General features: G+C 70.1%; 45 protein-coding genes and 1 other RNA gene (1 of these 46 running past the window's edge). 12 read left to right on the top strand and 34 right to left on the bottom strand.

All coding sequences use genetic code 11. From position 1 onward, the window contains the following. Together AC0T5L_RS01605 and AC0T5L_RS01600 are read left to right on the top strand one after the other, a co-directional pair. Positions 1-16 carry the 3' end of a diacylglycerol/lipid kinase family protein gene (locus AC0T5L_RS01605; RefSeq protein WP_476163515.1) on the top strand. It extends 917 nt beyond the left edge of the window, so the window shows 16 of its 933 coding nt (coding positions 918-933); its start codon lies off the left edge, out of view; the stop codon is at positions 14-16. A 302-nt stretch (positions 17-318) separates the two neighbouring features. Next, on the top strand, positions 319-576 hold the full coding sequence (locus tag AC0T5L_RS01600; RefSeq protein ID WP_073704219.1) for a WhiB family transcriptional regulator: 258 nt from the start codon (positions 319-321) through the stop codon (positions 574-576). Between the two features lie 72 nt (positions 577-648). Here the strand turns inward: AC0T5L_RS01600 and AC0T5L_RS01595 are convergent, their stop codons facing one another. Continuing rightward, a complete protein-coding gene (locus AC0T5L_RS01595) occupies positions 649-2193 on the bottom strand; it encodes a sensor histidine kinase (RefSeq protein ID WP_476163514.1) in 1545 nt (514 codons plus the stop codon). Positions 2194-2337: 144 nt separating this feature from the next. Between AC0T5L_RS01595 and AC0T5L_RS01590 the strand changes: the two genes are divergently transcribed. Then, complete coding sequence (locus AC0T5L_RS01590) at positions 2338-3078, top strand: GntR family transcriptional regulator (protein WP_476163513.1); 741 nt, start codon at positions 2338-2340, stop codon at positions 3076-3078. A gap of 40 nt (positions 3079-3118) precedes the next feature. Here the strand turns inward: AC0T5L_RS01590 and AC0T5L_RS01585 are convergent, their stop codons facing one another. From AC0T5L_RS01585 to AC0T5L_RS01565, 5 genes are all read right to left on the bottom strand, one after another. Beyond that, positions 3119-3331: a biotin/lipoyl-binding carrier protein gene (locus AC0T5L_RS01585; protein WP_476163512.1), complete on the bottom strand. Its 213-nt coding sequence runs from the start codon at positions 3329-3331 to the stop codon at positions 3119-3121. Positions 3332-3541: 210 nt separating this feature from the next. After that, the gene (locus AC0T5L_RS01580; protein WP_476163678.1) at positions 3542-4876 is read right to left on the bottom strand and encodes an HD-GYP domain-containing protein; all 1335 of its coding nucleotides are present in this window, start codon (positions 4874-4876) and stop codon (positions 3542-3544) included. 2 nt (positions 4877-4878) lie between these two features. Further along, entirely contained in the window at positions 4879-6234 is a 1356-nt protein-coding gene (locus tag AC0T5L_RS01575) for an HD-GYP domain-containing protein (protein WP_476163511.1), read from the bottom strand. 830 nt (positions 6235-7064) lie between these two features. Continuing rightward, positions 7065-7373, bottom strand: coding sequence for a mycothiol system anti-sigma-R factor (gene rsrA / locus AC0T5L_RS01570; RefSeq protein WP_476163510.1), 309 nt, complete (start codon positions 7371-7373; stop codon positions 7065-7067). Continuing rightward, positions 7370-8086, bottom strand: a complete 717-nt coding sequence (locus AC0T5L_RS01565; protein ID WP_476163509.1) for a sigma-70 family RNA polymerase sigma factor — start codon at positions 8084-8086, stop codon at positions 7370-7372. Before AC0T5L_RS01565 ends, rsrA begins: the two co-directional genes overlap by 4 nt. A gap of 310 nt (positions 8087-8396) precedes the next feature. Here AC0T5L_RS01565 and AC0T5L_RS01560 point away from each other — a divergent pair, with 310 nt between their 5' ends. Continuing rightward, positions 8397-9218 (top strand): methyltransferase domain-containing protein, encoded by an 822-nt coding sequence (locus AC0T5L_RS01560; protein ID WP_476163508.1) that lies wholly within the window; start codon positions 8397-8399, stop codon positions 9216-9218. An 81-nt stretch (positions 9219-9299) separates the two neighbouring features. On the opposite strand, the gene thiC is transcribed toward AC0T5L_RS01560, so the two are convergent. The 8 genes from thiC to AC0T5L_RS01520 all read right to left on the bottom strand — a co-directional run bounded on the left by thiC (position 9300) and on the right by AC0T5L_RS01520 (position 23205). After that, entirely contained in the window at positions 9300-10973 is a 1674-nt protein-coding gene (gene thiC / locus AC0T5L_RS01555; RefSeq protein WP_476163507.1) for a phosphomethylpyrimidine synthase ThiC, read from the bottom strand. 217 nt (positions 10974-11190) lie between these two features. Beyond that, positions 11191-12042: an SOS response-associated peptidase gene (locus AC0T5L_RS01550; protein WP_476163506.1), complete on the bottom strand. Its 852-nt coding sequence runs from the start codon at positions 12040-12042 to the stop codon at positions 11191-11193. A 10-nt stretch (positions 12043-12052) separates the two neighbouring features. Beyond that, positions 12053-13105: a cell envelope lipid trafficking protein PgfA gene (gene pgfA / locus AC0T5L_RS01545; protein WP_476163505.1), complete on the bottom strand. Its 1053-nt coding sequence runs from the start codon at positions 13103-13105 to the stop codon at positions 12053-12055. Then, complete coding sequence (locus AC0T5L_RS01540) at positions 13102-17649, bottom strand: alpha-(1->3)-arabinofuranosyltransferase domain-containing protein (protein WP_476163504.1); 4548 nt, start codon at positions 17647-17649, stop codon at positions 13102-13104. The genes pgfA and AC0T5L_RS01540 overlap by 4 nt, the downstream gene beginning before the upstream one ends. Next, positions 17646-19058 (bottom strand): glycosyltransferase family 4 protein, encoded by a 1413-nt coding sequence (locus tag AC0T5L_RS01535; RefSeq protein WP_476163503.1) that lies wholly within the window; start codon positions 19056-19058, stop codon positions 17646-17648. The genes AC0T5L_RS01540 and AC0T5L_RS01535 overlap by 4 nt, the downstream gene beginning before the upstream one ends. 234 nt (positions 19059-19292) lie before the next feature. After that, on the bottom strand, positions 19293-19433 hold the full coding sequence (locus AC0T5L_RS01530) for a hypothetical protein (protein WP_013154713.1): 141 nt from the start codon (positions 19431-19433) through the stop codon (positions 19293-19295). Beyond that, positions 19430-21454, bottom strand: a complete 2025-nt coding sequence (locus AC0T5L_RS01525; protein WP_476163502.1) for an MmpA family trehalose lipid delivery protein — start codon at positions 21452-21454, stop codon at positions 19430-19432. The genes AC0T5L_RS01530 and AC0T5L_RS01525 overlap by 4 nt, the downstream gene beginning before the upstream one ends. Then, positions 21454-23205 (bottom strand): GDSL-type esterase/lipase family protein, encoded by a 1752-nt coding sequence (locus AC0T5L_RS01520; protein ID WP_476163677.1) that lies wholly within the window; start codon positions 23203-23205, stop codon positions 21454-21456. The genes AC0T5L_RS01525 and AC0T5L_RS01520 overlap by 1 nt, the downstream gene beginning before the upstream one ends. A gap of 349 nt (positions 23206-23554) precedes the next feature. Here AC0T5L_RS01520 and AC0T5L_RS01515 point away from each other — a divergent pair, with 349 nt between their 5' ends. Then, positions 23555-24487 carry a hypothetical protein gene (locus tag AC0T5L_RS01515; RefSeq protein WP_476163501.1) on the top strand — a complete coding sequence of 311 codons (933 nt, stop codon included), beginning with the start codon at positions 23555-23557 and terminating at the stop codon, positions 24485-24487. Positions 24488-24583: 96 nt separating this feature from the next. On the opposite strand, the gene AC0T5L_RS01510 is transcribed toward AC0T5L_RS01515, so the two are convergent. After that, a complete protein-coding gene (locus AC0T5L_RS01510) occupies positions 24584-25099 on the bottom strand; it encodes an NADPH-dependent FMN reductase (protein WP_476163500.1) in 516 nt (171 codons plus the stop codon). A gap of 620 nt (positions 25100-25719) precedes the next feature. Here AC0T5L_RS01510 and nagA point away from each other — a divergent pair. From nagA to AC0T5L_RS01490, 4 genes are all read left to right on the top strand, one after another. Then, positions 25720-26859 carry an N-acetylglucosamine-6-phosphate deacetylase gene (nagA, locus tag AC0T5L_RS01505; RefSeq protein WP_476163499.1) on the top strand — a complete coding sequence of 380 codons (1140 nt, stop codon included), beginning with the start codon at positions 25720-25722 and terminating at the stop codon, positions 26857-26859. A 104-nt stretch (positions 26860-26963) separates the two neighbouring features. Beyond that, a complete protein-coding gene (locus AC0T5L_RS01500) occupies positions 26964-27272 on the top strand; it encodes a hypothetical protein (RefSeq protein WP_476163498.1) in 309 nt (102 codons plus the stop codon). A gap of 264 nt (positions 27273-27536) precedes the next feature. Next, complete coding sequence (locus AC0T5L_RS01495) at positions 27537-28505, top strand: aldo/keto reductase (RefSeq protein WP_476163497.1); 969 nt, start codon at positions 27537-27539, stop codon at positions 28503-28505. Between the two features lie 68 nt (positions 28506-28573). Next, entirely contained in the window at positions 28574-29374 is an 801-nt protein-coding gene (locus tag AC0T5L_RS01490) for a helical backbone metal receptor (protein ID WP_476163496.1), read from the top strand. Between the two features lie 10 nt (positions 29375-29384). Here AC0T5L_RS01490 and AC0T5L_RS01485 read toward each other — a convergent pair whose 3' ends face one another. The 18 genes from AC0T5L_RS01485 to AC0T5L_RS01400 form a co-directional block, all read right to left on the bottom strand. Next, positions 29385-30170, bottom strand: coding sequence for a class I SAM-dependent methyltransferase (locus tag AC0T5L_RS01485; RefSeq protein WP_476163495.1), 786 nt, complete (start codon positions 30168-30170; stop codon positions 29385-29387). Positions 30171-30326: 156 nt separating this feature from the next. Further along, positions 30327-31082 (bottom strand): DUF2812 domain-containing protein, encoded by a 756-nt coding sequence (locus AC0T5L_RS01480; protein ID WP_476163494.1) that lies wholly within the window; start codon positions 31080-31082, stop codon positions 30327-30329. Continuing rightward, a complete protein-coding gene (locus tag AC0T5L_RS01475) occupies positions 31079-31411 on the bottom strand; it encodes a PadR family transcriptional regulator (protein WP_476163493.1) in 333 nt (110 codons plus the stop codon). The genes AC0T5L_RS01480 and AC0T5L_RS01475 overlap by 4 nt, the downstream gene beginning before the upstream one ends. Positions 31412-31425: 14 nt before the next feature. Beyond that, on the bottom strand, positions 31426-32187 hold the full coding sequence (locus AC0T5L_RS01470; protein WP_476163492.1) for a CPBP family intramembrane glutamic endopeptidase: 762 nt from the start codon (positions 32185-32187) through the stop codon (positions 31426-31428). Between the two features lie 249 nt (positions 32188-32436). After that, positions 32437-32808, bottom strand: a transfer-messenger RNA (tmRNA) gene (gene ssrA, locus AC0T5L_RS01465). 401 nt (positions 32809-33209) lie between these two features. Continuing rightward, positions 33210-35171, bottom strand: a complete 1962-nt coding sequence (locus tag AC0T5L_RS01460; protein ID WP_476163491.1) for a penicillin-binding transpeptidase domain-containing protein — start codon at positions 35169-35171, stop codon at positions 33210-33212. Positions 35172-35194: 23 nt separating this feature from the next. After that, complete coding sequence (gene smpB, locus AC0T5L_RS01455; protein ID WP_476163490.1) at positions 35195-35659, bottom strand: SsrA-binding protein SmpB; 465 nt, start codon at positions 35657-35659, stop codon at positions 35195-35197. 73 nt (positions 35660-35732) lie between these two features. Continuing rightward, a complete protein-coding gene (gene ftsX, locus AC0T5L_RS01450; protein WP_476163489.1) occupies positions 35733-36644 on the bottom strand; it encodes a permease-like cell division protein FtsX in 912 nt (303 codons plus the stop codon). A gap of 57 nt (positions 36645-36701) precedes the next feature. Then, complete coding sequence (ftsE, locus tag AC0T5L_RS01445) at positions 36702-37391, bottom strand: cell division ATP-binding protein FtsE (protein WP_476163488.1); 690 nt, start codon at positions 37389-37391, stop codon at positions 36702-36704. Positions 37392-37824: 433 nt separating this feature from the next. Then, positions 37825-38943 (bottom strand): peptide chain release factor 2, encoded by a 1119-nt coding sequence (gene prfB / locus AC0T5L_RS01440; protein ID WP_476163487.1) that lies wholly within the window; start codon positions 38941-38943, stop codon positions 37825-37827. Positions 38944-39052: 109 nt separating this feature from the next. Then, complete coding sequence (locus AC0T5L_RS01435) at positions 39053-43921, bottom strand: NAD-glutamate dehydrogenase (RefSeq protein WP_476163486.1); 4869 nt, start codon at positions 43919-43921, stop codon at positions 39053-39055. A gap of 350 nt (positions 43922-44271) precedes the next feature. Further along, entirely contained in the window at positions 44272-44967 is a 696-nt protein-coding gene (locus AC0T5L_RS01430) for an HAD family hydrolase (RefSeq protein ID WP_476163485.1), read from the bottom strand. 212 nt (positions 44968-45179) lie between these two features. Next, on the bottom strand, positions 45180-45644 hold the full coding sequence (locus AC0T5L_RS01425) for a DUF6912 family protein (RefSeq protein ID WP_476163484.1): 465 nt from the start codon (positions 45642-45644) through the stop codon (positions 45180-45182). A gap of 102 nt (positions 45645-45746) precedes the next feature. After that, on the bottom strand, positions 45747-46421 hold the full coding sequence (locus AC0T5L_RS01420; protein WP_476163483.1) for an HAD family hydrolase: 675 nt from the start codon (positions 46419-46421) through the stop codon (positions 45747-45749). A 147-nt stretch (positions 46422-46568) separates the two neighbouring features. Continuing rightward, positions 46569-48245: a glycoside hydrolase family 3 protein gene (locus AC0T5L_RS01415; RefSeq protein ID WP_476163482.1), complete on the bottom strand. Its 1677-nt coding sequence runs from the start codon at positions 48243-48245 to the stop codon at positions 46569-46571. Between the two features lie 174 nt (positions 48246-48419). After that, positions 48420-48908: a PTS sugar transporter subunit IIA gene (locus AC0T5L_RS01410; protein ID WP_476163481.1), complete on the bottom strand. Its 489-nt coding sequence runs from the start codon at positions 48906-48908 to the stop codon at positions 48420-48422. 450 nt (positions 48909-49358) lie between these two features. Beyond that, positions 49359-49595: a PTS sugar transporter subunit IIB gene (locus AC0T5L_RS01405; protein WP_476163480.1), complete on the bottom strand. Its 237-nt coding sequence runs from the start codon at positions 49593-49595 to the stop codon at positions 49359-49361. A 169-nt stretch (positions 49596-49764) separates the two neighbouring features. Beyond that, on the bottom strand, positions 49765-50808 hold the full coding sequence (locus AC0T5L_RS01400; protein ID WP_476163479.1) for an SIS domain-containing protein: 1044 nt from the start codon (positions 50806-50808) through the stop codon (positions 49765-49767). A gap of 338 nt (positions 50809-51146) precedes the next feature. Here AC0T5L_RS01400 and AC0T5L_RS01395 point away from each other — a divergent pair, with 338 nt between their 5' ends. Together AC0T5L_RS01395 and AC0T5L_RS01390 are read left to right on the top strand one after the other, a co-directional pair. Then, positions 51147-51884: a GntR family transcriptional regulator gene (locus tag AC0T5L_RS01395; RefSeq protein ID WP_476163478.1), complete on the top strand. Its 738-nt coding sequence runs from the start codon at positions 51147-51149 to the stop codon at positions 51882-51884. Between the two features lie 45 nt (positions 51885-51929). Beyond that, positions 51930-53414: a PTS transporter subunit EIIC gene (locus AC0T5L_RS01390; RefSeq protein WP_476163477.1), complete on the top strand. Its 1485-nt coding sequence runs from the start codon at positions 51930-51932 to the stop codon at positions 53412-53414. A 122-nt stretch (positions 53415-53536) separates the two neighbouring features. On the opposite strand, the gene secA is transcribed toward AC0T5L_RS01390, so the two are convergent. Continuing rightward, a complete protein-coding gene (gene secA / locus AC0T5L_RS01385; RefSeq protein WP_476163476.1) occupies positions 53537-56416 on the bottom strand; it encodes a preprotein translocase subunit SecA in 2880 nt (959 codons plus the stop codon). A gap of 613 nt (positions 56417-57029) precedes the next feature. Here secA and AC0T5L_RS01380 point away from each other — a divergent pair. Beyond that, positions 57030-57443: a phage holin family protein gene (locus AC0T5L_RS01380; protein ID WP_476163475.1), complete on the top strand. Its 414-nt coding sequence runs from the start codon at positions 57030-57032 to the stop codon at positions 57441-57443. Positions 57444-57671: the final 228 nt, after the last annotated feature.

Raw genomic sequence — 57671 nt, 5'->3', positions numbered from 1 at the left:
ACGAATCATCTGTTAATTACGCCGAAAGAGGCCATTCACAGGCACTGTGACGCACCCGACACGTGGAACAGGACCTTTGGCCCCGTGAGCTCTTGCATGGGTCGTTCGATCCTGTCACGCTCAAGATATCGCCGCGAGTTACGGGCGAGTAAATTTGGGCGCTTCCCACATGGCCGTGGGATGAAACCTGGACCACCCCGGCCTGTACGCACTCCGATGGGACCCATCCATCGGGCGCCCTCCGCACAATCCTGACACGCGCACGATCGTGAAAAGCTTCACAAGCCCCCGATCGCCTCACCGTGAGGAGTGGACCGCATGGACTGGCGCCATGACGCAGCCTGCCGTGACGAAGACCCCGAACTCTTCTTCCCCATCGGAAACTTCGGGCCCGCCCTGATCCAGATCGAGGAGGCGAAGGCGGTCTGTCAGCGCTGCCCGGTCAGCTCCGCCTGTCTGAAGTGGGCCCTGGAAAGCGGCCAGGACGGCGGCGTCTGGGGCGGCACCAGCGAGGACGAGCGCCGCATGCTCAAGAAGCGCCGCGGCAGCGCGTACCGCACCATGGTCCGCAGCTGACACGCCCCGGAGGAAGCGGCTCCGGGGCGATCGACTCCCGCTGAGGGGGCTGGCTCCGGCAGAGCCCGCCCCTCAGGGGACCTCTCCCTCCTCATGCTCCAGCGGCAGGGTGATCGCCACCTCGGTCCCGCCGCTCTCCTTGGGCTTGATCGCCAGAGTCCCCCCCAACTCGCCCACGATGAGGGTCCGCACGATCTGCAGGCCCAGGCTCGTGGTCCCCTCCAGGTCGAAGTCCTCGGGCAGGCCCCCGCCGTCGTCGGAGACCGCCAGTTCCAGGCTGCTCGACCCCCGGCGGCCCGGCCCGGCGTCGAACCTGCGCACCCGCACCTCTATCCGGCCCGGCCCCTGCCCCAGCCCGTGCTCCACCGCGTTCTGCACCAGCTCGGCCAGGACCATCGACAGCGGCGTGGCCACCAGTGCGTTCAACAGGCCGAACCCACCGGTCCGGCGCGGCACCACCGCGCTGCCGGTCGAGGACACCTCGGCCGCCATCTGCATCACCCGGTCGGCGATGTCGTCGAAGTCCACCACCTCGTCGGGGGTGTGCGAGAGCATCTCGTGCACGATCGCGATGGACCCGACACGGCCCACCGCCTCGTCCAGCGCGGCCCGCGCCTCCGGTACGTCCAGGCGCCGCGACTGTAGGCGCAGCAGCGCCGCCACCGTCTGCAAGTTGTTCTTCACCCGGTGGTGGATCTCCCGGATGGTCGCGTCCTTGGTCATCAGCTCGCGTTCGCGTCGGCGCAGCTCGGTGACGTCGCGCACCATCACCAGGGCGCCGATCCGTACCCCGTCTATGACCAGCGGTATGGCGCGCAGCTGCACGGTGACCCCGCTCGCGTCCACCTCCGCCTCCTGCGGCGCACGGCCGCTCGCCGTGTAGGTCAGCGCCTCGTCGCGCGCCTCCCCCGGAGCCGACAGTTCCAGCGTGGTGCGGTCCAGACGGGCGCCCACGAGGTCGGCGGCCAGTCCGAGCCTGCGGTAGGCGGACAGCGCGTTGGGGCTGGCGTAGACCACCTCGCCGTTCTGGTCCAGGCGCAGCAGTCCGTCGCCGACCCTGGGCGAGCGCACCATCAACGGCCCCTGGTCGCTGAACGGGAACTCGCCCTCGGCGATCATCTGTGCCAGGTCGCCCGCGCTCTGGAGGTAGGTGAGCTCCAGGCGGCTGGGCGTGCGCGCCGAACTGAGGTTGGTGCTGCGCTGGATGACCCCGATGAGCCTGCCCTGGCGGCGCACCGGAATGGTCTCCTCCCGTACGGGGACTCCGCCCGACCAGTCCGGGTCGCCGTCGCGACAGATACGGCCCTCCTCCCAAGCACGGTCGATGAGGGCTCTACGACCGACCACGCGCGGCGAGGAACGGGACGTGACATCGGTCATGTCGTCGCGCAGGACGGCCTCGACCAGGTCGTCCTGGAAGGCGGTCGGGCCGGTGGTGGGCCGCATCTGGGCGACCGCCACCCAGCCGTCGTCGGCGCGCAGGCGCACCCACAGCACGAGATCGGCGAAGGACAGGTCGGCCAGGAGCTGCCAATCCGAGACCAGCGAGTGGATCCACGCGAGGTCGGCTTGCTTGAGTGACGTGTGACGCCTGATGAGATCACTGAGGTGAGGCACTCACAAATCATCCCATGAAGGAGTGCATACTCAAGGGATACGCACTCGACCAGTGGTCCACACCAATCGGCGGTCGTGAACCCGCCGCGCCGCGACCACACCGGAGGGGTGTGTGGCAAGCGCGGGACTCGGCGGAGGAGACTGATGACTGGTCAGCGCACACTGGACGGCAACCCGCGGGTGCCGAAGTACTACCAGGTGAAAAAGCAGCTCCTGGAGCTGATCGAGGCGATGCCCGCGGGCAACCCGGTCCCTCCGGAGCGGGCCCTGGCGACGCAGTTCGGCACTTCGCGGACCACGGTGCGCCAGGCGCTCACCGAGATGGTGGTCGAGGGGCGCCTGCTGCGCATCCAGGGCAAGGGCACCTTCGTGGCCAAGCCGAAGGTGGCCCAGATCCTCCAGCTCACCAGCTACACCCAGGAGATGCGCGCGCACGGTCTGCACCCCGCCACGCGGATCCTGGACGTGAGCTACATCAACGCCGACGACCAGCTCGCCGAGCTCCTGGCCATCCGGTCGGGCGGGCGCGTGCTGCGCATCGAGCGGCTGCGGCTGGCCAACGGTGAGCCGATGGCCGTGGAGACCGCCCACCTGGCCGCGCGGCGCTTCCCGGGGCTGCGCCGGCAGCTGGACCGCTACGCATCCCTCTACGAGGCTCTGGCGAGCGCCTACGACGTCTCCCTGGCTGAGGCGGAGGCCTCGATCGAGACCGTCCTGGCGACCCCCAACGAGGCGCGCCTGCTGGGCGTGGACGTGGGCCTGCCACTGGTACTGCACTGCCAGCACAGTTTCGACGGCGACGGGCACCCGGTGGAGTGGGTGCGCTCGCTGTACCGGGGCGACCGCTACAAGTTCGTCACACGCCTGCGTCCCCCCATGGACTGACGGGCGGAGCCCGCCTCCCGGCCGCCGCGGACCACCGCCGCTACTCGACGACGGCCAGGAGGTCGCCCTCCTGCACGACGTCGCCCTGGGCGACGGCGAGGCGGGACACGGTTCCGGCCTCCTCGGTCAGGACCGGGATCTCCATCTTCATGGACTCCAGCAGCAGCAGGGTGTCCCCCGCCTCGACCCGGTCGCCCTCGGCGACCGGGACCTCGAAGATGCTGGCGACCATCTCGGCGTGGATCTGCGCCATGGGGTGTGCCCCTTCCAAAACCGAATAACTGCCCGGTTTGTCCACCTATGGGTATCTTCCGGGGCTGACGAGCCGATACTAAGGCAGTACCCGGGGGTAATCTCACCAGGTCCGGGCCACCGCGGCACGCGACCGGACGGCCCCGCGACGGCGGAGGCGGGGCCCGGACGGCCGACGGGCCCCGGGCGTCGGACCCGGTGCGAGGGGGCCTCAGAGGCGGGAGAGCACCGACGCCAGGGCATCCACCACGCGGGGGTCGTACTCGCTGTCAGTGTCCATTCGCAGGCGCTCCAGGACGGCGGACCGGCGCTCCTCGTCCCCGTTCTCACCGACCAGGTCGTCGAAGGCGTTGGCCACCTTGATGATCCGGCTGCCCAGCGGCGGTACGCCCTCGTCCCCGTCTCCGGTGATCGACTCGCACTGGCGGCGAACCATCTCGGCCACGTTGTCCAGTACACCGGTCTCGCGGATGATCGCCGAGCCGAGCTCCGCTATCCGGCGCTGCTCCCGCGGCGAGGCGAGCACGGTGGCGCCGCCCGCGATGGGCTCGCGCAGGGACAGCTGGCCGATGTCGTGCATCAGGGCGGCGTACTCCAGCTCCAGCAGCTCCGCCTCGGCCAGGCCCAGCTCACAGGCGATCCCGTGCGACAGGTGGCTGACGCGCCGGGAGTGCCCGTTCTCCACGTATCCGCCCACCTCGGTGACACGCGACAGCGCCCGCACCGTCTCCAGGTAGGTTCGCCGCACCTCCGCGTAACGGCGGAAGGCCGCCTGCGAGACCAGCAGCGGGGCGGTGAACACCAGCAGGCCCGCCAGCCCGGTCACCGTGCAGGCCAGCGCGATGAGCATACCGCTGGAACCGATCGCCGCGCCCATGGCGAGCTGGGCGCGCAACTCGTCCCGGACCGCGACCCCCAGGCGGGTGCGCAGGCGCTCCGCCCGCAGCACCGCCGCCACCAGGGCGTCCACCAACCAGGCGAGCATGACCAGTGCCGCCATCAGCAGTGTCGCCGCCACCGACGGGCCCGACAGGCCGAGCTGTTCGGCCAGAGGGCGGAAGGCGACCGCGAGCAGCGCCGCGACGAGCACCCGGCGGGCCACGTCCTCCACCCGCGGACCGCGTCCCACCGCGATGTGGGGCAGTTCGCCCAGCGCCACGCCCAAGGCGACCACCGCCACCACCTGCCAGGCCGAGTGGTGCAGGGAGCCGGAACCCAACGTCAGCAGGAACGCGTAGCTGATCGCGCCGGCCGAGGCGATGGGCGCGGCCTCCCGGTGGCCCGGCAGGGTGATCCTGGCCAGCTCGCCGACCGCGATGACCAGGCAGAACACCAATGCCACATACGGTTCCACGAACCCGGTCGCGGCGGTCCAGGCCAAGGCGGTCAGGGCGCCGGCCCCCACCGCGGCGACCAGCACGGCGTTCACCGGGCGGGAGGTGCGCCAGACGGGCCCCCGCGGACGCTGGTGGCTCAGGGCTCCGCCCTCCGGGCCGCCCAGCACGGGTCCGGACGACCAGTCCCCCTCCGACTGTCTCTGCGTCATCATCAGTCACGCCCGCCCGACACTGCCTCGGCGGAGGCCACGGACTCCTCGGAGCCCTCCGCGGCCGTGTCCGACACGGCGGGGACCCCCTCGGCCGTCTGAGCGGCCTTGGCGGCGGACTCGTCGGCGGCCTCCGACCCGTAGCAGCCGCCCGGGGGCTCGGCGATGTCCGGCGTCTCCCAACCCTCGCGTTCCACGGCGCGTACGAGCGCCTCGACCATTCTGGGGTCGAACTGGGTCCCGGCGCAGGCCCGCAGTTCGACGATGGCCTCCTCCGCCGACCACGCCTTGCGGTAGGACCGCGTGGACGTCAGGCAGTCGAAGACGTCGGCGACGCTGATGACGCGCGCGGACTCGGGGATCTCCATCCCGACCAGCCCCATGGGGTATCCGCGCCCGTCCAGCCGCTCGTGGTGGTGCCGGATACCGGCCAGGGCCTCGTCCAGGAAACTGATCTCCCGTACGATCTCGTAGCCCCGTGTGGGATGCAGTTTGATGGCCGCGTACTCGTCGTCGGTGAGCCTTCCGGTCTTCTGCAACACCTTGGTGGGTACTCCGAGTTTGCCGATGTCGTGCAGCATCCCGGCGTACCGGATCTTCTGCACCCTCTCGGCGGGCATACCCAGTTCCCGGGCGATCATGGCGGCGCCCTCCGCGACGCGCATGCAGTGGCCCCGGGTGTAGTAGTCCTTGGTCTCGACCGCCTGGCAGAGCGTGGCGAGGGTGGCCTCGTGCGCGCGGGTCTCGTCCAGCTGCTGGGCGAAGGTCCAGCGGGCGATGAACAGCGGCAGCAGCACCAACAGCGGTGCGACGAGGCCGATCCCGCCCCAGACCGCGGCGATGGCCAGCCCGAGCATCTGGTAGCCCATAGAGGACAGTTCCACGGCCATCAGGGGCCGCCAGTGGAACCTGCCCCCGGAAGTTCCGGGTCGCACGGCGCCCAGCGTCCACATCAGGACGGCGACGAGCACCGAGTTGACCAGGGAGTGCGCCAGGACCGCGGCGACGTAGGGAAGCACGAGGGCCGGAAAATCCTCCCGGCCCGGCTCCCCCACCGTTCCGCCGAGCAGGAGGTAGACGTGTCCGGCCGCGTAGGCCGCCAGTGCGAACTGTGCTCCGTTGAAGGCCCTCTTGACGAGGTTCTGCTTGCGCATGGCAAGGCAGGAGGCGAAACCGACCACCGCCGCACCGACCGGTCCGACCAGGACGACCGCGGCCAGGGACACCGCCGAACTCGGTGAGATTCCCGCTTTGACGCCCGTGAGGACGACCGTGCTGATCGACTCCGCGACCACGAAGAGGATCGCGATCAGAGCCAGCGTACGCAGATCGATGCCCTCGTAGGGACCGATGAGCATGATGGTGACAGCACTGACAACGATGATTCCGACGTAGACACGCGCGCCCCCAGGAAGAGCCCGCACCCCCGTTCACCCCCCGCCGACAACAACCGGACTGTCATAGTTTCACCGGTTCTGTTCTACCACCAGGACCATCCGGTGAAGGCGGATACCACCCAAACAGTTGCCATCGCGACGTAGAGCATGCCGACGAACATGGTTGTCCCCTCTCCCGAACGCAGACGCACCACCATTTCCCTGGGCACGCCGCGCAAATTACCCCATTCGTTGGATATGGCGTCCAGTTTAACGGCCAACAGCAGCGCCCCGATTACCCCCAACCCGAACTACCCCAACGCAGACCCTTCCAACCGACACCAAGTTCCGGAATATGGAACTACGAATTCAATTAGTGATGCCACATGATTACGGCGCGTAACCGGCGAACATCGGACATCAGCCGCCAAATCTCCACGGCGACACTGGTCGCACACCCCTCTTCCAGCCGGAACCACCAGGCATGACTACAGATAGTAACTAAGGGAAACACGCCCCGGAACCCGCAGGAAAAATCATTCCGAGTCGGTCACGACCGAGAACACCCCCGGGCGTGCCGGGCGTGTCGAAGAGCGCCTCAGCAAGGCACCTCAGAAGGCGTGTGACCAAAACCCAGACAGGCATGGGGGTTCCGATATGACACTCCCACAAAAGTGCACAAAACTCACACATCGCCTCATAGGCCACCAATACCGGATGAAGATGCAACCGACATAAAAAGTGGCGGAAGCTGGAATTCCAGCTCCCGCCACCGTGCGTGCCGAGTTTCAGAGGACCCTGCGGAAGTACCCTCAGGCGCGTGTGCCGGGGGACTCCGTCCGGGCCTCACGGGCCAACTGCTCCGTCCGTGCCTGTGCCAGGCGCCCGAGCACCTTGTCCCTCAGGTCCATCGGCACCGGATCGCAGCCGCAGTGTTTGGCCACGAGCTTCTTCACCGCCTCTTCGAGCCCGTGTTCCTCCAAGCAGGGGCCGCACTCGTCCAAGTGCTCCCGAATCTGCTCGCAGTTGGGCTCTTCGAGCTCACCGTCGATATAGGTGTAGAGCTTGTCGAGCACCTCGCTACACGGGGTACCGCTGTGTTTGTCGTGGCCACCGCTCATTGCCGATCTCCTCGATCCGAGCCGTCCTGTCCCCGCCCACGCGCGGACGTCCCCGAGGCGACCTTGGCGGTATCAGCCGCCGCCCTCGCCGGCAGGAACCCCCGCTCCATCGCGTACTCCTCAAGGAGGGACCGGAGCTGGCGGCGCCCCCTGTGCAGCCGGGACATGACCGTCCCGATGGGCGTCGCCATGATCTCGGCGACCTCCTTGTAGGCGAAGCCCTCGACATCGGCGAGGTACACAGCGATCCGAAAGTCCTCGGGCAGCTCCTGGAGCGCCCGTTTGACGTCGGTGTCGGGGAGGTGTTCGAGCGCCTCGGCCTCGGCCGACTTCAGGCCCGCCGCGGTGTGCGACGCGGCCTGGGCCAGCTGCCAGTCCTCGACGTCCTCGCTTCCCGCCTGCTTCGGCTCGCGCTGCTTCTTGCGATAGGAGTTGATGAAGGTGTTGGTGAGGATGCGGTAGAGCCACGCCTTGAGGTTCGTTCCCTGCTTGAACTGATGGAACGAACCAAACGCCTTGGCGAAAGTCTCTTGGACGAGGTCCTCCGCGTCCGCGGGGTTACGGGTCATCCGCAGCGCCGCGGAGTAGAGCTGGTCGAGGTAGGGAAGCACGTCCCTCTCGAAGCGCTCGTCCCGGTCCTCGGCTGTCTCCTGCTCTTGGCCCTGTTCCAAGCCCGTCGGCCTCCTCGCGCTGGTCCCAGCTGGGGCATCCATACCCCAACGATACGGTCCCATGGCACGGTCCTGCGCATCGGCGCCGTGTGGCGCCGGCACTGCTTCCTCGCGCGCAAGGCACGTCCCGGCAGTCGGCATGGTCTGGCGATCCTCCCCGGATACTCGCGTGTCACACGCCCGATGTCCGCCTTCAGGGCGCGGTGTCGGGGATAACAATGTTCTCCACGGGCTGATTCCGCGCCAAGCGGGGACGAAGGTCCTCTCCGTCCGAAACTTTGTCGTTTGGCTCTGTCATCGGAGGTGAGGCATGGCAGAGTGCGGGTAGGACCACTCGAAGGATGGGAGAGGAGTGCACGTGCGACCGTCCTCAACTCCGGCCTCCGATCGCCCCCGGTCGACGGCGGCCCAGTTCGCCACCCCCGACCGGCTGTCGGACTACTGGCGGTTCTACTGGGCGGTCGCCGAGGCGCAGATCGGCCGGTGGCTCCCGGACTCCCCCTCCCGCCTGCTCGACCTGTCCAGCCCCGACTACCAGGGCACCCCTCGCGCGGTGGCCGCCGGGCACGATGTGGTCACACTGCTGCCCTCCGAGGACGTGGCGGTACGCCGCCCGCTGACCCTGGTGAACAGCCGCGCGATGGTGCCGTCTCCGGCACGGCGCGGTCGGCTGCGCCACGTGGTGGGCGACTCCGCGTTCCTGCGCAACTTCGCCTCGGAGGTCTTCGACGGGGTCATCGCCGACAACCGCGTACTGTCCCGGCATCTGGCCACCGAAGCGGCGCTGGCCGAGGTCGCCCGGGTGCTGCGCCCCGGAGGCAGAGCGCTGCTGTGCGTGGACTCGGTGGTGCTGGGGATGGCGCTGCTGGCCGAGCAGGACTGCTGGCCCGAGCTGAGCCACGCGCCCACCGCGGACGTGCTCCTGGTGCCCTGGCCGGACGGTTCCATCACGCGGTGCTTCACGTCCGAGCAGCTCACCGACACGCTCACCGACGCCGGCCTGGAACTGGAGTGGGTCAAGCCGCGCACGGTGCTGTCCGCGTCCACGGTGGAGATGATGCTGGAGCGCGATCCGAGGTCGATGGGACGCCTGGTGGAGATGGAACTGCGCGCCACGGAGTCCGACGACTATGTGGGGGTGCACCTGGTGGCGAGCGCGAGGAAGCCCCTCTAGAGGCCCCTCTCGGGGCTCCGCCGCACCGGTGAGGTGAACGGGTGTGCCCGGGGCCGGCGGCGGATCCCGGGCACACCGGGGCTACTCCGCGAGGGGCAGGTAGACGCGCTTGCCGTGCTCGGCGAACTCCGCGGACTTGTCGGCCATGCCCTTCTCGATGGCGGCGACCGTCTCCAGGCCGTTCTCCTCGGCGTACCTGCGCACGTCCCGGGTGATCCTCATGGAGCAGAACTTCGGCCCGCACATGGAGCAGAAGTGCGCGGTCTTGGCCGGCTCGGCGGGCAGGGTCTCATCGTGGAAGGCCTGCGCGGTCTCCGGGTCCAGCGCCAGGTGGAACTGGTCCTGCCAGCGGAAGTCGAAGCGTGCCTTGGACAGCTCGTCGTCCCACTCCTGCGCCTTGGGGTGGCCCTTGGCCAGGTCCGCGGCGTGCGCGGCGAGCTTGTAGGTGATCACACCGGTCTTGACGTCGTTCCGGTTGGGCAGCCCCAGGTGCTCCTTGGGGGTGACGTAGCACAGCATCGCCGTACCGTGCCAGCCGATCTGGGCGGCCCCGATCGCCGAGGTGATGTGGTCGTAGCCGGGCGCGACGTCGGTGGCCAGGGGGCCGAGCGTGTAGAACGGGGCCTCCCCGCACAGCTCCTCCTCCAGGCGCACGTTCTCCGCGACCTTGTGCATCGGCACGTGCCCGGGCCCCTCGATCATCACCTGCACGTCGTGCGCGCGGGCGATGTGGGTGAGCTCGCCGAGAGTACGCAGTTCGGCGAACTGGGCCTCGTCGTTGGCGTCGGCGATCGACCCGGGGCGCAGCCCGTCGCCGAGGGAGAAGGTGACGTCGTACTCCCGGAGGATCTCGCACAGCTCCTCGTAGTGGGTGTACAGGAAGCTCTCCTTGTGGTGGGCCAGGCACCAGGCCGCCATGATGGAGCCGCCGCGCGAGACGATGCCGGTGACCCGTCGGGCGGTGAGCGGAACGTAGCGCAGCAGCACACCCGCGTGGATGGTCATGTAGTCCACGCCCTGCTCGCACTGCTCGATGACGGTGTCCCGGTAGATCTCCCAGGTCAGCTCGGCCGGGTCGCCGTCGACCTTCTCCAGAGCCTGGTAGATGGGCACGGTGCCGATCGGGACGGGCGAGTTGCGCAGGATGCGCTCTCGGGTCTCGTGGATGCGCTTGCCGGTGGACAGGTCCATGACGGTGTCGGCGCCCCAGCGGGTGGCCCACACCATCTTCTCCACCTCCTCGGGGACGGAGGAGGTGACCGCGGAGTTGCCGATGTTGGCGTTGATCTTGACCAGGAAGTTCTTGCCGATGATCATCGGTTCGGACTCGGGGTGGCACCGGTTGACGGGGATGACCGCCCTGCCGATGGCCATCTCCCGGCGGACGAACTCGGGGTCCACGCCCTCGCGGTCGGCCACGAAACGCATCTCGGGGGTGAGGGTTCCGGCTTTGGCGTGGGCCAGCTGGGTGACCGCGCCGCCGACCGGGGTGCGCTCGTCGATCCATTCCCGCCGAGTCTGGCCGAGACCCTGGTGGACGTCGATTCGGACGGTGTCGTCGGTGTACGGGCCGGAGGTGTCGTACAGGTCGAAATGGCTGCCGTTGCTGAGTTCCACCCGGCGCTGTGGGACGCGGAGAACGTGTCCCTCGGGGGTGTCGATCTCCCGGTAGACCTTGGTCGATCCCATGATGGGACCGGTGGTCACCCGGTGCTCCTCGGTGGAACCAGCGTCGCGGCTGTCGAGAGCCGTCATGGCATGCCTCCCTACGTCGGAATTACCCGAACAGGTTCTGCGGTCGGCGACACCGTTGAGCCGCCCTCTCAGCCCGCCATGGTGCGAGCTCCCGCGTTGCGTATGCAGATGTGCCGGCACGTGGAACGTGCCCGGGCCGCCGGGACCGGTAGGCCGGCCCCTGTGGCCTTGGACACCATATCCAGTTCCGGCCCGGGCCTGTCCACCGTCCCCGGGGTCAGAAAAGTGTCTCCGGTTCGCTACCCCCGACGGCGGGGACGGGTTCGAGCAGGTCGGGGCGGTTGTTCTTGATGCTGTTGACGTCGGTGGAGACCTCGTCGACCGCGAACCGGTCGGCCGGGGTGTCCTCCAGCAGGTGCGCCAGGTCGTCGGCCCCGGTCGCCGGGTCCAGCCAGGCCGCCCAGTCCTCGGAGGGCATGATCACGGGCATGCGCTCGTGGATGTGGGCGAGCTCGGGCGCGGCCTCGGTGGTGACGACGGCGCAGCTCCACACCCACGCGGCGGGGTCGTCCTCGGCCACCTCCGGATCGCGCCACCGCTCGAAGATCCCCGCCAGTGCCAGCGGCCGATCATCGCCGTAGTGGACCGAGTAGGGCTTCTTGTCCGCCTTGGACTTGCGCTTCTTGTGGTGGGGGTCGGTGACGGGCGAGGTGCTCGCCTGGACCGCCCCGTCCCTGCCGACCAGCTGCCACTCGTAGTAGGCGTCGGCGGGGAGCAGGCAGCGGCGGCGGCGGAAGGCCGTGCGGAAGGCGGGCTTGTCGGCGACGGTCTCGCCGCGCGCGTTGATCATCCGGTAGCCGATGTTGCGGTCCTTGGCCCAGGAGGGGATCAGGCCCCAGCGCATGGTGTGCAGGGACCGCGGCCCGGACGGCCCCCGGTGCTCGGCCCGAGGCGGCGGGCCGAGCACCGCGTACACGGACCTGCCGGGCGAGATGTTGTAGTCAGGGGCCAGTTCCTCCAGCGGGGGCCACGCCCGGGGATCGACCTCCTCGGGCGTGGCCTGCTCCGGCAGGCCGAAGGCGAGTTGCAGCTGGTGTACGTTCCGGGACTGGGCATAACGACCGCACATGTGTTTGATCCTACGGCGTGACCGGCCCGCCCTCCTCCGGAACACCCGTGTCCCGCGGGCGTTCCTCCGCACCTGCCTCCTCGGCTCCGTCCGCGTCCCGGGCCCGCCAGGCCCGGATCAGGCCCGCCAGCACGGCCAGGGCGCCCATCGGAACCAGGGTCCACGGTGCCCAGGAACCCAGGGAGCGCAGCAGCACCGAGCGGACGCGGGCCTGCTCCGCGTAGGCTGAGACCTGCTGGTCCGCCATAGCCAGCTCCGCGTACAGCAGCGGCGTCTCTCCGGAACCGTTCTGCGGGCGCAGGACCTCTGACCGGGTCTCGCGGGCGTCGACGACGGTCCCGCTGACCGGCTCGACCCAGAAAGTGCGGCTGACCGCGATCCAGCGGGTGGCGGTGACCATGCCGGAGGCCCCCGGACGGAACAGGTCCGCGGGTACCGGACGCGCTGAGCCGGGAACCTGGGTGGCCCCGATCTCCTGGCCGTACCGGCGGACCGGCACACCGGCCGCCTCCTCCTCTCCCCGGAACTCCACCGCCGGCGCCGAGCGCACCTCGGCGTCGTAGAGCGGCTGGTCCTCCTCCTCGGCACCGGGCGGCCAGAGGAGCACCAGCCCCGCCTGCCGGACCGCGTGGTCGCCGTCGACGTGCTCGCCGCAGCAGTTGACCGCCCGGCCGGTCGCCCGGTCGACGATGACCCGTCGGCTCCAGTGGTCGATCATCCGGTCGGGGGCGGAGGTGTCCACGGACATCTCCCACGCCGACCAGTCGTCACCGTGCGCCGAGGCCTCCACCCGGGTGACCCGCGTGAGTTCGGAGGCCTCCGTCCACGACCACGTGGAGGTGTCCAGGTACCAGGCGTCCTCGTCGACCATGCGGACCTCGAACTCGGCCTCGGCCGGCAGCAGGGCCACCCGATCGTGCACGTACAGAGGCGACAGGGCGGCCAGGGTGAGCAGGAACGCGCCCACGGCCACCAGGAGGGTGCCCGGAGACGGAGAGCTCACCGGGCCCGCCTCAGGCCCGACCTGGCCGCGGACCGGCCCACCGGTTCTGAGCGCGTTCATGTCCGGGCCTCCTCGGAAGCCTCTTCCCGCAGGTCGTCAGCGCCCCGGGGCGGCCCTGCGGCACCGGAGCCCGACCTCTCAGCGTCGTTGAGGGCACCGTTGGCCCCACCTGCCACGGGAGTGGCGGCACCGTCGGACTGAGCACTCGCCTGGCGCCCAGCCGCATCACCGTTAACGGCGGCCCCCAACGGCCTGTGTGTATCCGGGGCCGAAGCGGCGGCGGACGCGCGGGCCCGGGCCTGGGGCGGGTCCGCGTCAGCGGGTTCGCCTTCGCCCCGCTGTCCCAGGGCCAGGACGAGCCGGGCCAGCGCGGGCAGGCACAGCAGCTGGGGGACCCAGCCGCGCAGTGCCGCCCCGAACACCTCGGTGACGTCGTGGAAGGGCAGGTACAGCGCCATGTGGGTACCCGTGGCCATGGCCAGCCCGGCCAGCCCGAGCGACACCGCCACCGGCCACGGTCCGGCCAGGCGAGGCAGCATGCGCCCGCCCGTGGACGGCGGTCCCGGTTTGGCGTGCCGCAGCCGGGCGGGGGCCTGTCGGCCCAGCCACCACATGCACAGCAGGACCAGCCCGACCAGGGAGGCCCCGACCGCACCGGCCACCCACCCCCCGTAGACGAGGCCGAGCACCGGTACCGCCCGTCGGCCCAGCCGCCCGGGTCCGGCCCCGGGCAGCGCACGCGAGCCGCGCGGCGGCGGGGTCCGCGGCGGCCCGCCCCCGGGGAGCAGGCGCCTCGGCCACAGGGCCAGCACCACCAGCAGCGCGGCCAGGCCCGCGCCCCACGCGAGGGCTCCCTGGTAGGCGGTGTCGGGGGTGTAGGCGAGGGTGACGGTGCCCGCGCCGCCGGCGGGAAGCACCCAGGCCTGCTTCCACCCCTCCAGGCGGAGCGGCTCCAGCGGCCCGTCCGTCCCCTCCAGGCGTGCCTCCCAGCCTTCGTTGAAGTTCTCGTTGACCACGAGCAGGCTGTCCACGTCCACGTCCACGTCGAAGCTGCGCTCTCCCGGGCCCCACTCGTGCGGGGTCCCCACCTCGGCCATGGTGACCCCGGGCCGGTCCGCCACCGGGTCGGTGGTCTCCACCAGGGCCGAACGCACCTCGTAGCGGTTGCCGGGATCGACCACGATCCGGTTTCCGCCCTCGGCCAGGTCCAGGCCGGTACAGCTCTCGTAGCGCAGCGGGCGGCCGGTGAGCTGGTCGGCCAGGGTGCCCTCGCTGATTCGGGTCTCCACCCGCTGGCCGTTGACCCGCAGGGTGGGGCCGAGTCCGCAGGTGGTGGAGGCCCCGCCCTCGGGGAGCGGCTCCACCGGATCCACCCCGGGCAGGGTCACGGTGCCGATCTCCAGGGACTGGCCCTCGGGGCGCTCGAAGGTCACCCGCAGCGACCGCGCTGTGAGTTCGGCGAAGTCCACCCGGCCGCTGCCGTCCAGCCACCCCTCGCGGACGGTGCCGCCGCCCTCGACGGCGACCCGGATCGGCCGCAACACGCTGTCGGCTCGGGGAAAGCCGACCTCCAGGTATCCGATCGTGGCGGGCGCGCCCAACTCGATGTCGAGCCAGGGGTTCTTCTCCTCCGGATCCGGGTACCAGACGGTGCTCTCGTCGTCGTCCAGCACGCCGCGGCCCATGGCGGCCGGGTGCTGCACGGCGGTGGAGGAAGCGGTCACGTGCGGGTGGGGGCTGACGCGGTTGGCGGCGTTCTCCGCCTCCCTCGGATCGGTGAGTACGACCTCGCCCGAGACCGTGTGCGGCGCGTCGGCCGACTCCTCCGAGAGCTCGAACGTGCGGTCCAGGCGGCGCGCGTCCTCACCCTGCACTTGCAGCCTGGGATTGCACACCCAAACGTGGGAGCCCTCCATGCAGCCGGGCGCGGTTCCGGTGGAACCGGTGAACAACAGGGTCCCGGTGTCGGCCGGGCCGGGCACCCGCAGCGTGCGGGCCGGTTCCAGGCCCGGCACCGAGATCGAGGCGATGCCCACCCGGGTGCCGAACCGGTACTCCGGTTCCCAGGCCAGCTCGTCCACGCGCACGCGCAGCGTGGTGGTCAGCCCTGGCGGAGCCACCAGTTCCTGGGGCTCGGCGGTCTCGGCGACGGGTACCTCCACCTCGCCGCCGTCGGTGGCGAGGGTGACGCGTGAGGGCGGCGGATCGTCGGCCAGCTGCTCGAAGGCGACGCTGAGTCCGGCCAGGTCCTGCGGCTCTGTGAACTCGACCTCGATCCACTCCCCCAGGGCACCGGTGAAGGCACTGGACCGCCAGGAGGTGGTGAGGTCGTCGTCGAGAGCGGCGTGCGGGGCGTGCCCGGGATCGCGGTCCGCGGCCCGCGCTCCCGCCCCGCCCTCGGACGAGGAGGCGTCCACCGAGGCGATCCCGATGTCCTCGGCGTGGGCGACGTACCCCTGCCACGCCGGATCGATGATGTCGGGCGCGGGGACGTCCCGTTGGAGTTCCTCGTCCTCCGTGAGGGTGGCCGACACGTTACGGCGCACGTCGGGGTAGACGACCTCGCGGCGGCGGGCGGTGTCGGTGACGACCGTGTCCTCGGCGGCGACCTGCTCGGCGCCGGGATCGTCGCCGAGCAGGATCGGGCGGTCGTCGTCGACCATCCCCTGCTCGGCCAGGTGGAGTACGGACTCGGGGCCGCCGGTGACCCGCAGCACCTCGTCGGCGGGCACGGTGCCGACGGTGGGCGCCGCGTCCTCCACCTCGTAGACCGTCAGTGCCTGGTAGGGCTGGTCGAACCACTGGGAGGCGGACTGGTGGTCCAAAGAGCCGATGACCGGGCCGAACTCGGCCGCGGCGGTGATCCCCGGCGAGTCCAGCAGAGCCTGGTGGACGCGAGCGGGCCAACCGCCGTTGTTGCCGACGCGCTGGAGGTCGTTGCGCACGACGAGGTGGGTGACGCCCATACGGGCGAAGGCGGCGGCGAGCCCGGCCGAACCGCGCCCGGAGGAGACGCGCTGGTCGATCTCGTGGGTGAGCCTGGAGACGCCCGCCGAACCCCACGGGACGATCTGGTGGTTGGTCCAGGCCCCCTCCAGCAACGGCTGCATGGGCTCGTCCATGGGGCGGCCCCACTCGTACTCGCCACGCGCCGACCCGGGCAGGGCCATGGTCATACCGCGCTCGTCAGAGCGCTCCTCCAGCCAGTCGGTGGCCTCGTGCCAGTAGTCGGGGATCTCCGTGTAGGAACCCGCGGGAGCGATCCCGACGGTGCTGACGGGCACCAAGGTGACCAGGAAGACGGCGGCGGTGCCGCCCGAGACGGCGCGGCGCACCCTTGCGGGCACCGCGGTGCCGTACCGGTCGGCCCGGTCCCGGGCCACCACCACGGGCAGGTGGGCCAGCCCCAGGACCAGGGGAAGGCGCACGAGCGCGTCGAACTTGTGCACGTTGCGGAACGGGGACAGGGCGCCGTCGAACAGCTCGCGCATGGTCCCGGCGAAGGGTCCGGTGAGGTCGCCGGTGAAACCCGCGACGATGATCGCGGTACCGGTCAGCAGGCTCACGACGAGGAAGAGCCGTTCGGGGGTGCGCCGGTTGGCGAGCCCGGCCAGGCCGAGCCCGGCGACCAGGGCGGTCGCCGCGACCAGCCAGGGTTCGGTGGACAGCTCCGCGCCCGAGGGCAGGGCGGTGTTGCCCTGGCCGGGCAGGAACCCCATCCAGTTGGAGGTACCGCGCAGCGCGTTGAGCAGCGAGGTGGTGCCGGTGGTGACGGCCGCGTCCTCGGTGTAGGGCATGAACGAGAACACGTACCGCGACATGATGAGCAGCGGCGCGACGTACCAGAACGAGGCCAGGACCAGCGCGCCCGCCCACCAGGCGATGAGCCGCCGCTTGCGGGGACCGTTCCGCCGGGTCAGCAGGTACAGGCCGGGCACGACCAGCACGGCCAGTTCGGAGGCGGCGTTGGTACCGCCGCACAGCAGGAAGGCCAGCCCCGAGAGCAGGGCCATGCGGGCAGGGGAGAGGCCGCGTCTGGCGCCGAGCACGAGCGGGAGCAGGATCCACGGCATGAGCAGCATGGGCTGCAACTCGGCGGAGTTGTACGACAGCAGCGTCAGTACCCGCGGGGCGAGTGCGTAGGCGATCCCGGCCAGGATCCGGGTGTTGGCGGTGCCGATGCCCAGCGCCTCGGCGACCTTGTACACGCCGACGAACGCGGCGATGAGCAGGACGGCCATCCACAGGCGCTGGATGAGCCAGTCGGGCATGCCGAGCAGGTCGAACAACAGGTGGAAGGGCCCGTTGGGGAAGAAGTACCCGTAGGCCTGGTTCTGGATCTGGCCGAAGTAGGCGGCGTCCCACATGTGCAGGGCGCGCTCCAGGAACCCCAGCGGGTCGGCCGTCAGGTCGACCTTGGTGTCGCTGACGATCCTGCCGGGTTCGATGCTGGCCGCCAGCGCGCCCAGGAGCAGGCACACGGTGAGGAGCTTCAGCCGCGTGAGCAGCCGCTCGTCCAGGCCCTCCGCGGGCGGGAGGGGCCTGGAGGAGGGTGTGCGGGAATCCTCCGGTTCGCGCCTGGCGGTGGATTCCGTCGAAGTCAACTTTTCGCTTTCCTGCCTGCTGCCGTGTCCTGGATGCCGGGGGTACCTGGTGCCTCTGGGACGCACAGGGGGCCAGGGGTGTCGGGGGCCGGGCCGTCGGGAAGGCTGAGCTCCCGGGCGACGAGTCGGGCCATCCGCGCGCCGCTGGCCTCCCAGGTGAACCGGGACGCCCACGCACGGCAGGCGCGCCGGACCTCCTCGGCCCGCCGGGGGTCGGAGAGCTCCTTGAGGGAGCGGGCCACCACGTCGGCGAGGTCCTCGCCGTCGCGCACCAGCCACCCGGTCTCGCCGTCGCGGACCGAATCGCGGAGCCCGTCCACGTCGTAGGCCACGGTGGGCACGCCGAGGCGGGCCGCCTCGATGACGGTCAGGCCCCAGCCCTCGAGCTCCGAGGCGGTGACGTGGAGGTGGCAGGAGGCCAGGACACCGTTCTTGTCCTCCTCCGGCAGGAAGCCGTGCAGGCGGACGCGGTCGTCGATACCGTCCCGCTCGATCTGCGCGGCCAGGGGCGCGCCTTCGGGACCGCGGCCGATGATGTGCACCTTGAGGCCGGGGTGGTCGTCACGGAGCCGGCGGGCGAGGTCGGCCACCTGGGACACGCGCTTCTGCACCACCAGGCGTCCCAGGCTCACCACCGCTGGAAAGGTGTTCCGCGACGAAGGCGACGGTCGGGGGTGGCTGAGGGCGGAGGCGTCGTCCAAGTGTCCTCGTGTCCCGGGCGGCCCTCCGTTGTGAACGATCTCGATGGGTGCGCGCCAGCCGAGCTTGTCGCGCATGGCCCGGCGGGAGGACTCCGAGACGGTGACGGTGGTGCAGCGGCGGTAGACGCGCGAGGCGACGGCCGACTCGATGAAGCGGCCCAGACAGGCCATCGGCGATGAGAAGTAGGCGTCGAATTGCAGGTCGTGGACGTGGTGGACGACGCTGACCACTCTGGTACGGCGGCGCAGTACGAGCCGGGACAGGAAGGGGATCCCGTTCATGCAGTCGAAGGCGAGCTGGTACTCGCGACGCCACAGGGCCAGCCACGCCATGACGCGCGGGTAGACGGTGAACTTGCCGCCCATGCGGCGGATGACGACGCCGTCCCGGGTCTCCACGCGGGCCTGGTGGGGTTCACGGCTGGTGAGGAAGGTGACGATGGCGCCGCGTTCGGCCAGGTGGCGGCTGATCTGCCAGGCGTACTCCTCCGCTCCCCCCGCGCTGGACTGCCAGGGATCGCGCCAGTTGACCATGACCAGGCGCACGCCGTCCAGGCGCGGTCCGGAATCGGTGCGCACCTCCGGGCCGGAGCGGAGCCCCGTGTCGGCCCCCGCCACCTGGGAGGAAGCGGCGGCCGGGGGCGCGGTGGCCGCGGACAGGTCGGGCTCCGCCTCCCGGTGGACCCGGTGGACCTTCTGGAAGACCACACGCTCTCCTTCCGCGCGGTGTCCGCCCGAACCCGCGTTTCGCTACTCTCCGGATTTAAATCGACACGAACAGCAACCCCGTGAGGGAAGGGTGGAGCGTGCGGCGAACAGGCCCGTGAACCGGACGTCAGTGGTGGTGCACGGCCCGGGGACGGTGTCCGAGGCCGCGGGAGTCGCGGGGTGGGGCACCCCACTGGAGGCGGGGCACCCGCGAACCTCCGTCGTGCGGACCGCCTAGCGGTCGCCGTAGTTGTAGAGGGTTTCGTTCACCGGTTCCGCGGTGGCGGTCGAGTCCGTGGCGAGACTGGTGGCCACGAAGGTGGCGCCTCCCGCCAGGGCCGCGCCGATAACGCAGGCGGCGATTACCTTGATCACTTGGGGATCTCCTTCCGCGCGCCCGATCCTGCGCTGGGGCCGAAGCGCTGGAAAACGAGACTAGAACCTGATCTAGTCATAGACCAGATGATTGCCCCAACTGTAACCAACCCCCCGGTAACTTCCAACCCCGGAATGACAGCTTTATTGGGCTTTACATGCTGGTTCTGAACCCGCAGAAGGACCATGCCCTCTCCCTCCACCACCACGGACAGACCTTCCGCACCTGACCAGAACTGGTTATCGACCGACGCGGATACCACCACATGGCGCACGCCCAGAGCGCCCAGCGCCTCAGCGTCCAACAGCTCGGGCAGTCCGGTCCGGGCGTCCGGTTCGAGCACCCGGGCGACCCCGCGGGCACGGGCGTCCTCACCGGCCACCACCACGGAGCCGCCGTCCGGCGCGCCGACCACCAGGTCGTCGTTCCACAGGGTGCGCCGGTCGAAGAGCCTGGTCGCCGGGTCCAGGACGACCACCGAACGCCCGGACCAGTCCGGACCGCGATAGGCGCTCCAGGGCAGCACCAGCACCGCGCCGGGCCGGTCGTCGGCAGCCACCGCCGCCTGCGCCGCCCGCCACTCCTCGGGATAGTGCACCGGGGTCAGCCGTCCGCCCGCGCCCCACAAGAGCCCCGGAAGAACCACCACCGGCAGAAGTCCCACAAACACTGCGAGCCCCGCCCGCCACAGCGGGACGGTGCCGTCCGCCCCCGTCCCGGCACCACCCGAAGCGCGCACCGCGGTCGAAGACACCCGCCTCTCCTCGTGCTCACCCGGCACATCGGGCACACCCCTGACCCGGCGACCGGCCAGCCACCGGACGCAGACTCCAAGGCCCAGAGCCTGCACCAAGGCCAGCGGCGCCACGTACAGCTGGCCGTCACGCAGCGGGCCGAACCCCGGCCAGGCGTCGACCAACCAGACCAGCGATTCGCGCCCCGGCCCCGTGGCGCCCAGCAGGGCGAGTGCGAAACCCACGAGGGCGGCCACCGACAAGCCAGAGCCAACCGCCGAACGGCCCAGGCGCCCCCGACACAGCCACCACACCCAACCCACCAGCGCCATCAGGCACAGCAGGAGCCGCACCGAGGCCGTCACCGGATCCCCGTAACCCGCCGGGACCGCGCCCGAGTTCCACACCCCGCCCAGGAGCAGCAGGGAGCCGACCACCCCGAACGGGGTGTCCGAGCGGGCCGCGAACGCCTCCACCCCCGCCGGATCGGTGTCCGCATCGCTTGCCAGGGACGGCAGCAGCCACGGCAGGGAGACGGCCACCAGTGCCAGCGCGAACAGGCCCGCCCTCCTCCACCAGCGCCCGCCGCGGACGGGCTCCCCAGCCCCTGCACCGGTCCCCGCGGGGCCGGACCCGCCCGAAGGCTCCGCCGACGCGTCCGAGGCACCGGGACGGGGCCGCGCAAGCGCGACGGGACCTGCGGTGAGAGCGGTCAGCACCACCGACGAGAACCCGCCCACGGCAGCCGGGACCAGCGCACGCACCAGACCGGCGAACCCCGCCGCCGGCCGGGCCGCAGACAGCCGTGCGGAAGCCCCCACCACCCACGGCAGCCCCGCGTAGCCCAGCAGCACCGCCCACTGCCCCAGCAGCAGGCGCTCGGCCACGAACGGATTCCACACGTAGGCCAGCCCCGCGGCAGCCGACGCCAGCGGCCCCCCGACCAGACCGACGCGGCACGACATGCGCGAAGCCAGGCGCACGGCACCGGCCCCGCCCACGGCGAACACCGCCAGCAGTACGAGCGACTGCACGGCGTCCCCGGGCAGGGCGGCGGACAGCACCGCCACCACGGCGTCGCTGGGCAGCGCCCGGGGGAACCCGTCCGCACCACGCAGCACCGTGCCCAGCGACAGGTCGGGCACGAACACCATGTCGTAGCGGAGCACGTACCCCGGCCCCAGCGCCGGGCCGAGCACCAGCGCCCCGGCGAGCAACCCCACCGCCCACGGCAGCAGCCGGTCCGTCCACCGGCCCACTGCACCGCCGTCGTCTCCGGAGGCCATCAGTCCTCCGCGAGCAGGACGCTGTCGGAGTAGCCGCCCTCCGCGTAGTCGCGGTAGGAGCGGACCACGACCTCATAGGGGCCGGACACCGTCGCCGACCAGCGCGGCTCCTCCCCCACCGAGCCCAACGTGCGCCAGCCCCGCCCGTCCTCGGGGCCGAGCCCGTCACGCGGTTCGCAGCTGACACCCGGCTCCGGATCGGCGGGCGCGGGGTCCGGGGGGCCCGGTTCGGGCTCCGGCCGGGGTGTGGGCGTGGGCTCCGGACCGGGCCCGGGAGGGGTACTGCCCCCGTCAGGCGGACCGGTCCCGTCCCCGTCGGCCGTTTCGTCCGTCGGGACGCCGCCGTCCGCCGTGTCCGCGGACCGACGCCGGCCGTCGGCCGTCGAGCACTCCAGGACGCGTACCCACACCTCGTAGTGGGAGGCGTCCTCCACCTCCTCCCACTCCACGGTGCTCCCGTCGTCGCGGACCCGCACCCAGGAGGGCGCCGGCGGCGGATCGTCATCCCACACCAGTTGGAGGGGCTCGGACCCGGCCCCTTCGCCACGGCCCTTGAACGGACGCACCACGAACTCGTACCGGGCCCCGCTGAACAACGCCTCCACCAGCACGGACCGGACGTCGCCGTCGCTTTCCACACCCACGGGCAACACGGAGGGCTCGTCCGGATCGGGTGAGACCCGGCGCTGCACCACCCGGTAGCCGGTCGCCCCGGGCACGGTGTCCCAGCTGAGCACCAAACCGTCCTCGGATTCCTCCGCGACGAGCTCGGGTGCGGTCAGCGGGCCGACCGGCGGGCTCGGCAGCGGCCGCTGATAGGCCCGGCCCATCCCCAGGGGTTCGGCGAGCACATCGGCGAAGGCCGCGGCGATCTTCAGCTCACCGCGCGTGTTGGGACGCGCCTCGTCCCAGTTGTCGTGGTCGGGGGCGTACCCGTCGGAGACACGCGCGACCACCACGGGCGAGTCGTTGGAGGTGAGCTGCTCGGCGAGGTCGACCACGCCCATGTTGAACCGGTCGATCTCGGCGTTGATCCGACCGTCGTCACCGGTGCCCTCCACCGGCGGCAGCTCCCCGAGGACGAACCGTGTCTCCCCCAGCACGACGCGCACCGTGGACACCGTCTCACCGATCCCCTCCAGCGCCCGGTCGGCGCCGTCCCCGGCCAGGATGTCCTCGGCCCCGGCCATGAGCAGCAGGTAGTGCGGTTCGTACTCGGCCGCCACCCGCGCGACGTCGGAGGACAGTTCCCGCGCGGAGGCGCCCCAGCGGGCGGCGTGGTCGGTGTCGAAGCCGGGGACGGCGTAGTCCTGGTTGTCGAAGTCCCCCTCCTCCAGCCCGTACATGCCGTCGTAGGGGCCGACGAAGTCGACCTCCACCCGGGCCTCGCGCAGGTGGGACCACAGGCGGTAGCGCCAGGTGTAGTCGCCGCTGCTGCCCTGGGTCAGGGAGTCGCCGACGACCATGACGCGCAGCTCGCCCTCGGGCGGGCCGGGCACGGTGACGGGTTCGTCGGTGCGCTCCCCGCCCGCGCCGCCCGTCCCGCCGGAGCCGGTCTGGACGAGCAGGAGGGTGACGGCCATCGCGGCGAGCATGACGCCGAGCAGACCGAGCGGCCCCGGTTCGAAACGCGAGGGCCGGTAACGCCACGGGGCGAGGCCGCGCCAGTACAGGCCGCGGGGACGGGGCCGGTTCCGCCAGTTCCAGCGAGACGCCCGGAACCGGTCGGCCGTCCGCGGCGGAGGGCGCATCCCCGCGGTGGCCAGGGGCTCGGAGGGCTCATCGGCCCCTTCTCCCGGAGGGCCCGGGGCCTCCCCGCCGGACTCACGCGGGTCCTGCACCGTGCCGTCCTCGCCGTCGAGCCGTGCCTTCCGGAACAGGTTCTACCCTCACTCCAGTACCCCCGGTGAACATTGCGTCAACCAACCCATGACAAGAGTTCGTCAGACCAGACTAGAACTGGTTATATGGAAGACGTCAACCTTCCGTCGGCCCCCGGCCGAGCGGAGCCGCCGACAACGACGCCAGCGGCCGCTCCTCCCGTCCCACAAGCCCGGAGCGAAGCCGGTCGCGACCTCCCACGAGAAAGCAGGCCCGCCCGTGATCGGACTCCTGGTCGCGCTGCTGTCCGCCGTGGTCTACACCGTCGGCCTGACCGTGGAACAGCGCGCGCTGCACGGCTCGGAGTCCATCTCGATCAACCGGCCCCTCCACCTGGCGCGGGTACTTCTCACCAGCCCCCGCTGGGTGCTCGGCTGCGCCTTCGCCGCCCTGGGCAGCGTCGGCCTCATCGTCTCACTCGGACTGGCCCCGGTATCGGTGGCCCAGCCCGCCTTCGCCGCCGGGGTGGCCTGTGGCATCCTCGTCCTCACCCTCGTGCTGGGTGAGCGCATCACCCGGGGCGAGTACGTGGCACTCGGCGTCATGCCGGTCGCCCTCGGCCTGCTCAGCCTGTCCACCACCGACGGCGCCGAGACCGGCACCACCGCCGACACACCGCTGTTGGTCCTCATCAGCATCGCCACCGTGGCGGCCTGCCTGGTCGCCGTGAGCCTGGCCAGCGGCCGGGGCCGGTACATGTCGGCCGCCGCGATGGGCGTCGCGGCCGGCTTCGCCCAGGGCAGCGCGGGCCTACAGGGCAAGGGGCTGGGCGGACTACTGGCCGACCACGGCCTGTGGAACGCGGTCCTCCCCGCACTGCTGTCCCCCTACCCCTACCTGTACGCGGTCGGCTGGGCAGTGGGCATCGTCCTCTTCCAGACCTCGCTGCAGCGCTCCCGCGCCTCCATCACCGCTCCGGTGGCCAACGTCGCGGGCAACGTGTTCATGGTCGTCACGGGCACGGTCCTGTTCGGGGAACGGCTCCCCGACGACCCGGTCATGCTGGGACTGCGGATCGGCGGATTCACCCTGACCCTGGTGGTGATCGTCCTGGTACGCGGCAACGTGGCCCGGGCCGAGGCCGACACCGGCCGCAGGCGCGCCCGAGGCGCGGACCCAGCCCCCACCGGTGTCCGCGCCGAGCATCCCTGACAACGGTCCGGTGCCCGCCGTCGCGCGGGCCCCGCCCCGGGGCCCGTACCGCCACGGCACGGACCCCGCTGGTCAGGCGGACGGCCCGGCGCTTCCTCAGGCGGCCACCGACACGGCCTGGCGCAGACCGGGAGCGGCGACATCGGCCCAGGCCCGCACGAGGCTGTCGGGCTTGTCAGCCTCCTCCTCGGCCAGGATCAGGCCGGGCTCGGCCACCCAGGCGCCCAGGTCCGCCAGGAGGATACGCAGGTCCTCCTCGATGCCGCGGCTGTTACGCAGGTCCCCCACCACGGCCAGCGGCACCGCCACCGTGTGGCCCAGACCCAGTTCGGGCAACCGGTCGAGGAAGACCTTGAGCAGGCCGGTGTAGGTGCCGTGCGCCTGCGGGGATGCGACGAGCAGGACATCACTGCGCCCCACCATCTCCAAGGCGTCATCGACAGCGGCGGAGGACTCCGAGAGCAGTTCGGCGCCCAGCTCGGCGATGTCGATGACATCGGGCTGGGAGTCGACACCGGCGCGGGCGGACACCTCGGAGGCGGCGCGCAGCGCGGCGTCGTACACGGAGGAACGGACCTGGGGGGCGGCGACGAGCACGGTGAAGCGGGTCATGCGAGAACTCCTGGGTTCGGTCAGAGCGAGCCGGGTTCGACCGGAGGAAGCGTCAGGGGGCGGTGATCGGGACTGACACCGGAGAGGACGTCGTTCCTCTTACCGACACGGGAGCGGACCTCGTCGTCCGAGACTCGGCGTGTCGGGCCTGGCAGAGCTACTCCTCGGGCCGAAAGAGGGCCCGGGACCCAGAACTGGGAGAGATGAGCGTCCGGTGTCTGCGACAGGGCACGAAGCACGGGGTACACCCGTGGCGCGGGGCAGGGCCCCGCAAGGCGCTAGCTACGACAGAGCGCGCTCGCCTGCTGCCTCAGATCGACATGCAGGCGCTGGACAAGCAGCTCACCGGCGGACATGGCTCTATCATGCGGTGCCCCGGCCGCTATCGTCAATGCGTGTTCGCACCCCCGGTGGGAACGGCCGCGCCGCGCGCCGGGTGGTCCAGTTCGTGGACAGCCGTCCCAGGAAACGGGAGTGCCCGGTTCCGCAGGGGAAACGGAGCCCCGGGGAGGGGGCCGCGCCCCCCGCACCGGCGCCCCGCGCACAGCTGTGTAATGTGCGACACACCGCCAGCCGCCCCGTCCTCCGCCTGTTTCCAAGACCCAGGAGAGAGCCCGAACATGGTCCACACCCCCGTCACGCTCACCAACGCGCGCGTCGTAACCCCCCACGGAGTCCACGACGGATGGCTTCGGGTCGAGGACGGCCGGGTGGCCGCGCTCGGCACGGACGAACCCGCCCCCGCCGGCGGGGGCCGCGACGTCGGGGGAGCCTGGGTCGTGCCGGGAATGGTCGACACCCACATCCACGGCGGCGCCGGGCACGCCTTCCCCGACGCCGACCCTGAGGGTGCCGGGGAGATCGTCGCGTTCAACCGGGCCCGGGGGGTGACCTCGCTGGTGGGCGGCCTGGTCGCGGCCGCACCGGAGGACACCGTCCGCCAGGTGTCGGCGCTGACCGAGCTGTGCGACGCGGGCGAACTGGCGGGCATCTACCTGGAGGGGCCCTTCATCGCGCGCTCCAAGTGCGGAGCACACGATCCTGACCTGCTGCGCGAACCGGACACCGCCGAGTTCGACCGCTGGCTCGAGGCCGGTAAGGGGCACATCCGCATGATCACGGTGGCACCGGAGCTACCGGGCGCGTTGGAGCTGATCGGCGCGGCGACCTCCTCCGGCGTGACGGCGGCGGTGGGGCACACCGAGGCGTCCTACGAGCAGACCCTGGCGGCCTTCGACGCGGGGGCCTCGGTGGCCACCCACCTGTACAACGCGATGCGCCCGCTCAACCACCGTGACCCGGGGCCGATCGCGGCCGCGCTGGGAGACGACCGGGTGACGGTCGAGCTGATCCTGGACAACGTGCACGTCCACCCGGGTGCGGCCGGCCTGGTGTTCGGCGCCGCGGGCGCGAACCGGGTGTCACTGGTGACGGACGCGATGTCGGCGACGGGCCTGGGCGACGGCGAGTACACGCTGGGCGGCCTGCGGGTACGGGTGAGCGGTGGCGAGGCGCGCGTGGTGGAGACCGGGGCGATCGCCTCCAGCACGATCGTGCTGCCGCAGGCGGTGCGCAACGCGGTGGAGGGCCTGGGCGTGGGCGTGCCCGAGGCCGTGCGGTCGGCGTCGTCGGTCCCGGCGGCGGCCCTGGGCCTGGAGGGCGCGGGCCGGATCGAGGTCGGAGGCAGCGCCGACCTGCTCGTACTCGACGACGGCCTCTCGGTCAGCGAAGTGATGCACCGGGGTGAATGGGTGGCGTAACGGCGTGTCGCAACCTCGTTACGAACTAGTAATATAACACTGGGTGACAATGGCGGCGGGGCATCGAGGAGAGCCACCACGCTCGACACGAAAGGATCTGCGCCATGACCCAGTCGAGACAGGCGAAGAACCAACAGCCGGCCCGTGCGTCCTCCGAGGAGCACGAGCACCTCGGCAAGCTCGCCACCGAACTGTCCCGCTACGACCTGCGGGCGGACGTGGTCGACGGCCAGTCGCCCCGCCTTCGGGTGAGCAATCCGTCATCCGCCTGCGCGGTCGAGGACGTGATCTGTGAACGCCGGGAACACGACTACGCGTTCATCGTCTCGTTCGGGGTCTACCTGGGCAGTAGCGGAAGCCTTGGCGTCACGGCCCACAAGGTCGCGTGGCTCGTGGGAGCCGTCGAGGAGTGACACCCGCGCGGACGGGGGCGGTGCCGACCAGTACCGCCCCCGTCCGGGTGTATGGCCCTGGACGGAGAGGGAGAGGCCCATGGAGCTTTACGTTGTAGATTATTTGGTTGGGCCAGGGGCTCCGCCGCTTGCCGCCGCTTCGCCTCCGGGAACAGCACCGGGCGTGTTCGGGGACCGGCTTTCGCCGACGCGGGGGAAAGCGTCCACGGGACACGCTCTAGAGTCGGTGCCGTTGTACCCCCACTCTCGACGGAAGGCGAGCCCATGGACTACGTCAAACTGGGCCGGACCGGACTCGACGTCTCCCGCGTCACACTCGGGTGCATGAGCTACGGCGATCCCACCAGGGGCAACCACGACTGGACCCTGGACGAGGAGGCCAGCAGGCCCTTCATCCGCCAGGCGGTCGAGGCGGGCGTCAACTTCTTCGACACCGCCAACACCTACTCGGACGGCAGCAGCGAGGAGATCGTCGGCCGGGCCCTGGCGGAGTACGCCGACCGCGACGAGATCGTGCTCGCCACCAAGGTGTTCGGCCGTATGCGCAAGGGGCCCAACGGCGGCGGGCTCTCACGCAAGGCCATCATGACCGGGATCGACCACAGCCTGCGCCGCCTGGGCACCGACCACGTGGACCTGTACCAGATCCACCGCTGGGACCCCGACACCCCGATCGAGGAGACCGTCGAGGCCCTGCACGACGTGGTCAAGGCCGGAAAGGCCCGCTACGTGGGCGCGTCCTCGATGCACGCCTGGCAGTTCGCCAAGGCGCTGCGCGTCGCCGACGTCAACGGCTGGACCAGGTTCGCCACCATGCAGAACCACTACAACCTGCTCTACCGCGAGGAGGAGAGGGAGATGCTGCCGCTGTGCGCCGACGAGGGCATCGGGGTCATCCCGTGGAGCCCTCTGGCACGTGGCCGCCTCACCCGCGAGTGGGACGCCGAGACCGTGCGCAGCCGCGGTGACGCGTTCGGCGAGAGGTTGTACAAGGAGGCGGAGCGCTCGATCGTGGACGCGGTCGGCGAGGTCGCGAGGAGGCGCGGAGTTCCCCGGGCCCAGGTCGCCCTGGCGTGGGTCTCCCGCAACCCCGCGGTGACCTCGCCGATCATCGGCGCCACCAAGCCGCACCACCTGGACGACGCGGTCTCGTCGCTGTCACTGGAACTGACCGACGCCGAGGTGGAGGAACTGGAGCGCCACTACGCCCCGCGCCCGGTCTCCGGGTTCTGACCCGGCGCGGAAGCGGGGCCCGGCCCCAGGGGGTGACGCGGCCGCGTCACCCCCGCCATACTCGCCCCATGAGCAGTCTCCACCCCGGGGAGGTCCCCGCCGACGATCTGGGACGCCCCGTCACCCTGCCGGGGCCGGTCCGGCGGGTCGTGTCCCTGGTGCCCTCGCTGACCGAGGCGATCGCCCACACCGCCCCGGAAGCGCTGGTCGGCGCGACCGTGTGGTGCACGCACCCGGCCGGCCTGGAGGTGGAGCGGCTGCGCGGCACCAAGAACCCGCACGTGCGGCGGATCGTGGAGCTGGCGCCGGACCTGGTGGTGGCCAACCGGGAGGAGAACCGTGAACGGCACGTGCGGGAGCTGCGGAAGGCGGGGGTCCCGGTGTGGGTGACCGACATCCGCACCGTCCCGGGCGCGTTCGCGTCCATGCGCCACCTGTTCGCGGCCTGTGGGTTCGCGGTCCCGGACTGGCTGGCGCGTGCCGAATCCGCCTGGTCGTCCCCCGCCCTCCCCGGCCCCCGAGTGGCCGTGCCGATCTGGCGGGACCCGTGGATGTGGGTCGGCGGCGACACCTACGCCGACGACGTGCTGTCCCGGCTGGGCGCGGTGAACGTGCTCTCCGGGGGGCGTTACCCGCAGCTCCCGCCCGAAGAGGCCGCCGCGGCCGGGCCCGACGTCGTGGTGTTGCCGGACGAGCCCTACCGCTTCACCGCCGACGACGGCCCGGACGCCTTCCCCGGGCTGCCCTCCGCACTCGTCGAGGGCAGGGACCTGACCTGGTACGGACCGTCGATGACGGCCGCGCGGGAACGGTTGGCGACAGCGCTCGCCCCCTTCTCCGGTGCGCCCGGCCGGCCCGGCGGCACGTGAGCAGTCGGGTTCAGTCGCGCGCGGTGACGCGGATCTTGGACTGGCCGTGCGGCAGTTCCTCCCAGTCCCGCATGAACCGTGCCGACAGCCCGTGCCTCTCCGCGAGCTTCACCAGCGTCTCGGTCCGGTAGTAGAAGTCCTCCCGCAACACGTGGTGCTCGACGTTCTCGGTCCGGTCGTAGGTGAAGTCGAAGAACCCGCCCGGTGCCAGGATCCGCCCGACGTGGGCCAGGCACTCGTCGATCACCTCGATGGGCGAGTGTGAGAACACGCTGTGCGCGTGCACCACGTCGAAGTACCCCTCCGGCAGGAAGGAGAAGGTCAGATCACGTGTGATGGTCATGTGCGGCAGCTTGTCCTGCAACCCGCGCTCGGCCAGCACGTCCTTGGCCGCGATGAGGATGTCCGGGGAGATGTCGATCCCGTAGTAGCCACCCGTGTCCAGGTAGTCGATCAACCGCCACCCCGCGCGCAGGTTGCCGCAGCCGATGTCCAGCACCCGGTGCTGGGGCATGAGACCGTGCTCGACCAGGTAGTCGAACTGCACCCGCCCCAGTGCCAGCCAGCGCTCCCTGCTCTGGCTGCCCACCGCCGATTCGGGCCCACGGGCCGCGTCGGAGGCCATCACCGCGCGGTAGTAGTCCACGTGGTCTCGGTGGGTCAGGCGCAGTTTCAGGTCCCGGGCCGAGCGGCGCACGTACGGCACCACCCTCCCGGGATTGCGCAGGGCGTAGCGCACCTTGTGCACCAGGGACGACCGGTCGGCGTTGAGCGAGGTGGCTGTCTTCTTCGGCATCTGAGGGGCTCTCCTCTGTCCAAGGGACTCAGCACGCCCGCGGGCACGGGGCCGGTGGTCACCCGAGGCTAGTTCCTCGACGGCGCTCGCGACAGGTCCGCCGCCCCCCGGCCGTGTCCGACACCGCGTCCCCGGTGACGTCGGCCGCCGGAGCCGTCATCTCCGCGCGCGGTCGCGGAGGGCGGCCGCGAGCCGTGCGAGGCCCCAGAACAGGACCATCACGAAGAGCACCCCCACCACGAACCCGGCGGCGGACCCGGCCCAGTCCGCGGCGCCTTCCGTGTCGGCCGCGTCCTCCACCAGGCCCAGGATCGACCAGGCCCCCGCGACCACCGCCACCAGGAGGCTGGCACCGATGACCAGCCCGCCCCTGACACCCACGAAGTAGCGACGGCCGGGTTCCGGCGGGGAGTCGAGTTCGGCGGCTGGGCCGGCGGTGACGGACCCGGGCCGTTTGAAATAGGCCAGGACGGACCAGCTGCCGCACGGTTCCCACCCCTCGGGGGCAAGACGCCCGGCGAGGCGCTCGCGGTCGCCCCGGCCGGAGCAGAGCTCCTGGCGGTACTCCCATGTCTGCGGACGCTCGGGGGCGCGGCGGCTGACGAAGCGGCCGAACCGGTCCACCCGCTCCACCTCCCAGCCCTGCGCCCCCATCTCGTTGAGGCGGGCGGGGCCCTCGAAGGCGTCGGCGGACCAGAGCAGCGTGTCCTCCTCGGGCTCGGCCGCGCCCTGCTCCTCGGGGAAGAAGGTCAGCGCGGCGGCGAACTCCTCCACCGGCCCGAACTCCTCCTCCGGGTCGGCGCCGCTCTCGGCCGTGTGCGAGGCCAGGTCGTCCAGCAGGGCGCGGGAGCGCTCGCTGTCCACACCCTGTTCGCGCAGCCGGTCGGCGAGTGCGGTGAAGTAGTCGCTCATCGAATTCCTCCGTCTGCGAGTACCGAGCGCACCGAGGCGTCGAACTCCATCCAGGCCGCGCCCTGCTCCCTCAGAACGGCGTGCCCTGCGTCGGTCAGTACGTAGTAGCGGCGACCTGGGCCCTTGTCCGCCGCACGGTACTCGGCGGCCACCAGCCCGGCCTCCTCCAGCCGGTTGAGCACGGGATAGAGCGTGCCGCCGCGGATCCTGCCGAAGCCGAAGTCGTCCAGCCTCCTGGCGATCGCGTACCCGTAGCTCTCGCCTTCGGTCAGGCTGGCCAGAACCAGGAGGTCGAGCACCCCCTTGAGCCAGCTCGCACGGCGGTCCATACGTCTCTCCCCCTTCATCGGGCGCTGCCGACACCGATTGTCCCGGACTCGGGGAGGGCCTTCTCCCGCCTCGGGGCGAACACGAGGGCGCGCAGGTCCACCAGAACGTGCAGGAAGATCGGCAGCAGCAGGCTCCCGGTGCTCAGGTAAACGTTGGTGAGGGCGAGGCCGAACAGGGTGACGAAGACGAGTCCCGTGAAGCCCTGGTAGAGGTGAGCGAAGACGAAGACGGCCAGGCTGATTCCGGCGGCGACACGGACGTCCAGGCCCAAGGAGACGCCGAGGGCGATGAGCAGGCCGCGAAAGACGATCTCCTCGCACACGCCCGCGGTGACCGACGCTCCGGCGGCGGCCCAGCGCTCGCGCCTGTCACGCGGCAGCATCGCCGATACCGCCTGCCGGCCCGCGGCGAGCCTGCGCTCCAGCCCGGTCGCCCTCAGCAGCACGAGAACCACCACGACCCCGAACAGTATGCCGGCCATCGTTCCGAGGGTGTCCGTCATACCGCTCTCGGGAACCGCGATCCCCACGTCGGCGAACCGCAGTCCGGACGAGAGGGCGACGATCAGCACGGTGACCGCGGTGAGCCCCCACCAGACGGCGGCGCCCGTGCCGTAGAACCGCACCAGCACGCCGGGGACGGTGTCGCGCACCCGCTCCAGCCGGGCGTAGGCGCGCTTGCCCCACCACGGCTCGACGGCCAGCAGGTAGAACACGACCAGCACGGCCAGTCCCAGACCGAGCACTGAGAACTCCATGCCCTGGGGAAACGACATCTCCGCCACCTTCGGTAGTTCGTCTGTACTACCTAGACCGTAGAGCTATCTAGTTAGGATCGCAACCTAGGTGCCCATGCCGAGCACAAGTGTGCGTGCGTGTTCCGGGCATGAAAAAAGCCCCCGACCGCTCAGGAAAGAGCAGGTCGAAGGCATGGAACCGAGACGCCGAGGGGGCATGGGGGCATGGCGGAAAAAAGCGCGGGCCGCCGCGAGGAGGCCAGAGGCCTCCGAGCGGCAGCCCGCGTCTCGTGGAGGTGGCGGGAATCGAACCCGCGTCCTTCAGCACCGAGCCAGGGCTTCTCCGGGTGCAGTCCGCGCTGTCGTTCTACTCGGCCTCAGCGCTTACACGGACACATCGCTGACAGGCCCAGCCACGTGGATGTCCCGCTCAGGCCCCGTGGCCTGATCTGAGCGGTAAGTCATCTAGCTGATGCCGGGATCTGGGCCGATGACGAGCCCAGGCCGACAGAGACGCTATCGCTTAAGCAGCGAGAGCGAACTCAGTGCGCTTAGAATTGGCACTTGTGTTTACGCGAATGCAGGATTAACGAGGTCACAAACGCAACCCTCGACCCGCTTCCCCTGGAACGACTACCGAAGTCGAAACCGATCACCCCCTGTGGAGTTGTCACAGCCTCCCCGCCTGGCGGGCGGAGCGGCCGACATGCGAGCGGCGAACCGCTTACGCGTTCGATCACTCTACCTGTTGAACAGTACGGGGGCCAAGCTCATTCCCGGTCACGGTAAAGAATCCCCAGCCGTCTCCCGAACAGGGAGAAACCCCCGCGGGCGCGGACTCCAGATGCGGTCGACGCGACCCGCGAGGGCGGTCGGCAGGGTCGGGCCGACCTTGGGAAACGACAGGATCTCCCCCGAGATGAGGTCCTGCCTCTCACACTGGTCCGCTTACCCCCTGTTGCGGTCCAGTCATAGGGAAAGACGCGGGCGGACCCCCGAAAGGTTGCCCGGGGTCCGCCCTCCGCCTCGTCCTCCGCATGTCCTCACCAGCGGTCAGGGCCCTACCAGCCGGTCCCCTCGGTGCCCGTCACGGCTTCGGGGGGCGGTGCGTTCGTATCCCCCTGGGGGAGTCCGGCCTCCCCTTCGGGCACGCCGTTGGCCATCGAGGTGAGGAAGGTGCCCGCGGCGTCCACCGCGTACTGCGACAACAGGGTCGTCTCCGGGTTCACCTCGGCCAGCACGGCGAAGGCGACGTCGTCCTTGTAGCCGACGAACCAGTGCAGGTCGGTGCCGTCCTGCTCGGCGCGGGCCGCCTGACCGTGCGCCCCCTCCCCGGTGGCGAGCAGCTGGGGCATCCGGTTGGCCACCGCGTCCCGCATCCCCTGGCGGACCACCTCCAGGTGGGCCTCGTCCAGAGCCGTCTCACCGTCGGGGGCCGGCCCCGCCTCGGGCACCAGGGTCGGCGCGTGCCAGGTGCCGTCCGCGATCGCCGCCGCGGCCAGCGCCATCGACAGCGGGCTCACCCGGACACCGTGCTCGCCGATCATCGCCGAGGCCACGTCCACGTCGTCGTCACCGATGGAGACCGCACCCGAGGACGCCGGGACCGGCAGCTGCCACTCGGTGCCGATCCCCAGCCGCCCGGCGGTCTCGGCGATGGCGTCCGCACCCACGTCGGCGGACAGTCCGACGAACCCGACGTTGCAGCTGAAGGCCAGGTTGCGGGCCAGGTCCGGCTCACCGGACAGGAAACCGGAGCTCGGGTTGGTGAAGGTCCTTCCGCCGACCTCGGCCGAGAAGCCGCAGGGCACCACGCTGTCCGGGTCGGCCGCGCCCGTCTCCAGGGCGGCCAGGGCCGAGACCGGGGTGAAGGCGCTTCCCGGCGCGTAGGAGCCGGTGAGCGCGCTGTCGTCGGCGGTACTGTCTGAGGCGCTGGCCGCGGCCATGATCTCGCCGCTGGTGGTGTCGACCGCCACCAGGTAGCCGTCCGCGGGCATCGAACCCAGCGCGTCCTCCGCGGCGCGCTGCACGCCCATGTCCAGGGTGGTGTCGATGACGCCGCTTCGCTCGCCCTCCCAGGACTCCAGGACGTCGGTGATCGCACCGGACTGGTCCATGGAGACGACCTGTGTGGTGCCCGAACCGGCCAGCTCGTGCTGGAAGATGTTCTGTAGCCCGCTCAGACCGACGGTGTCGCCCGCCTGGTAGGGCCCCGGCACCCGGGAGGACACCCTGTGCTCGGCGGTGCCCGCGACCTCGCCCAGGAGGAACGGCGCCACCGACGGCGTCATGTTGACCTCGACCTCCTGTGTGTCCACACCGGAGATCTTTCCCGCCTCGTCGAGCAGGTTCCCGTCCACGCTGGAACCGCGCATGAGCACGAGCGGCTGGAACTGCTCTGGCGGAGCCGAGCGCACCCGGTTCAGCAGCTCACCGGGCTCCTCGCCGAGGAGTTCGGCGAGCTGGGTGACCCCGGCCTCCTTGTCCTCCATCTCGGCGGGAAGGACGCCGAAGGCCGTCACGCTGTCGGCGGTGACGAGCGGCTCGCCCCCGCGGTCGAGGATCTGGCCGCGCTCCTGGCTCTCGTAACTGACCGCGAGCCGTTCGTCCTCGCTCAGGTCGGGGTGCAGGACGCTCGTCGACCAGGCGATCCTCCAGCCGTCGGCGCCCCATTCCAGGGGCATGCGCCCGGTGTAGTTCCAGGTCGGGTCGCCGATACCGAGGTCGGCGTGCGCCCCGAACTCGGCGTCGGCGGAGTCGCCGTCACGGGAGATCGGGCCCAGGTCGAACCTGAGGGAGGCCAGGTCGAGCTGCTCACGCATGTCCGTGAGCGCCGCCTCCACCTGTTCGGGGTCTCCGTCGGTGTAGGTGGCGGCCTCCGCGTGGTTCCCGTCCTGCCAGGCGAGCAGGAAGGACCTGACCGCCACCTCCGGACTGGGGTTCGGTGTGCACGCGGCCAGGGTCGCGGCGAGGAGCAGGCCGCTGCCAGCGGACATGATCCGGCCAAGGGGACGGGGGGACACCGTGTGTGTTCCTTTCGGGCGCCTCATCGACGGCGGCGGAGCGCGCGTTCAATGTCCCGCTTCGCCTCGCGCTCGGCGATGTCGTGGCGCTTGTCGTACTCACGCTTACCGCGGGCCAGAGCGATCTCGACCTTGGCATACCCCTCGCTGAGGTACAGGGAGAGAGGGACGAGCGTGCGGCCGGGCTCTCGGGTCTTGCCGATCAGCCGGGAGATCTCCTCGCGGTGCAGGAGTAGCTTACGCGATCGTCGAGCGGAGTGGTTGGTCCATGTGCCCTGTGAGTACTCGGGGATGTGCACGTTCTCCAGCCACACCTCGCCGTCGTGGATGTGGGCGAATCCGTCCACGAGGGAGGCCCGGCCCTGTCTGAGTGACTTGATCTCGGTGCCGGTGAGGACGATGCCCGCCTCGTAGGTCTCGTCGAGGCGGTAGTCGTGCCGGGCCCGTCGGTTCTGCGCGATGAGCTTGCGCCCGGTTTCCCGTGCCACAGGTGTGTCCCTTCATACGTCCGGGGGGCACGAGGCCCCCCGGTTGTGAATCCTCCCGCCCCCGGCGGCTCCCTCAGACCTTGAGGTAGCGGCGCAGGGTGAGGAACGAGGTGATGGTGCACAGCAGGACGCCGAGGATCACCGAGACGCCGATGACGTACAGCAACGACCCCGTGCCCAGAGCCACGTCGAACTGGAACCAGTCCTCGATCTGCGTGAGAAGTGTGTACCGGGTGGCCACGATGAACCCGGAAGCGATCAGACCACCGATGAGGCCGGCGACCGCGCCCTCCAGCAGGAAGGGAAGCTGGATGTAGAAGTTCGACGCACCGACCAGGCGCATGATTCCGGTCTCCCGGCGGCGGCTGTAGGCCGACAGCCGGATGGTGTTGCCGATCAGCAGCGCGGCGGCCGCCAGCTGGACACCCGCGAGCACCAGCGCGGCCGCCCGCAGACCGTCCAGCAGGCCGAAGAACTGTTCGAGCACACGCTGGTCGTCGGAGACGGTGTCGACACCCGGGGCGCCCTCGACCGCGTTGCGCACGGTGTCGTAGTGGGACGGATCGGTGAGCTGGACCCGGTAGTTGTCCGGGATGTCGCCCTCCTGCGCGGCGTTGGCCAGCGCCTCGTTGGAGGAACCGAGCCGGTCCTGGAAGTCCTGCCAGGCCTCGGCCGCCGTGAGGTAGTCGTAGCTCGCGACCTCGGACAGGCCGTCCAGTGTGTCCTCAAGGGCCTGGCGGTCCTCCTCCGAGGCCGCGCCGTTCTCCTGGCAGGTCTGGGTCGGCGAGATCTCGTTGCACATGTAGACGGTGAGCGTGATCCGCTCGTCCCAGTAGTTGCGCATCTCGGAGACCTGCTGGTTAACCAGTAGACCGGCGCCGAACAAGGTCAGTGAGATGGCCACCGTCGTGATGACGGCGATGGTCATCGTCAGGTTTCGGCGAAGGCCGATCCACGTCTCGGAGAGAACGAATTGTGCTCGCATGATCTGTTAAAGGTCCATCCTTCGGGGCTTTGCCGCGCCGGTCCTCGCAGCAAGAGGTCAGTACGCCTGGCCGTAGACGCCGCGCGTCTGGTCGCGCACTACCAGGCCCTCTTCAAGCTCGATCACGCGCTTACGCATCGAGTCGACGATGGCGGCATCGTGGGTCGCCATGACGACTGTGGTGCCCGTGCGGTTGATTCGGTCCAGCACCTTCATGATGCCGATGGAGGTCGCGGGGTCGATGTTTCCGGTCGGCTCGTCGGCCAGCAGGATCTGTGGGCGGTTGACGAAGGCGCGGGCGATGGCCACGCGCTGCTGCTCACCGCCGGAGAGCTCGTGGGGCATGCGTCCGGCCTTACCCTCCAAGCCGACGAGCTCGACGACCTCGGGAACGACCCTCTTGATGAAGCGCCGGGGCTTGCCGATGACCTCCAGGGCGAAGGCGACGTTCTCGAAGACGTTCTTGTTCGGCAGCAGGCGAAAGTCCTGGAAGACGCAGCCGATGCGGCGGCGCAGGTGCGGCACCTTCCAGTTGGACAGGCGCGCCAGGTCCTTTCCGGCGACGTGAACGCGCCCCTTGTCGGGCTTCTCCTCCTTGAGTACCAAGCGGAGGAAGGTCGACTTCCCGGAGCCGGACGGGCCGACGAGGAAGACGAACTCGCCCTTGTCTACGTCAATGGAAACGCCGTCGAGCGCGGGGCGCTTCTGGGTCGGGTAGACCTTGGTGACGTTATCGAAGTGGATCACAGGCGCATCACAAGGTTCTCGAAGGTATGGGCACCCGCCGTGGAGGGCTCTCCGCGCGGGATCGTACCGGCCGCATGGCCAACCGACAGTTTAGAGGGGGGAGCGGCCCGGATTGTCCAAGTCGCGTCACGCCCCACGGATCAGTGCGCTGCCGAACGGCAGCCACGAGCATATCGGAGGTGTCAACCGAGAATAACGTTCATATATAGCCGTTTCGGTAAAACTGTGGAGTCGTGATCATCACCATTGGGATACAACATCCACGTGTGCCCCACGCTTCTCGCCCGTGGTGTGTGTGAGGCGACCGGGCGTGTCCCCGGACGCGTCCCGCGCACTTGACGAGCCCCGCCGGTGAGCCGTCTCCTCCGCGTCGCTCCGAGCTCGTGGGGACCGGCTCCGCCGATGGACGCGAAGGCGTCCACAAGGTCACCCCCTAGTCGTTCCCCGAGCGCTCGCGGCTGCGCATCCAGCGGATCTCGGCGTCGATGAACCCGTCGATCTCCCCGTCCAGGACGCCCGAGGTGTTGCCGGTCTCGGCGCCGGTGCGCACGTCCTTGACGCTCTGGTAGGGGTGCAGCACGTAGTTGCGCATCTGGGTGCCCCAGCTGCTGACCGAGTCGCCGCGGATCTCGTCCAGCTCCGCCTGCTCCTCCTCACGCTTGCGCACCAGCAGCTTGGCCTGGAGCATCGACATCGCCGTGGCCTTGTTCTGTAGCTGCGACCGCTCGTTCTGGCAGGACACCACGATGCCGGTCGGCCGGTGGGTGATGCGCACCGCTGAGTCGGTGGTGTTGACGCCCTGGCCGCCGGGGCCGCTGGAGCGGTACACGTCCACCCGCAGGTCGCTCTCGTCGATCTCGATGTGGTCGCTCTGCTCCACCACCGGGACCACATCCACCCCCGCGAACGAGGTCTGGCGCCGGTTCTGGTTGTCGAACGGCGAGATGCGCACCAGGCGGTGCGTTCCGTGCTCGCCGCGCAGGGTCCCGTAGGCGAAGGAGGTCCTGACCGCGAAGGACGTGGACTTGATGCCCGCCTCCTCAGCGTAGGAGGTCTCGTAGATCTCCGTGGGGTAGCCGTGCCGTTCGGCCCAGCGCAGGTACATGCGCTGGAGCATCTGTGCCCAGTCGGCGGCGTCCACGCCGCCCGCCTGGGAGTTGATCGAGACGATGGCCTCACGTTCGTCGTGGGGACCGTTGAGGAGGGTGCGCACCTCCAGTTCGCCGATGTCCTTGCGCAGCTGTTCGAGCTCGCGGTCGGCCTCGGCCCGGGTGTCGGCGTCGTCCTCGGCCGCGGCCAGTTCGTAGAGCACACTGAGGTCGTCGAGCCGCTGCTCGATGCCGCCGACCTTGTTGACCATGGACTCCAGGCCGGAGAGCCGACGCGTCACCTTCTGCGCGTTGTTCTGGTCTGACCACAGCTCGGGGTCCGCTGCCTGCTCGCGCAGCTCGGCGATCTGGGTGTGCATCGCTTCCAGATCCAACACGGCGGTGACACTCGCCAGGGTCGCCGCGAGGTCCTTGATTTTCTCTGCTGGGTCCAGTTCTGCCACGGACCCCAGTGTAGGGCCCAAACAGTGCACGGGTTCCCCGCGCGAAGTGCGCGGGGAACCCGTGCCCCGTGTCCGCGGCCGGACGGGCCGGAGCCGCGGGCTCACCGCGCTAGTCCACCAGGCCTCGGAAGGACCGCAGCGCCACGGACAATGTGGCCAGGTCGAACCGCTCGTTCTCCTGGATCTCCGACAGCGTGATCCCGGCGCGCTCCACCCGGTCCCGGTTCTGGTCGAGCCACGCGGCGATCAGCTCCGCGGGTGCCTCCGCCGGACCGCTCTCCAGCACCCGGGCCGTCAGGTCGGCGTGCGCCGCGTACAGGTCGTCGCGCAGCGAGGCCCGGGCCGTGGTGGCCCAGCGGTCGTCCCTCGGCAGGTCGATGATCCGCTCGCGCCACCAGCTGATGTTGAGCCGGTCGGCCAGTTCGAAGTACAGCTCGGCGACCTTCTCCACCGGACGGCCGGTGCGGTGTGCGATCTCCACCAGGTCCAACGTGGAGTAGGCGGGCACCATCACGGCCACCTGCTCGGCCAGCTCGACCGGCACGCCCAGCGACGTGTAACGGTCGCGGCGCTCGACGAAGGCCTCGCGGTCGCGGCCCCGCAGCAGCTGGTCCAGTCGCGGCAGCACCTCTCCCACGCCCTCGGCGAAGTAGCCGATCTCGCTGCTGATGTCGAAGGGGAAGGTGCGGTTGCGCAGCAGCCACCGGGCGGAGCGCTCGGCGAGCTTGCGCGTCTCCAGCAACAGGATGAGCTGGCTGTCCACCAGGATCTGGTGGTCCAGCTCCTCCACCCGGCCCCAGAACCGGCGCAGGCCCAGCACCTCCTGCACCACCAGGTAGGCGCGGGCGATGTCGGCGGAGTTGGAGCCCAACTCCTCGTTGAGACGGAACGCGAAGGTCACCCCGGAGCGGTTGACCATCTGGTTGACGACCTGGTTAACGATGATCTCCCGGCGCAGCGGGTGCGAGGCCACGCCCTCGGCGAAGCGCTCCGACCGCAGCGGCGTCGGGAAGTACCCGTACAGCGTGTCGGCCAGGTAGGGGTCGTCGGCCAGGTCGGACAGCCCGATCTGCTCCTTGAGGCTGATCTTGGTGTACGACAGCAGAGTCGCGAACTCCGGGCTGGTCAGCCCCCCGCCCCCCGCGCGCCGCTCCGCGATCGTCTTGTCGGAGGGCAGGTCCTCCTGCTTGCGCTTGAGGACCTTGGCGCGCTCCAGGCTCCGCATGTACCGGCCGTGGACGTGCAGCATCTGCTTGTCCTGCTTGCGCGAGGCGGCCAGCACGGTGTTCTGCGCGTAGTTGTTGTCCAGGACCAGCTCGGCGACCTCGTCGGTCATGTCGATGAACAGCTGGTCGCGGTCGGCCTTGTCCAGCTTCCCCGCCTGCACCTCGCGGTCCAGCATGATCTTGATGTTGACCTCGTGGTCCGAGGTGTCCACGCCGGCGGAGTTGTCGATGAAGTCGGTGTTGACCCGGCCGCCCTCGCGCGCGAACTCGATCCGCGCGGGCTGGGTCAGTCCCAGGTTGCCGCCCTCACCGATCACCTTGACGCGCATGTCGGCGGCGTCCACGCGCAACTGGTCGTTGGCCTTGTCGCCCACGTCGGCGTGCGACTCGGTGCTGGCCTTGACGTAGGTGCCGATACCGCCGTTCCACAGCAGGTCGACGGGCGCGGTGAGCACACGCCGGACCAGCTCGTCCGGGGTGAGTGCCTCCACCCCGTCCTCGATGCCGAGCGCCTCACGCACCTGCGGGGTGACCGGCACGGACTTGGCGGTGCGCGGATGCACGCCGCCGCCCTCGGAGATCAGCTTCGGGTCGTAGTCCTCCCAGGTGCTGCGGGGCAGATCGAACATCCGCTTGCGCTCCACCCAGGAGGTGTGCTCGTCGGGGTCGGGGTCCAGGAAGATGTGGCGGTGGTCGAAGGCGGCCACCAGCCGGATCTGCCTGGACAGCAGCATCCCGTTGCCGAACACGTCCCCGGACATGTCGCCGACACCGACGACGGTGAACGGCTCTTCCTGCACGTTCACGCCCATCTCGCGGAAGTGGTACCGCACCGACTCCCAGGCGCCGCGCGCGGTGATGCCCATGACCTTGTGGTCGTAGCCGACCGAGCCGCCGGAGGCGAAGGCGTCGCCCAGCCAGAAGCCGCGCTCGGTGGAGATGGCGTTGGCGGTGTCGGAGAAGGTGGCGGTGCCCTTGTCGGCGGCGACCACCAGGTAGGAGTCGTCTCCGTCGTGCCGGACGGTGCGCTCGGGGTGGACGGTCTCACCGTCCGCGAGGTTGTCGGTGACGTCCAGCAGGCCGCTGATGAACTGCTTGTAGCAGGCCACGACCTCGGCCGTCACCTCCTCGCGGGTGCCGTTCTGGGGCAGACGCTTGCACACGAAGCCGCCCTTGGCGCCGTTGGGGACGATGACGGCGTTCTTCACCATCTGGGCCTTGACCAGGCCCAGGATCTCGGTGCGGAAGTCCTCGAAGCGGTCCGACCAGCGCAGCCCGCCGCGCGCGACCGCGCCGAAGCGCAGGTGCACGCCCTCCACCCGCGGGGAGTACACGTACATCTCGTATCGGGGCCGCGGATGCGGCAGGTCCGGGATCTGCTGCGGGTTGAGCTTGAGCACCAGGTAGGGGTGGCCCTGGTAGTGGTTGGTGCGCAGGGTGGCGCGGATGGCCGCCAGGAACGAGCGCAGGATGCGGTCGTGGTCCAGGCTGGCCACGGCCTCCAGCTCCCCCTCGACCTTGCGGACGAGGACGTCGGTGCGGTCGTCGCGGCCCTCGCCGGACTGGTCAGGGTCGAAACGGGTCTCGAACAGCTCGACCAGCAGGTTGGCGATGCCCACGTTGGCGACCAGGACGTCGGCCAGGTACTCGGGCGTGAACGTGGAACCGGTCTGGCGCAGGTACTTGGCGTAGGCACGCAGCACGGTGAGCTGGCGCCAGTCGAGCCCGGCGCGCACCACCAGGGCGTTGAACCGGTCGCTCTCCCCGAGGTCGCGCCAGGAGGCGTCGAAGGCCTCCTCGAACAGGTCCTTGAGGCGGTCGGGCGCAAGGTCGGAGGCGGGGATCGGGCCGAGGCCGAAGTCGTAGACCCACACCCGGCCCACGTCCCGGACGGTGATGTCGTAGGGCCACTCGTCGACGACCTCCACGCCCAGGTTCTCCAGGACGGGCAGGACCCGCGAGAGAGAGATGGGCTCCCCGATCCGGTAGAGGCGGAACCGGTAGCAGCCCGGCTCGGCGTCCTCACGCTGGTACAGGACGGCCGAGAACTCGCCGTGCAGCCGCCCGGGGTCGGTGCGTGAGGTGAGCTTCTCCAGCTCGCCGATGTCGGCGGCCGCGGTGGCGGGGCCGTTGTCGACCTTGTACGCCTCGGTCAGGCCGCTGGCGTAGCGGTCCTTGAGCTCGGTGGCGCGCACGGGGCCGAAGGCCTCGGTGAGGGCGTCGTCGAAGTCCGCGTCCCAGGAGCGGGCGGCCTGGCGGACCTTCTCCTCCAGGGCGACCTGGTCGATGTCGGCGAGGGTCTGGCCGTGCTTGGCCCGTGCCACCAGGTACAGGCGTGCGAGCGGGGCGGAGCCGATCAGCACGTTGTGGTCCATGGTGGCGCCCTTGAAGGCGTCGGCGAGGACGTTCTGGATGTCCAGGCGCACACGGGTGCTGTACTGGTCGCGCGGCATGTACACGAAGCACGACATGTACCGGCCGCCGTAGGGGTCGCGGCGCATGAACAGCTTGGTGCCGCGCCGGTCGCGCAGGCGCAGGACGCCGCGCACGATGTTGTACAGCTCGCCCACCGGGATCTGGAGGAGCTCTTCGCGGGGGAAGGTCTCCAGGAGCTCGATGAGGTCCCTGCCGTCGTAGCTGTCGGCCTCGAACCCGGCCAGGGACAGCACCTCGGCCTGCTTGCGGCGCATGATGGGGATCTGGGAGATGCTGGTGGTGTTGGCCTGGGAGGTGAACAGACCGAGGAAGCGGCGCTCACCGACGATGTTGCCTTGGGCGTCGAACTTCTTGACGCCCACGTAGTCCAGGTACTTGGAGCGGTAGACGGTGGCGCGGGAGTTGGCCTTGGTCAGGACGAGGATGTAGGGCTCGCGGGCCTTCGCGCGGATCTCGGGGGGCAGGGCGGCGAAGCTGGTGGAGGCGGGTGAGTCCATGCGCAGGATGCCCAGGCCGGAGCCGGGTTCGGGGCGTAGGGAGTCGTCGCCGTTGTCGTCGGTGACCAGGCCGTACTCGCGGTAACCCATGAAGGTGAAGTGGCGCCCGGAGATCCAGCGCAGGAAGTCGACGCTCTCGCCGATCTCGCGCGGGTCCACTCCCCCGGCCACGAGACGGTCGGGGTAGGCGGCCAGTTCGTCGGCGATCCGGATGGCCCGGTCGCTCATCTTGGCGGTGTCCTCGTCCACGTAGCGCACGTCGGCCAGGACGCTCTCCACGCGGTCGGCGATCTGCCTGAGGCGTTCGGAATCGGCCTGCGGGCCGATCTCGATGTGCATCCAGGACTCGTCGATGGGCAGCAGGCCGTCGCCGCCGGCCTCGGGCTCCACCTGACGCAGGCGCCCGTCCAGATCGCGGCCGACGGTCATCTGCGGGTGGATGATCAGCCGGACCCCGGCGCCGATGTCGCTGAGGGCCATGGCGACGGAGGAGACGAGGAAGGGGGCGTTGTCGGTGACGATCTCCAGGACGCTGGTCTGCTGGTCCCAGCCGTCTCGCTCCGCGTCGGGGGTGTAGACGCGGACCTTGGCCCTGCCGGGTGTCCGGTCGGCACCGAAGGCGAGGTGGGCCTCGGCCGGACCGCAGATCTGCTCCGGGGAGCGGCCGCTGATCTCGTCCGGATCCGTGTGGCGGTAGTACACGGGGAGGAAGCGCCGGACCGAGTCGGCCTCCTCGGGGCTGATACGCGCCCCCGGGGACCACTTGGCGGCCGCGTCGCTGAGCAGCTTCTGGAGATGGACGTCGGATTGCCCGGACATAGGGATCTCTCACTCCTTTGTGAGCAACGTCGCACGCGCGCTGGCGGAACACCCGGTCATATGACCTGTGAACTTCTGTGCTGGCGTGTGATTTCGCGTGAGCACCCTGGGACGCAAGGAACCCACGGACATGGCGGTTGAGGTTGGGCCTGTGCGCACAGGCGGTCGGGATGCGGGGCCTCGGACCACGCTGTCCCGGCCCCGCCCGCAGCCCAGGTTACTGGCTTCCGGACCCGAGAACAGGACCAACACCGTTACATGGTGATTACCTACTGTTAGAAACAGATTGCGGTGATCGGTGACTGTGTACACGGGCCACCACCTACCCCGCGGGAACAGAGGACATGTCGTTACTGGGCCGCTGCCTGCTGGACCGCGGTCATCACGGCACGCGGATCGGTCAGGTCGGGCAGGACGACGACCGCTCCGGCCTCGCGCAGCTGACCCTCCGTCGCCGAACCGTTGAGTACCGCGACCGGGACCGCACCACCGATCACGGCGGCGCGCACGTCCGGTACGGAGTCGGTGACGAATACCGTCTCCTCCTCGGTGTAGGCCCGCCCGTCCTCGCCGGCCGCGTGCAGGCGGATGGACTGGATCAGGCTGGACTTGGGGTAGCTGACCGAACCGTATCCGCCGATGGCCAGGTTGAGGTAGACGTCCAGCCCGAAGGCGACCAGCTTGGCCGTGGCGTTGGTTCGGGTGCTGCCGCTGACCACGGTTTGGACGGTGTCGGGCATGGAGGCCACCGCCGCCAGGGAGGCGGCCGCACCGGGCATCACACGGCCCTTGGCCAGGATGTCGTCCGAGCGGTTGCCGAAGGACCCCTCCAGGGCGGTGAGAAAATCAGCCAGGGTGTCGTTGTCCGGCTCGATGTCGACGTAGTTGCGGGCGCAGAACTCGAAGAACATCTCCGAGTCCGTGCGGCCGGCCGCCGAGGTCAGGTAGACCAGCGGCTCACCGGTGACCTTCTCGAATGCCTCGGCGTAGGCGGCCCTCATCACCTGCCCCACGTCGAGGAGGGTGAGGTCGATGTTCCATAGCACCAGGCGGCTAATGGCTGACTCCTCGCAGAACGGACCGGTCGGGGACCACTCCCTCTTGCCGTACGGGCCGACGGGGGCGGAAACCTGCGTCCGGGACCGGCCACGGGCCCCGCCCCGGGCAGGGGGCGGGTGGGGTGGCCAGGCGGCCCCCGGAGCACGGGTGGCCACCGGGGCGCTCCTGTCCGCGCCCCACGGCTGAGGACGGCGCGCGGTTACGCTCCGCCCTGGCCCTCCCGGACGAGGTGGCGCAGCTCCTGGACGGCGAACCACATCAGCTCGTGGTCCTCGGCGGCTCCGGATGCGGGGTCCGACGCGGCCCCCGCGATGTCACCGGCGGCGTCGGCGTCGTCCACGTGGGCCGAGGCCAGCTTCTTGTAGGGGACGGCGGCGGTGACCTTCACACGGACGGCCCCGTCGCCCGCGCGGCCCCCGCGCTCGACCACGCGGTCGGGCATGTCCGCTGCGAGCACCACCCGGCGGCGGGGCGCGCCTGGGTCGGCGGCCAGCAGCGCCAGGGACTCCTCCGCCGCGGCGTACATGGCCTCGTATCCGGCCTCCTCGGCGTCCTCGTCAGGACCGGGGTCGGCCGCGAACGCGGTCAGCGGGACGCCTTCCAGCCGCCCCTCCTCCAACAGGCGGGCCAGAGCTGGGATGGTGCTGGGCAGGAAGACGTACATGCGAGCGACTCTCCGGGACGTGGTGTGAACACGTCAATTGTGCCAAATCAGGGCCGCCCCGGCGCCCCGGCGCGGGGCCGGGGAGGGGCGGCGCCGCACGGGTCAGGCCACCCGGCGGTCGGGCGCCGGGGGCGCGCCGTCTCCGTCCGGTGCCAGGAACCGCTCCAGCTCCAGCCGCGTGGTGGCCGCGTCGGTGTGCAGGATGCCGGTCATACCGAGCCCTTCGGCGGTACGGACGTTGTGCTCCAGGTCGTCGATGAACACGCAGTCCTCGGGGTTCAGGCCGAGCCGCCGACAGGTGTGCAGGTAGATGCGGTGCTCGGGTTTGCGCATCCCCACCTCGCCGGAGATCACCACCGTGTCGAAGGTGGCGTCGAAGTGCTCACGCGGGTAGCAGTTGCCCCAGGAGTTCGACAGCAGGGCGGTGCTGGCACCGACGTCCCTCGCCTCGCGCAGTGCCTCGTACATGTCGTGCACCGGATCGAAGTTGCAGAACATGCGGTCGATCAGCCCCTCGGCCACCACCGGGCCGCCGTGCGTGCAGCGCAGCACGGCCGCGAGCTCGCGCTCGAACTCGCAGGTGTCGATCTCGCCCCGCTCCAGCGCGTGCACGGGGTTGTTCCCGTTGAGGCTGTCGTCGAAGTAGGGCCGCATGACCTCCTGGTAGTGCTCGGCGTCGATGCGGTCGGCGCGCAGCCAGGCCAGGATGCCCTCGCGCAGGGGCGGTGTGAGCACACCGCCCCAGTCGCAGATGACCCCGCGTCGGTTGCCGTCCATCCGATCCCCTCCTTGGCTTCGGTGGTCGTGCGCGTCCGTTCGGACGACCGCCCGCTCCTCGGTCGCCCGAGGGGTCGGGCGGGCAACGGTTCTTCCCGTTCCCCGCCCGTTTCAACCTTCGGAGGGCCTGGACGGCCCCGTCCCGGATCAGGTGGTCAGACCGGTTCCGGCCTCCACGTCGGCCCCGGGGATGTCCACCGGCAGCTTCCCGGAGGGCTCCACCCGGCCCGCGATGACCCGGGCCGCGGCCGTCCTGGACACGTCCACGGCCGAGTAGACGGCCAGGAAGGCCTCCACGTCGGGGAAGGCCTCCAGGTCGTAGGGGCCGCCCTGGGAGACCACGATCACCGGGGGCCCCTCTGTGCGCGCGGACTCGACCAGGCTGCGCTGCGCCTGGGATCCGCGGGCTCCGTCGGTGCCCACGACGATGGCGTCGGCGACCCCGTCCACCACGTTCATCCCGCCCTCGGCGAGGGCGGCGGACAGCCCTTCGGAGCCCTCTCCCCGCACGCTCACGCTCGTGCCCTCGGCGAGCGGCAGCAGGTCGTCCTCGTTGCGCACCAGGGTCACCGAGGCGTCCGCCACGCGCTGTGCGGCCTCAGCGTGCGCGGGATCCTCCAGGACGGCCTTGGCGCCCTCCGCGTCCACCGGATCGGCCTCCAGGACCCCACGCTTCTCCTTGAGCGTCAGGACCCGCAGCACGGACTCGTCGACGCGCTCCTCGGTCAGGCGGCCCTGCTCGACGGCCTCGCGGATCGCGGACACCGCCGCGGCGGGGTCCGGCGGCATGAGCAGCTGGTCCACTCCCGCCTCCAGGACGCGCACGGCGATCTCGCCGTCGGAGTGGCGCTGGCGTACGCCCTCCATGTTGAGGGCGTCGGTGGTGACCACGCCGTCGTAGCCCAACTCGTCGCGGAGGATCCCGTCGATGAGCGCCGGGGAGATGGTGGCGGGCTCGGGGTCCTCGCTCCCCTCCAGCTGCGGCATCAGTACGTGCGCGGTCATGATGGCGTCGACGCCCGCGTCGACGGCCGCCTGGAACGGCGGCAGGTGCTCGGCCTCCCAGCGGTCGCGCGGCAGGTCGATGACGGGCAGGCCGCTGTGGCTGTCGACGTCGGTGTCGCCGTGGCCGGGGAAGTGCTTGACCACCGAGACCACGCCGTTCTCCGAGTAGGCGTGCGCCTCGGTGACGGCCATCTCCGCGACCAGGTCGGGGTCGGAGCCGAAGGAGCGAATGCCGATGACCGGGTTGTCGGGATCGGTGTTGACGTCGGCGTCGGGCGCGTAGTTGAGGTTGATGCCGAGGGCCGCGAGCTCGGTGGCGGTGGTGGAGGCCCGCAGGGCTGCCAGTTCGGTGTCCCGGGTGGCGCCGACGGCCATGGCGTCGGGGAAGCGGGTCCCCACCGGCAGCCGGACCACGAGGCCCTGCTCCTGGTCGATGCCCACGAAGAGGGGCACGCCCTGTCCCTGCTCCGCGGCGAGAACCTGCACGCCCGACGACATGGTGGCGATCTGCTCGGCGTCGCTGAGGTTGGCGTCGAAGTAGATGAGTCCGCCAGGACGGTAGGACTCGATCTGGGCGGCGTTGTCGGCGGCCGAGGTGCCCTGGGCGGTCAGAACGAGGAGCTGGCCGATCTTGTCGTCCAGGTCCATCTCGGAGAGCAGTTGGGGCGCGAGCACGGGCTCGAAGGGCTCTGCGCTGGCCGACGGCTGGGGTTCGCGGTCCTCCTGCGAGGAACCCACCTCCTCGTTGGTGCATGCTGTGGCGATCAGGGCGAGCCCCGCGCAGGCCGGGGCCAGGGCATGCGGGACGGACAGTCTCATAGCGAGTCTCATCTTCCGGCGGATCGTGGGTTCGCCGCCGGAGAATACTCCTTTTCGGAGTTCGGAGCGCCTGTCGCCACCGTGAGGGGCGGAAACCGACGGAAAAAGCGGCCGAGCCGCTGGGCGGCGCGACCACCCTCCCGACGGCCGCTCAGGCCCAGGTGAAACGGCCGCTCAGGCCCAGGTGAAGAGGGGGTCCCCGTGCTGGACCAGGCCGTCGGCGATGTCGCCGAGCACGTCGGAGGACGCGTCCATCGCGACCACCGGAACGACCGACGGCCGCCCCTGGGCCGCGACCGTCCCCGGCGACCAGCGGACCACCGGGGTGCCCGCCTCGACCTCGTCACCCTCGGCGGCGAGGAGTGTGAACCCCTCCCCCGCCAGCTGGACGGTGTCGATGCCCAGGTGGACGAGCACGCCTCGGCGGTGGTCGGGCGCCATCACCACGAACGCGTGTGGATGCAGTTTCACCAGGGTGCCCCCGATCGGGGACACGGCGTCCTGGACGCCCTCCTGTCCCCCCTCCTGGCCGGGCTCTGGATGGATGGCGATCCCGGGGCCGACCATGGACTGGGAGAACACGGGGTCGGGCACCGTCTCGAGGGACAGTGCCGTTCCGGATACGGGGGAGAGTACGCGCAACGCGCCGGTCGTGTCTGGCATGGGGGACCTCTTCCCTCCCAGAGGGGCTTCATACGCCCGGGAGTACCTGGTGTGCTGGCCGCGGGCGTCGTCGGTGCGGGGTGGGGCCCGGTTCCCGTGGACCTTGCACTCTTGACGTCCTCCCCGGGGTGAACCCCGGGGATTCCCACAGCATCGCGGCTGTAGGCGCGGTGCGCCTCGCGGCGCCCGCCGGTTCCTGTGTAGCGAGCCTTGGGCGCCGGACTCGCTACAAGTACAAGGCCGACGGCGCGAAGGCCGGGCCGGTGCGCCCTTTCCGGTCACGGACCTAGGGAGTGTTTTTTAGAAGGCTTTCGGATCGGTGAGCGGCCGTCCGGGCCGTCTCTCGCAAGACGATGTGCGAAGTTCAGCCTGGTCGTGCTTCACGAGCGCAGAGGCGTAGCGAGAGGCAGCCCGGTGGACGCGAGCCCGAAATGATGCAAAAAACACGACCTAGTCGAGCAGGTCCTGGATGTCGTCGGTGAGGGAGTCGGCCTCGGGGCCGACCACCACCTGGACGACGCTGCCCGAGACCAGGACCCCGTGGGCGCCCGACGCCTTGAGGGCCTTCTCGTCCACCAGGCCGGGGTCGGCCACCTCGGTGCGCAGGCGGGTGATGCAGGCCTCGATCTCCTCGATGTTGCCCGCACCGCCCAGCCCGGCGACGATCGCCGCTGCCTTGTCCGCCATGTGTCCTCCGTGCTCTGCCATGGAACGGGGGTGTCCCCGAGGCCTGAGGCGAGCTTATGGGTGGCGCAGCGCACACACCAGAGCCTGTGGCCGAACGGGGTGTTGAATTCTCGGGTCCGTCCCGCACGTCCGGGGCGGCGCCTGGCACCGACGCCGCCCCGGACGTGCGTCAGGCGGTCTGGGTGACCTTGTTCAGACCGCGCGGGACGTCGGGGTTGTAGCCCAGCCTGCGGGCCAGGCGCTCGGTGAGCAGCTGGGTGGGGACGATCAGGTTCATCGGGGACACCCACTCGGGCACGTCCGGGACGGGAACGGACAGGTCACTGGCGGCTTCCAGGGCGTCGCCGCCGCCGAAGCCGAAGACGGGTGCGCCCGCGGAGCGGACGCGTTCGGCGAGGGAGACGGTGCCCTCCAGGGTCGGTCCGGTGGGGGCGGCCACCAGCAGGGCGGGGGTGCGCGGGTCCACGACGGCGATGGGGCCGTGCAGCAGGTCCGCGTAGGACAGGCCCATGGCGTGGAGGTAGCAGGCCTCCTTGAGTTTCAGGGCGGCCTCCAGGGCGCTGGAGAAGGCCATGCCGCGCCCGGAGATGACCGCTCCCTGCACGGCGACCATCCGCTCGACGATCTCCTCCAGGGAGTCGTTGGGAGCCGCGAGGGTCTCCTCGATGCCGTCGGATACCCGGGTCAGGTCACCGGGATCCAGGTCGGCTCCCAGGCCCAGTGCCAGAACGGCGAGAGCGGCCAGTTGGGTGTTGTAGGTCTTGGTGGCGGGCACCGCGACCTCGTTCCCGGCGCGGGTGACCAGGGCGACGTCGGCCTCCACGGCCAGCGGGGAATCCGCTCCGTTGGTGACCCCGATGGTGCGGGCGCCGCAGTCGGCGGCCCAGCGCATGGTCTCGACGATCTCCTCGGTCCTGCCCGACTGGGAGATGGCCACGGCCAGGACCCCGGACAGGTCGATCCTGGCGCCGTAGGCGGTGGCGATGGAGGGCGAACCCAGGGTCGCCAGGCGGCCGGTGTGCGCCTGGAGGAGGTAGCTGCCGTAGACCGCCGCGTTGTCGGAGGAACCGCGTGCGATGAACAGCACGTGCTTGGTGGAGCGGCCCAGGGCCTCGATCTCGGATCGTAGCGGCAGCAGTTCGGCGAAGGTGCGGCGCAGCGCCTCCGGCTGCTCGGCGATCTCGGAGCGCATCACGCTCGTCGTGGTGGTCATGGAGGCCTTCCCCTGTGTGAGGCGTTGACGGGCGGTGGGTGGCGGACGGGCTGTGTACCAGGCTGCCCGTGCCGCGCTCCGTTCACTGGGGGCCGCGCCGGGCGCTCTTCGGGTCGGGGGTGAACACGCCTTCCCGGTCTGCCCTGGTGACAGCACGAACCGCCTGCTGTTAGGTGGATTGACACTCGGACGGTGCTGTGGTCTAGTCCGGACTATACCAGTTATGTCCGGCTTGTCCCGGAGAGCCCAGGACCCCCGCGACCCAAAGCGTGGACGGACCGTCCCGCGCTAGGGTCGAACGCCAGCTCCACCCGCCGACCGAGAAGGCCGCCCGCTCCATGTCGATCGATCCCAGCAACCCGCTGCCCAAGTACAGCCAACTACGTGACCTGATTCTGGACTGGATCACCGATGCCGGGCTGGGCGTGGACGACATGATCCCCTCCGAACGGGAGCTCAGCGCCACCTACGGACTCTCGCGGATGACCGTCCGCCAGACCATCGACCTGCTGGTGTCCGAGGGGCGGCTGTACCGGGTCCCCGGCAAGGGGACCTTCATCGCCCGCCCCAAGATCGAGATGTCCCTCGTGCTGGCCTCCTTCAGTGAGGACATGCGCACCCGCGGCTTCGAACCCGGAGCGCGCGAGCTGATCCGTCAGGTCATCCCGGCGAGCGGGCACACCGCCCGCATGCTCGACATCGCGCCGGGCACCCTGGTGCACCACATCGAACGCATGCGTACCGCCGACGACGAGCCCATGGCCGTGGAGAGGTCCAACATCCCCGCGGCCCTGGTTCCGGGTCTGGAGGACTTCGACCTCGCCGAACGCTCTCTGTACGAAGTACTGGAAAACGAGTTCGACATCCTGTTGGATTCCGGGGAGCAGACCATCGAGGCCGGGATCTGCGACTCCGCCGACTCACGGCTTCTCGGCCTGCCCGCTGGAAGCCCGGTGCTGGTGATGCAGCGCCGCAGCTTCACCAAGGGACAGTGCGTGGAACTGGCGCTGTCCACCTACCGCGCCGACCGCTACCAGCTGCATTCCCGGCTGGACCCGCGGCGGCACGGCGACTGACGCCCCGCGCCCACGAGGCGCGTGTCCGAGGGAGGACCCCCCACCATGAGTTCGGACCAGACCCCCGCAGCAGCCGCACCGGAGCCGCCCGGAGACACCGCGAGGGGGGTGAAGCGCCCCTCCTCCGCCCTCGCCCTCCTCCAGAGGCTCGGCCGCAGCCTGATGATGCCGATCGCGGTGCTGCCCGCCGCGGCGATCCTGCTCCGCCTCGGCCAACCCGACCTGCTCGGTGCCGACGGCTTGGCCGGATTCTCCGGGATGGGGTGGATGGAACCGGTCGCGGGCGCCGTCGGCACCGCGGGCAACGCGGTCTTCGAAGCCCTCCCCCTGCTGTTCGCCATCGGTGTGGCGATCGGTTTCGCCAAGCGCGCCGACGGATCGACCGCGTTGGCCGCGGTGGTCGGCTACCTGGTCTTCGACCGGGTCGCCACGTGGACGATGGTGACGTTCGACGGACCCGCCGGAGACCTGGGGTCACGGCTGACCACCTATCCCCTGCCGGTCGATCCGGTGACACGGGAGCCGGTGACCGACCCGGAGGCCGTGAACGCGGTCATGCCGGTCATCAACCACGCGGTGAAGAACCCGACCGACGTGCTCGGCGGTATCGCTGTGGGCCTGGTCGCGGCCCTGCTGTGGCAGCGCTACCACCGGATCAAGCTGCCGACCTGGCTGGGCTTCTTCGGCGGCCGCCGGTTCGTACCGATCGTGACGGCGCTGGCCGGCCTGCTGATGGGCGTGGCACTGGGCCTGGTCTGGCCGGTCGTCGGCGGATGGATCCAGGACCTGGGCGAGGGCATCATCGGCGCCGGTGCACTGGGGGCGGGCGCCTACGGCGTGATCAACCGCCTCCTGCTGCCGATGGGCCTGCACCACGTGGTGAACTCGTTCATCTGGTTCGTGTCGGGCACCTACACCGGCCCCGACGGTGCCGTAACGCACGGCGAGATCACCCGGTACTTCGCCGGGGACCCGGACGCCGGCGGCCTGCTGTCCGGGTTCTTCCCCGTGCTGATGTTCGGCCTGCCCGGTGCGGCGCTGGCGATGTGGCTGACGGCCCACAAGGAGCGGCGGGCACAGATCGGGTCGATCATGATCCCGGCGGCGCTGACCGCGTTCGCGACGGGCATCACCGAGCCGGTGGAGTTCGCGTTCATCTTCGTGGCCCCGGCCCTGTTCGCGGTGCACGTGGTGCTTACAGGTGTCTCGATGGCGATCCTGAACGCGCTGGACGCCCATCTGGGCTTCGGGTTCTCGGCGGGCCTGATCGACCTGCTGTTGAACGCGACGAAGGAGAACACGACCGGACTGGGACTGATCCTGTTGCTCGGGTTGGCCTACTTCGCGCTCTACTTCGGGATCTTCTACGTACTCATCACCCGGTTCAACCTGCCCACGCCGGGCCGCGAGCAGGACCCGGACGAGCCGGGCGAGACCGTACGGGTGCACACCGATACCAACACGGGCGAGGAGCCCCCGGGCCCGGAGGACTCATCGGACGGCCGTTCCGGACCGGGATCCTCGGGCTGAGCACCGGGGCTTCCCACCGGCCGGGATCCGGTCCGGCGGTGCGGAGCCCCTTGGAAAGCTGAGGCGGAGCGGAAGGGGATCGCGCCCCCTTCCGCTCCGCCGGGGCCTACACGGCCCGGTGCCTACTTGACGGCCGGGTCACCGTGGCACTTCTTGTACTTCTTGCCGGAGCCGCACGGGCAGGGCGAGTTGCGCGCCGTACCGGCGTACTCGTCGGTCGTCTCGCTGTGCTTCTCGACGGTGCCGTCCTCGCTCGGCGCGGAGTACTGGAGCTTGTCGGGCTGGCCTTCGCCGAAGCCGGGGACGACCAGGTCCTCGACGGACCCGGACTCCTCCACGGGCGGGGCGGCGTCCTCGGCCTCCTCGGGCTTCTCGGTCGTCTCGACCTTCTCGGCCCCCTCGTCCTCCACGGCGGTCGCGACGGCCGTGGCGCTGGCGGAACCGCTGACGGCGGCGGCGGCGGTCTGCGCCGCGGCCGCGGGGGAGAGCGTGGACTCCTCCTTCTTGCGGACCTGGACCTCGACGTTGAAGAGGTAGCCGACCGACTCCTCCTTGATGGCCTCCAGCATCTGCTGGAACATGTCGAAGCCCTCGCGCTGGAACTCGATCAGCGGGTTGCGCTGTGCCATGGCGCGCAGCCCGATGCCCTCCTGGAGGTAGTCCATCTCGTAGAGGTGCTCACGCCACTTGCGGTCCATGACCTGGAGGATGACCCGGCGCTCGACCTCGCGCATGGCCTCCTCGCCCAGCTCCGCCTCGCGGGCCTCGTAGGCGGTGTTGGCGTCCTCCACGATGCGGTCGGCGATCATCGCGGTGGTCAGCGTGTGCAGGTCACCGTTCTCCTCGATGAACTCGTCGACGGTGAAGCTGACCGGATAGATCTGCTTGAACGCCCGCCAGAGCCTGTCGAGGTCCCAGTCGCTGGGGTCGCCGCTGGCGGTCTCCTCCACGACGTAGCCGCGCAGGACCTCCTCCAGCATGCTGATGACCTGGTCGCGCAGGTTCTGGCCCTCCAGGACCTTGCGGCGCTCGGCGTAGATGACCTTGCGCTGCCGGTTGAGGACCTCGTCGTACTTGAGGACGTTCTTGCGGATCTCGAAGTTCTGGGTCTCGACTTGGCCCTGCGCCGAGGCGATCGCCTTGCTGACCATGCCGGACTCGATGGGCTGGTCGTCCGGGATGTTCAGCTGGTTCATGAACGCCTCGAGACGGCTGCTGTTGAACAGGCGCAGCAGGTCGTCCTGAAGGGACAGGTAGAAGCGGGACATGCCAGGGTCGCCCTGACGGCCGGAGCGGCCGCGCAGCTGGTTGTCGATACGCCGGGACTCGTGCCGCTCGGTGCCGAGCACGTACAGACCGCCCGCCTCGACGACCTGCTCGTGCTCCTCCTCGTAGTCGGCCTTGGCCTTCTCCAGCGCCTCGGGCCAGGCCTCCTCGTACTCCTCCGGGGTCTCCAGCGGGCTCAGGCCGCGGTTCTGGAGCTCCTCGTCGGCGAGGAAGTCGGGGTTGCCGCCCAGCATGATGTCGGTACCGCGACCGGCCATGTTGGTGGCGACGGTGACCGCACCGAGCTTGCCCGCGCGGGCGATGATCGAGGCCTCGCTGGCGTGGTTCTTGGCGTTGAGGACCTCGTGCGGGACACCCTCGCGCTTGAGCATCCGGGACAGCAGCTCGGATTTCTCGACGCTGGTGGTACCGACCAGGACGGGCTGACCGGCCTTGTGCCGCTCGGCGATGTCCTCGGCGAGCGCCTGGAACTTGGCGTCCTCGTGCTTGTAGACGACGTCCTTGACGTCCTCGCGGATCATCGGCTCGTTGGTGGGGATGGGCACCACGCCGACGTCGTAGGTCTGGGAGAACTCCGCCGCCTCCGTCTGGGCGGTACCGGTCATACCGGCGAGCTTCTCGTAGAGGCGGAAGTAGTTCTGGAGGGTGACCTTGGCGAGGGTCTGGTTCTCGTCCTTGATCTTGACGCGTTCCTTGGCCTCGATGGCCTGGTGCATGCCCTCGTTGTAGCGGCGCCCGGCCAGGACGCGGCCGGTGAACTCGTCGACGATGAGGACCTCACCGTCCTTGACGATGTACTCCTTGTCGCGCTTGTAGAGCTCCTTGGCCTTGAGCGAGTTGTTGAGGAAGCTGATGAGCGGGGTGTTGACGGCCTCGTAGAGGTTGTCGATGCCCAGCCAGTCCTCGACCTTGGCCACACCGGACTCGGTGATGCCGACGGTGCGCTTCTTCTCGTCCACCTCGTAGTCGTCCTCGCGTTTCAGGCGCGGGGCGATCTTGGCGAACTCGGAGTACCAGCGGGAGTTCTGCTCGGAGGGGCCGCTGATGATCAGCGGGGTCCGGGCCTCGTCGATGAGGATGGAGTCCACCTCGTCGACCAGGGCGAAGAAGTGCTCGCGCTGGACGGTGTCCTTGAGCGAGAGCGCCATGTTGTCGCGCAGGTAGTCGAAGCCGAACTCGTTGTTCGTACCGTAGACGATGTCGGCCTGGTAGGCCTTGCGGCGGGCGGCCGCGCTCATCTGCGGGCTGATGACGTCGACCTCGAGGCCGAGGAACTGGTAGATGCGGCCCATGTTCTGGGCGTCGCGCCGTGCCAGGTAGTCGTTGGTCGTGATGACGTGGACGCCCTTGCCCGAGAGGGCGTTGAGGTAGACCGCGAGAGTACCGGTCAGGGTCTTGCCCTCACCGGTCTTCATCTCAGCGATGTTGCCGAGGTGAAGCGCAGCGCCGCCCATGACCTGGACGTCGAAGTGGCGCTGGCCCAGGGTTCGCTTGGCCGCCTCGCGGACGGTCGCGAAGGCCTCTGGCAGCAGGTCGTCCAGAGACTCGCCGTCCTCGTAGCGTTCCTTGTACTCCTGGGTGAGCTCGCGCAGCTCCTCGTTGGTGAGGTCGACGTAGTCGTCCTCGAGCGAGTTGACCTGGTCTTTCAGTTTGCTGAGCCGGCGCAGGATCTTTCCCTCACCCGCGCGCAGGAGCTTGTTGAGTATCCCTGGCACTTCCTATGCGCTCCTCGCAGATCGCGGTTGGCTCCACGCACGTGGAGATCAGACCTAGGCCCGCTGACCGCTTTTCCGTGGCCGCGGAGGGCGGCGGGGGTTCCTGGGCCCTCGGGCCTACATCCTAGATGACGCGAACCATACGCCCGCCCTCTCGGAAGAGAGGTCCGCTCGCACGTTTCCCAATGAGGAACGAATGAAACCAACCGATATGTTCCCGCACGTCACAGACGGGGTAACCGGGCGTGTGGAGGACGGGAGAACCCGCGGAGTACCGGGTACCGGGTACCGGTGAGGGCACCGTCCCGAGCGCGTGTGCCGGGTGCTTCCACACCCTTTTCACACAGTTCCTGATGCCTCTCCGATTTCGTGGGTAGTGACTTGACAGGAGGTCAGACCGCGGCCGAACGGCCGCGGCCCGTCGAACGCGAATGTGTTCCCAGGGGGGATCACCATGCGAGCGAGCAAACGGAAGAAGGCCCCTGAGACTTCTGAGGCCCCCGAGACGAGCAGGACTGGTGATACCACTGAGTCTGGCGGAGCAAGGGAAACAGCGAAGTCCGGCCGGAAGAGAACACCGCCTCCGCGCAGCCCGGTTGAAGTCTTCGACGACATGATCGAGCGCAGGAAGCATCCGACGCCGGACCCCGAGGACGAGAATGATCCGGGTCTGGCCTGGGAGGGGGAGCACCCCGACGGAGACAGCCGGTTCGGCCGGATCCAGGGATTCCAGCGCCAGGGAGGCAGCCTCGCGCCCAGCAACGCCCACCGCGGGCGTCTCAGTTCCTGGGTGGCGGTGCTGTTGGCCTGTGTCGGGTTCACCGTGGGTGCCTTCGGCATCGTCCTGGGGATGTCCACGGTTCTTCTGGTGATCGCCGGAGTCCTGTTGCTCGCGGCGGGCGTCGTGGCCATGGCCTTCGACATCATGAGCGATGTCGTCCTCGACTCGCCCCGCACGGAGTCCGAGGAGCCGCACGGCACCCCGCTGCACCGGATCAAGAACGACAGCACCGAGCAGTCCGACTGACCACGCGGACCGGAGAGGCACAAGGCCGCGGCGGGCCCTTCGGGGTCCGCCGCGGCCTTGTGTCGGCAGAGGGGCGTCCGAACAAGGGGGACCCCGCGCCGCAGGCTCACCGTTGAGGGTGGTGGAGGGCGACGAAGAGGGCCAGGCCGGAGCCGCAGGCTCACCGTTGAGGGTGGTGGAGGGCGACGAAGAGGGCCAGGCCGGAGCCGCAGGCTCACCGTTGAGGGT

Source organism: Nocardiopsis sp. TRM 82005, assembly GCF_056312425.1.
The sequence above is the reverse complement of the archived record's forward strand: the minus strand, read 5'-3'. Positions and strand labels throughout refer to the sequence as shown.

Excerpts from the sequence above, each read along its gene's own strand:
- AC0T5L_RS01600 (WP_073704219.1), top strand. The coding sequence starts at position 319 with ATGGACTGGCGCCATGACGCAGCCTGCCGTGACGAAGACCCCGAACTC.
- AC0T5L_RS01590 (WP_476163513.1), top strand. The coding sequence starts at position 2,338 with ATGACTGGTCAGCGCACACTGGACGGCAACCCGCGGGTGCCGAAGTAC.
- AC0T5L_RS01585 (WP_476163512.1), bottom strand. The coding sequence starts at position 3,331 with ATGGCGCAGATCCACGCCGAGATGGTCGCCAGCATCTTCGAGGTCCCG.
- AC0T5L_RS01580 (WP_476163678.1), bottom strand. The coding sequence starts at position 4,876 with ATGACGCAGAGACAGTCGGAGGGGGACTGGTCGTCCGGACCCGTGCTG.
- AC0T5L_RS01575 (WP_476163511.1), bottom strand. The coding sequence starts at position 6,234 with ATGCTCATCGGTCCCTACGAGGGCATCGATCTGCGTACGCTGGCTCTG.
- rsrA (WP_476163510.1), bottom strand. The coding sequence starts at position 7,373 with ATGAGCGGTGGCCACGACAAACACAGCGGTACCCCGTGTAGCGAGGTG.
- AC0T5L_RS01565 (WP_476163509.1), bottom strand. The coding sequence starts at position 8,086 with ATGGATGCCCCAGCTGGGACCAGCGCGAGGAGGCCGACGGGCTTGGAA.
- thiC (WP_476163507.1), bottom strand. The coding sequence starts at position 10,973 with ATGACGGCTCTCGACAGCCGCGACGCTGGTTCCACCGAGGAGCACCGG.
- AC0T5L_RS01550 (WP_476163506.1), bottom strand. The coding sequence starts at position 12,042 with ATGTGCGGTCGTTATGCCCAGTCCCGGAACGTACACCAGCTGCAACTC.
- pgfA (WP_476163505.1), bottom strand. The coding sequence starts at position 13,105 with ATGAACGCGCTCAGAACCGGTGGGCCGGTCCGCGGCCAGGTCGGGCCT.
- AC0T5L_RS01525 (WP_476163502.1), bottom strand. The coding sequence starts at position 21,454 with ATGGCCTCCGGAGACGACGGCGGTGCAGTGGGCCGGTGGACGGACCGG.
- AC0T5L_RS01520 (WP_476163677.1), bottom strand. The coding sequence starts at position 23,205 with ATGCGCCCTCCGCCGCGGACGGCCGACCGGTTCCGGGCGTCTCGCTGG.
- AC0T5L_RS01510 (WP_476163500.1), bottom strand. The coding sequence starts at position 25,099 with ATGACCCGCTTCACCGTGCTCGTCGCCGCCCCCCAGGTCCGTTCCTCC.
- nagA (WP_476163499.1), top strand. The coding sequence starts at position 25,720 with ATGGTCCACACCCCCGTCACGCTCACCAACGCGCGCGTCGTAACCCCC.
- AC0T5L_RS01500 (WP_476163498.1), top strand. The coding sequence starts at position 26,964 with ATGACCCAGTCGAGACAGGCGAAGAACCAACAGCCGGCCCGTGCGTCC.
- AC0T5L_RS01495 (WP_476163497.1), top strand. The coding sequence starts at position 27,537 with ATGGACTACGTCAAACTGGGCCGGACCGGACTCGACGTCTCCCGCGTC.
- AC0T5L_RS01490 (WP_476163496.1), top strand. The coding sequence starts at position 28,574 with ATGAGCAGTCTCCACCCCGGGGAGGTCCCCGCCGACGATCTGGGACGC.
- AC0T5L_RS01485 (WP_476163495.1), bottom strand. The coding sequence starts at position 30,170 with ATGCCGAAGAAGACAGCCACCTCGCTCAACGCCGACCGGTCGTCCCTG.
- AC0T5L_RS01480 (WP_476163494.1), bottom strand. The coding sequence starts at position 31,082 with ATGAGCGACTACTTCACCGCACTCGCCGACCGGCTGCGCGAACAGGGT.
- AC0T5L_RS01475 (WP_476163493.1), bottom strand. The coding sequence starts at position 31,411 with ATGGACCGCCGTGCGAGCTGGCTCAAGGGGGTGCTCGACCTCCTGGTT.
- AC0T5L_RS01470 (WP_476163492.1), bottom strand. The coding sequence starts at position 32,187 with ATGTCGTTTCCCCAGGGCATGGAGTTCTCAGTGCTCGGTCTGGGACTG.
- ftsX (WP_476163489.1), bottom strand. The coding sequence starts at position 36,644 with ATGCGAGCACAATTCGTTCTCTCCGAGACGTGGATCGGCCTTCGCCGA.
- AC0T5L_RS01435 (WP_476163486.1), bottom strand. The coding sequence starts at position 43,921 with ATGTCCGGGCAATCCGACGTCCATCTCCAGAAGCTGCTCAGCGACGCG.
- AC0T5L_RS01425 (WP_476163484.1), bottom strand. The coding sequence starts at position 45,644 with ATGTACGTCTTCCTGCCCAGCACCATCCCAGCTCTGGCCCGCCTGTTG.
- AC0T5L_RS01420 (WP_476163483.1), bottom strand. The coding sequence starts at position 46,421 with ATGGACGGCAACCGACGCGGGGTCATCTGCGACTGGGGCGGTGTGCTC.
- AC0T5L_RS01415 (WP_476163482.1), bottom strand. The coding sequence starts at position 48,245 with ATGAGACTGTCCGTCCCGCATGCCCTGGCCCCGGCCTGCGCGGGGCTC.
- AC0T5L_RS01410 (WP_476163481.1), bottom strand. The coding sequence starts at position 48,908 with ATGCCAGACACGACCGGCGCGTTGCGCGTACTCTCCCCCGTATCCGGA.
- AC0T5L_RS01405 (WP_476163480.1), bottom strand. The coding sequence starts at position 49,595 with ATGGCGGACAAGGCAGCGGCGATCGTCGCCGGGCTGGGCGGTGCGGGC.
- AC0T5L_RS01400 (WP_476163479.1), bottom strand. The coding sequence starts at position 50,808 with ATGACCACCACGACGAGCGTGATGCGCTCCGAGATCGCCGAGCAGCCG.
- AC0T5L_RS01395 (WP_476163478.1), top strand. The coding sequence starts at position 51,147 with ATGTCGATCGATCCCAGCAACCCGCTGCCCAAGTACAGCCAACTACGT.
- AC0T5L_RS01390 (WP_476163477.1), top strand. The coding sequence starts at position 51,930 with ATGAGTTCGGACCAGACCCCCGCAGCAGCCGCACCGGAGCCGCCCGGA.
- AC0T5L_RS01380 (WP_476163475.1), top strand. The coding sequence starts at position 57,030 with ATGATCGAGCGCAGGAAGCATCCGACGCCGGACCCCGAGGACGAGAAT.